This window comes from Polycladospora coralii, assembly GCF_014773435.2.
GTDB lineage: Bacteria > Bacillota > Bacilli > Thermoactinomycetales > Thermoactinomycetaceae > Polycladospora > Polycladospora coralii.
The window spans coordinates 288,358-346,028 of sequence record NZ_JACXAG020000001.1; the positions used below are offsets into that span (position 1 = coordinate 288,358).

Genomic DNA, 57,671 nt, shown 5'->3' on the forward strand with positions numbered 1-57,671 from the left:
CGACATCGTGATCATTGATAGTCGTGTACATAGAGATCGATCTTTTAAAGATGACTTAGTTGATAATCCATTCTACCGGCTTGTATTTGGCCATGAAGAAAATACGGTTTGGGTGAAACGTGTAATTGGTAAACCTGGTGATACCATTGAAATACGAGACAATCAAGTATTCCGTAATGAACAAAAAGTGAATGAACCCTATATTAAAGAAAAAATGACGAATACACCTAATCAAACGATCCAAGTTCCTGACAACCAAATTTTCGTCATGGGAGACAACCGGAATTACAGTCAAGATAGTCGCGTCATCGGAACCATACCGATCGACCATGTTTTAGGCATCAAACTTTTTGATTAAGTTTTTCATCTACTCACAAAAAGACCCACAAAATCAATTGATCTGTGGGTCTTTTTCATTCACATTGTTGTTCATACATCATTGAACTAGCAAATACAGGTGCATACGCTTTTGCTTGTTGCACCGCTTCAATCATCATTTTTTTTGAACGGTACGGGTCTGATGTCCCCTCTGCTATAATCGAATGCACATCAGATACTCCCATAAAACCTAAAATCAAACGAATATAACGATCTCCAAATTCTTTTGCTTGCTCACCATTCTGACCATAAAACCCACCACGTGCTTGAATATGGACAGCCTGTTTATGCAGTAATAAACCTACCGTTTCATTGCCAAGCACTTGATAGGTTTTTCCGGCCATACATACACAATCAAAATAGGCCTTCACAACAGGAGGGGAACCAAAATTCCACATTGGGGTGACGAATACATACTTATCTGCATCCACAAATTGATCGACAAGCTCGTTAATCCGCTTTAGCTTTTTTCGTTCATCATCTGTTGTTGGTAATCCCAAAAATGCATGATTCCAGCCATTAAACACATCTTCATCTAAGAAAGGAATATACTCCTTGTATAAATCAAGATGGATGATGTGATCCATCGGATTTGCTAATTCATAGGCCTCTATAAAAGCCTTGCCCATTTGTAAGCTGACGGACTCTTCCTCTGGCTTCGGATTGGCTGTTATATATAAAACGTTAGCCATCCTGCTCCCTCCACTTCCCTTTCACATGTTAAAAGCATAGACTGATAATTGACTAATTGTCAATCCTATTATCGTTTCTTTGCATGGTCTGTGATTATACTTGCTTTAATATATAATTTTTATGATCACTTACAATAATTTTATTATTTATGGCTACTTCACCTTCAATGAAAGTATGGTTACATACAATCGTTTGATTCAGCTTGGTATGACTACCTACATATACATGATCCCAGATAATTGTGTTTGATAGCTCGCTATTATCAGAGATCGTAACATGATCACCAATGATCGTATGAGGCATGATCCGAACATGCGGACCTATTTGAGCGTGGGCCCCGATATAGACAGGAGGCGTAATCTCAGCTGTAGGATGTATTTGTGCATGCACATCTAAATAATACTTGGATCCAACCATATGTTGCGGAATATCAATATTAATTTCTCCGTTTAATAGATTAAATTGCGTATTAAAATATTCAGAAATTGTGCCAATATCATTCCAATAATTTTTCACACAATATCCATAGAGACCTTCATCAGTATTTAGTAAATTTGGAAATACATTTTTACCAAAATCCACCGCTACCTCTTTATCAATATGGGATAATATCTCAGGTTCAAATAAATAAATGCCTGTATTCACTGTACGCCCAAAAATTTCTGATGGTTTTGGCTTTTCTAAGAAGCGTGTAATGCGTCCATCACGATTCGTCAGAACCATACCAAATTGTGTCGGATTGTTGACAGTGGCTAACAATATAGTAGCAATGCCTCCAGCTCGTTGATGAAAATCAATGGCTTCTTGTATGGAAATATTCGTCACTGCGTCTCCACTTATTACAAGAAATGGCTCATTGAGAAGGGGGGCACAATTTTTTATACTTCCAGCTGTACCTAAAGGTTCTACTTCTTCTACATAATGAATCTTCACTCCAAACGCTTTGCCATCTTGAAAATAATCCTTTATCATGTTATTTCTTTTATTGATAGTCATAATAATCTCTGTAAATCCACTTTGTTTCAAGTGATTAACAATATATACAAGGCAAGGCTTATTGACAATTGGTACCATGGGTTTAGGAATTTTCAGCGTAAGTGGACGTAACCTTTTCCCCTGCCCGCCAGCCATAATTACAGCTTTTTTCATCCCTCTCCTCCTTTGATATCGGCAAATGACTTCATTGCGAACAAAGGATTGCTGCACCAATTTCATCTCATTTGCACTCATTTTTTCTCGTGTATATAAGCTTCACTATTTATTACATATGCCAAAACAACTTGTTTTGTCCTGAAGTAACCACACATTTTTATGACAAAATGTATGGTTACTCTATCTTTCACAATTTGTAGTTTTTTACATACAATGAGCTGAAATCATGTCAATACGGTTATGGATTGCATGTAATCAAAGGTGGGTGTTATAAATGAAAACATCTATAAAGCAGTGGGCTCAAAGTTTGAAAACGTCATTGCCAAAGAAAAATGTTATCTCTCAAAAAGGATGGCAATTACCAAACCACTATAACCAAAACAGGATAAAAGTAATTGCACATGCCCCTACTAAGCTCTACGCTTACTGGGAAATGGATGAAGCTCGTCATCGACTCATTAAAACGTATTGTAAGATCAACGAAACGAAGCCTGTTTATGGCGTAAGATTATATTATGCTAATCAAATCGATCAAGAGGGGCTTCGTGATCGCGTCATCCCTAGCTGGGCACAAACTTGTTATTTTGAACACTTAGTACCAGGAAATGCATATCAACTTGATGTAGGCATCTATTATGATGGACGCTTTTCTCCAATTCTTCGCTCTGAATCCGTCAAGACTCCTGACCTTTTCGTCATAAGCGAAAAGAAAAGCAATCAACCTTACACCGCCATCCATCATCTCTAATTTACTGGAGGAATTTATTATGAATCAGAGCTATGTCTCTCTTCTACTTAATTCCCATATTCCCTATGTAAGAGAAAAACAGGATCATCCCTTAGAAGAGCGGTGGATCTACGAAGCAATGATTGAATCCTATGTTCCATTGTTAAAGTCGTTTGAACATTTAACACAAGAGCAAATTAAATTTCGCATTACACTCTCATTATCCCCGACCGTCTTATCCATGCTAACAGACCCCTTAATTCAAAAAAGGTGTGAAGAACATCTAAATCTTTGCATTGAGCTGGCACAATCCGAAATAAAACGAACGCATGATCATCAAGACGAATATCGGCTTGCAGCAGAGTATCTAATGCGCTATGAACAAACACTAATCTTTTTACAGAAATACCATTACAATCTTATTCCAGCCTTTCAATCATTTTTTTCTTCAGGTCATCTTGAGCTCATCACTAGCTCCGCTACACATGGTTTTTTACCCTTCATGGAAACAAAAGAATCCCAACGTGCACAAATTGGAATTGCTGTTGATACATTTGAAAACATTTTTGATATACGACCTCAGGGTATATGGTTACCTGAATGTGGTTTTAAGCCTGAAATTGATGAAATACTCGCTGAATTTGGCATCAACTATTTCATAGTCGACTCCCACGCTTTTGAGCATTGCACGCCTCATGCCGTCAAAAATCCATACGCACCTATTCAGACGCCGCACAAAGTCCATGCTTTTGCCCGTGATTCTGAAACCTCCAAAAAAATCTGGTCTCCTGAATCTGGATATCCAAGCCACCCAGATTATCGCGATTTTTATCGTGACATTGGACATGATCTTAATAAGGAATATATAGGACCCTATATTCATCCATACGGGATACGTGTATGTACTGGTTTTAAATACTATAAAATTACAGATAAAGGAAATCAAAAGCAACATTATCAACCGGATGAAGCGTTCCAACAAGTGACGTGCCATGCTGATGACTTTGTCGATCATCTTCGTAAAAGAACAGAGACCCTTCACGCCCAGCATGATACGCCCCCAATTTTTGTTCTCCCTTTTGATACAGAATTATTTGGACACTGGTGGTACGAAGGTCCCTTGTTTTTAAAAGAAATATGCAAAAAATTATCTGAGTCCGATTCAATGATGCAAATGGTGACATTCTCTGAGTACCTAGAGCAAGAGCAAAAGCAAAATGAACATGTTCAGCTGGGATTTAGTACTTGGGGAGTGGGTGGATATGGAGAAGTCTGGTTAAACAAGGCAAATATTTGGATTTATCAACATCTTCATCAAGCGGAGATACGACTCAGGCATCTAGTCAACGACCTAGACCACCAATCTCCCAATCATAAAAGAGCTCTTAAACAAGCAGCCCGAGAGTTATTGCTAGCTCAAAGTAGTGACTGGGCTTATATCATGGATGACCAAACACAAGTAGAATACGCCATTAAACGGACACATGATCATCTCGTTCGCTTTCAAGAACTCTGTCAAATGATCGAGTCGAATCAATTACATGATAGCAAAATAAAACAATTTGAACAAGATTATCCTATTTTTCCTCATCTTAATCTGGACTATTATCAAACGTCAGAAACGTGCTCATCTCCTGTCATCCAAACGACAAATCATAAACCCACTATTCTCATGTTAAGCTGGGAGTATCCTCCCCACTTCGTTGGCGGATTATCACAAGCCGTATACCATCTTACTCGCCATCTCGTTACTTGCGGATGCGAAGTACACGTAGTCACTTACCGCCCTGCAAACAGTAGTGCTTACGAATGCGTAGAAGGTGTTCACGTCCATCGTGTTAGCACATATCTAGATAAAGACAACACCTTATTTTTTGACTGGGTTTTTTCATTAAATATTGCCTTACTAGATAAGTCAAATCAACTCATTGCGGATGGCTTCTCGTTCGACATCTTACATCTCCATGATTGGCTCGTCGCTTTCGCTGGTGAAGAATTAAAGTTCAAATATCAATTCCCTACTGTAACCACTATGCATGTACTCGAGTGTATCAAAAATAGAGCAACTGATAACGAAATCAATAAAGTTGTCCATCAAGTCGATGAAAAAGTCATTCACTTGGCAGATCATGTCATTGTTTGTAGTGATTATATGAAAAAAAAGATAAAAAAACTATTTTCAATCTCTAGTCATAGACTATCCGTGATTAAAAATGGTGTTGTTCCACCTCCTTCATTATCAGAAGAGAAGCAGGTACAGTTGCAACAACATCGAGAAAATTATGCACAGGCAGATGAACAAATCATTTTATTCGTTGGAAGAATGGTACAAGAAAAAGGGGTATATCTTGTTTTAGAAGCTGCTTCATCTATACTTCGCACACACCCTCAGGCCAAATTTTTATTTGCAGGAACAGGTGCTGACTTGGAGAAATTGCGACAACAAGCACGTAATTTAAATATTGAAAAAAAAGCTGTGTTTCTTGGCTTTATCACAGAGGAAGAAAAAGACATGTTATATCGGATGGCCGATCTGTGTATCTTCCCCAGTTTAACTGAAGCATTTGGTATCGTTGCGCTAGAAGCAATGGCCTATCAGAAACCCACGCTCGCATCTAAAACGGGTGGCTTTATCGAAACCATTCAACATCGAAAAACAGGTTTTATCATGAAGAATGGTAGTGTTGAATCATTAATAGAGAACATCAACTTCATATTAGATCATCCCGAGACTTCTAAAAAGATCGGGATGCAAGCTTATACACATGTTACAAAAAATTATGGTTGGGATCATATCGCAGAGCAGACGTCAAAGTTGTATCATAAACTCACGAAGTAATGATTCATTTTTTTATTGAATACTTCTCCTCCTACCTGACGCTACAAGGTGGGGGAGTGTTCAATACAAAAAAAATAAGCCTATTCCATGCAGATAGGCATGTCGTCAGCTGTTATATAAAAGAAAGTTTGAATTTTATTCATAACACTTGAGTAAAAATTCATGTACCATATCGGTTTCAGTTTGCGTGTTATCCGTTTCTCTTAATTCCGTTCCGCAATGTTCACAATACTTTTCATGAGATTCTTCATACATCGCGTTCATAAAATCAGCTCCTTCTCAATCCTTTTTTTCTATTATATGATAACACAATCTGTTATGCAACAGATTGTTATATAACAATTTACCCCATTTACAAATCAATTGACCTTATCACCGTGATAAAGTCTAAATAAACAATGATCACAGCGCATTCATTATAAAGGAAGTGAGGAGGGCGTCCACTCTATTCGTACAGAGTAATACCGAAGAAATGCCTTTCTCATACATGAAGGAGATACGTTCCCCATCGTTTTTTGAACACGGAATGCAACTTCTACCGAAAAGTATTGGCAATCTTATCATCACCTTTGTTAAGGGGAATCGGTCCAGGATAATGCTCGCAATGAAGATAAAATAAAAAGCGAACACCCTATCATGTAAGGAGCCCGCTTTTTATTTGTATTAATATTGAACTAATGAGAAAACGTCTATTCCCTCCAACTGATCACGACCGTTGAGATAAGAAAGCTCAATCATGAATGCCGCTCCAACAGGAATTCCGCCTAGTTGTTTGATTAAATCTAACGTCGCAGCGATGGTTCCACCTGTCGCTAGTAAGTCATCCGCAATCAAAACCCTTTGCCCTGGTTCAATCGCATCTTTGTGAATGGCTAAGCTATCTTTTCCGTATTCTAGACTATATTTGGCTTCCACAGTTTCACTTGGCAGTTTGCCAGGTTTTCGGACTGGAACAAATCCGATTTCCATGGCGTATGACATCGGAGTCCCTACCACAAACCCTCTCGCTTCAGGTCCCACAATAACATCGATTTCATGGTCTTTGAATCGCTCTACCAGCTGATCGATGGCGACTTTAAACATCTTCCCATCCTTGAGTAAGGTTGTAATATCTTTAAATTTAATTCCTGGTTGTGGATAATCTGGAATCACTCTAATTTTATCCTTGAAGTTCATCTGTTTCATTTCCTCCTAAATGCCATTTAAACGTATAGTTTGTATATAAATAATTGCATAATTCTCTGTATGATGAGTAAACTAGTCGTTCTCTCACTTCTTGACGATCCAATTGCTGCTTAAATATTTGTGATTCTGACAAGTCTTTTTTCGTGGAGGCCGTTAACCATTCTAAACGCCCTTGCTTGATGATAATAAAGCCGAGCTCTTCAAATACTTGAAGCATAAACGTAATCACTTTTGGTTTGAGACCGGTCGCACGTACCAACGCGGGTAAATGCTTCGGAAAAATAATCGGCCCTGTTCCGCTTTTTAAGATTTGAAAGAGACGCCCGAACTCTTCTCGCTTAGGTATCCGCACCAGCACATCATCAAACGAAGCATCTCCATAAGCGAAAAATAGACGCTCTACATGTTCACAAGCCGCCATCAATCGCTCAAAATGATTCATAGTCGGTGGGGAATCAAGTAGAACCACATGTCTTGGCATAACGGTCTCAATCTGCTCACTATACCAATCAATAAGCATGATCTGTTTTTTTGTTCGTATCTCATCTGGTATCGTGCTCGGTTCAGAATAAATATATGCTACTTGGTGTTCAAAATCAATGTGACGATTTGCATTTCCACGCCAATCAAAGATTTGCAAATGGGGTACTTTCAAATCTCGAATGATCATTTGTGGATTTCTTCGACCATTCCACTCATTTACTTGCAATTCACCCATGACATTTACATGTACTTGTGGTGCCATTTCATTTGCCAATTCAGACATTCTAAACCCAATAGCTTCTAGATGATTGCCCTCTTTTTCTAAGTAAAGCTTAATATGAGATTTATCTTTGCCCAACAGTTGAATACGCGCTACCTTAGATAAGTGCAACTGAAAAACTGGAGTGGGATTTCCCATACCAAAAGGCGATAGCGATTGAAACAAGTCAATGAGCGCTAAATCAATTTGATCTATATTTAACGAATCGTCTGCTACAATTTTTGAAATCCAATCTTCTGGTAAAAGCCATTTCGAAGCGAGTGTGGAAAGCTCGATTTGTAATGGTTCTAACTCGTTTCGGGGGATCGACATACCCGCGGCCATCTCATGACCACCATAAGATACAAACCGTTCACTACAAGCTGTTAAGGCCTGGTATAGATTGAACCCAGCAATACTGCGAGCTGATCCCTTCGCTATCCCTGTTTTCTCATCGATCCCTAACACGAGCACAGGCCGATAATATTTTTCTACCAGACGTGAAGCTACGATACCAATAACGCCAACATGCCAACTTTCATCTGCGACCACAATCACCTTTTCATGCTTCTCGGGATCAGATTCAATCTGTTCAATCGCTGCTTCTGTCGTCTGGTTAACTAAATCCTGACGATGGCGATTTAATTGATCCAAATGATTGGCAATAGAGCGCGCTTCCTCTATATTTTCAGTTGTTAATAACGTTACAGCTTCCGTAGCTTGATCTAACCGACCACTCGCATTAATACGTGGGCCTATAGAAAATCCCACATGAGTTGCGTTGATATCCTGTTCAATACCGGCTACTTCAACCAGCGCATTTAAGCCCAGATTAGCTTTCATATTCATCTGCTTTAAGCCCCATGTGGCAAAGATACGATTTTCATCTAGCAATGGGACTAAATCTGAAATTGTACCTAAAGCAACTAAATCCAAAAACTCAATCGGCGGATATTCTAACAAAGCAGTCGCAAATTTAAAGGCTACACCTACCCCCGCCAGCATATCGTACGGATACTTACAACTTTGTTTTTTGGGATTAATGATGGTGTAAGCATCCGGTAAAATCGCGGGTGGTTCGTGGTGATCTGTAATGATTAAATCCAATCCGATTTCTTTAGCATAACGCGCTTCTTCAACAGCACTGATTCCAGTATCCACAGTGATGATCAAATGGTAGCCTTTTTCTTTTGCTTGTTTTAATGCCTCTTTATGAAGTCCATACCCTTCTGTAAAGCGATTGGGAATATAGAAATCAACATCTTTTCCCAGCAGTTGAAAAAGCTTAATCATCAAACTTGTGCTGCTTACACCATCGACGTCATAGTCCCCATATATTAAAATATTTTCATCTTCTATTAATGCTTGCTGTACACGTTCCACAGCAATTTCCATTCCATCAAGCAAAAAAGGGTCATGTAAATCTTCTAATTGTGGACGCAAAAAACGATCCGCTTTTTCTGTCGTGCGGATCCCTCTACGTATCAACATCTTCGCTACTGTTGGATGTATTTCCAACTCTGAAACGAGCTGATTCAAACATGCCTCTTCAATCGCTGGCTCTGTCCAACGTGATTTCCCATGCAACATTCGATGCCGTTCACCTCGCTTTGACGCCTTTCATTATAGCACACTTTCACAAAGTGAACGACTCTTTCTCATTCTGAATCATTGTATGGATTTACATGCACCATCACATTAGATACGTAAGCAAATTGAAGCATCAAATTGCGCTTTACTTCTTTTCCAATCCGGTGTCCCTCTTCTACTGTGATAAAGGGAGAAACTGCTATTTTTATATCAACAACCACATAATGTCCATGTTGTCTCGCTAGTAACTCATTTACGATCTTAACCCCATGAACTTTCTGTGCACAAGCACGTAACTCTCTCGTTTCGTCTTCACCTAGCACCCGATCGAGTGCATGGTGTATCGATTCTTTTGCCAATTTAGCCGCCATGATCAGAATAAAAATGGAAACGCCTATACCCGCGATGGGATCTAAGTATACCAGATAAGGAATATGGAAGGCCTGGCCCAAGATGGAAAATAGTATACCTACTAACACTGTTCCTGTAGCCCATACATCTGAGCGATGGTCCAGTGCATTTGCTTTCATCGCATGGCTATTTAAGCGCTCAGCTAATTGACTCGTATAGCGATACATCCCCTCTTTTACAATTATTGAAAGCAATGCTGCGATTACGGCAATCCAGCTTGGCGCTGTAATGGGTTCAAAAAAAGATTGAAACGAACTCAATCCCACTTCAAATGCCACACCAGCAATTAAGATGGCAACGATAAGCGCTGTGATCGTTTCCGCTTTTCCATGCCCATAAGGATGATCTTGATCGGGCGGAACATGTGCCATTTTTATGCCATATAAAACAGCCAGCGAGCTAATCACATCCGTTGCTGAATTAACCGCATCAGCGATAAGCGCGCGGCTTCCCGAAATCCAACCGATTAGCCCTTTTAAAATGGCCAATCCACTGTTCACTAGTAAGCTGAGCCATGCTCCCTTTTTAGCCTCTTGTAAGCGTTTATCATTCATTTTTTGATCCCCTCATAAGTAAAGCCGCGGAGCTACACCGCGGCTTGCTTATCAAGAGTGTATGCACCCTCTTGTTTTCTATTCGGTAACAACGGGTTTTTCTTCTTTTTCGCGTTGCATTGATTTCCACTTCCAAGAAACCCAAATCTGACTTGCTAGGAATATAGAAGAGTATGCCCCTGAAAGTAAACCGAACAAGAGGGCGAGCGAGAAATTGCCAATGCTTTCACCACCGAGCACATATAAAGCTAAAGCTGCGAATACCACTGTCAACATGGTATTAATGGAACGTATCATCGTTTGATGGATACTTTCATTTACAACTTTTGCAAGCTCTTCCCACTTTTTCGGATTGACTAGTTTCACATTTTCACGAATACGGTCAAAGATAACAATCGTATCATTGACTGAGTAACCTACAATGGTAAGAACTGCAGCAATAAATACAATATCAACCTCTAATTGTAAGATGGAAAACAGCCCAATCGTAAACATAGCATCATAAAACAAAGCCAAAATCGCCGCCACAGCAAAGCGGTATTCAAATCGAAGTGCTACATACAAAATAATCCCTACAGAAGCGATCAATACAGATACAATCGCGTTACGCGCAATTTCACGCCCGATGATCGGATCTACCACTTGCTCTTGTATACTTACCTTTGTTTGGTAAGTGTCATTCATTTTGGCTTCAATTTTAGCCTTCTCCTGATGATCTATGGTTTCATTCAGACGGAAAATAAGGATGTCATCTTCCGTTCCTCCTACTCGAACATTTGGTTTTTTGTATCCCAATTCAGATAGTGCATCTTTCGCTTTCGCTAAATCTACCGATTGGTTTAATTTAATCTCCAAGCGACTTCCACTCACAAAATCAATTCCCAAGTTTAAACCTTGTATCAGTAGAGAACCAATTGAAATCACCATAATGGCGAGCGCAATCCATAAAAAAGTTTTGCGGTGTTTAACAAAATCGATTTTATAAGTCACTGATCTCATCCTCCTTTACACCAAACAGTCCTGGACTCTTTAGTATGTTAGAACGGACGAGTAAGGTCATCAATAAACGTGATAATCCGACAGCTGCGATAAAGCTAACTATGATCCCTGTAATGAGAGACACTGAAAAACCTTTCACAGCCGCAGTGCCATATAAAAACAAAACAGATGCTGCTATGATCGTCGTAATATTAGCGTCAAAAATCGTTAAAAATGAGCGTTTTGAACCTGATTTAACAGCTGCAGGAATACTTTTGCCAATCCGCATTTCTTCCTTAATTCGCTCATTCATAATAATATTGGCATCTACTGCCATCCCTACACCTAAAATTAAGGCAGCAATTCCAGGAAGCGTTAAGGTAACATCAAGCAACATAAATACCAGCAAAACTAAATAGGAATAAGTAATTAAAGTGACAACCGCAATCACTCCAGGTAATCGATAATAACCGATAACAAAAATAAAGATGGCAATAAGCGCATATAATCCAGCTTCTAAACTATCTTTTAAGGAATCAGCACCCAAGCTAGCATCAACCGCATAGCTTTGCACTTCTTCTAGTTTCACAGGGATAGAGCCTGAATTTAAAAGGTCTGCTAACTCTTGTGATTCTTCGATGGATTCCTGTCCTGAGATCGTCGCTTGCCCATTCGGGATAATTTGCTGTACGACGGGATTACTTAACATTTCTTCATCTAAATAAATCGGTATGGGTTGTCCTAAATAGGTTTTCGTAATTTCTGCAAATTTACTAGGATCCTTGACTGCCATCGATACCAGTGGACGATTCGTATCAGGATCAAAGTCTACCTTAGCTGATCCTTCTTTTAAATCCGTTCCTTTTAATAAGATTTTCTTACCGTCTGGATCACGAAAAGTAAGCTGTGCTTGTTTACCGAGCAAATCTCTAGCTTTCGCTTGATCATTTACGCCAGCTAGTTGTACACGCACCCGATTCTCTCCTTCAACGGTTATAACCGGTTCATTTACACCAAGAACATCCACCCGTTTCCGAATCGCAGCAGCCGCGTCACTCATAATACTTGCATTCACATTTTTCTCATCTGGTGCCGCTTGATACAGCACCTCAAATCCACCTTGTAAATCGAGTCCCTTTGTGATGTTATTCCATACTTGCGTCGTAGTTGTGGCAACTGTTGCAAATATCGCTACAATAAGGAGAACAAAGACAACGATTCTCCCTTTTTTCACTTTCATATATTTAGCTCCTCCTTCGACAATCCTACACCATGAAAGTAATTATCCCAAGTCTAGCGATCTATGTCAATTTGCGATTTTTGACACGCCCACAGCTGAAGCCGCTGGCATCCGCAATTCGACAACGCTCAAGCTCTGGAGTGTGTCATCACCCCAACCTGTACAGTTAGGCGGAACACCTATGACTAGTGCTCTAGACAGGGAATGCAGATAGCGCTTTACCTATATTGATGGCTCCATTTAAGTCCGCATGACAGATATAACCACACTGCTTACACTTAAGCCACACGCCAAGTAATCGGGATCGCAAGATACCCCTTCTTTTTCTTTTGATATCGTTTCCATCTATGATTTTGTCCAGCCACGCGACTGGGAACGAACGCCGATACGCTTTCCAAGCGTAGGAAAAGAGACGGTATCAATCTTTAAGTTTTGATTGTTGAAGCAACACCCTATTTTGCGAAAAGTTTTCGTATGCTGCTTCTTCGTTTGAGTAAACGCAGTGTGATCGTAGTCATCGGTTCACCCTCTTTTTTTCTGTGCTTCAACATAACGTTTAATCGTGTCACGGGATACATTTTCTGCTGTACTAACAAAGAAAGAACGTGTCCAAAGGCTTTGTAGATGAGACAAATGTTTAAGTTCTTGTCTTAAGCGTCTTGAAGTCACGCCTTTCACTCTTGCCATGATATCTGATGGAGAATCGGTGGGTAGAGCGTTCAAAAACAAGTGACAATGATCGGGCATGACTTCCATCGCCACAATAACCCACTGATTCTCCTCACAAATCTCTGTCACTAATTGCTTGAATCGTTCTTCTACTTTGTTCACCAGTACTTTTCTTCGATAGCGTGGGCAGAAAACAAAATGATAATGGATAAGAGATACAGTCGTTTGAGTTCTTCGATATGCTTGTTCCATAATGGCATTGTATCAACTTAATTGTTATACAGCAACATTCAAACCAAAAATAAAAGCAACGCTGTCTTTTATCCCACGATTGAATTTAGTCAGCCAAATTCTGTAAGAAGTCATGACGAGCGTTTACATTCTTCTCGTGGATACGAGCCACTTTGATTGTACCGTTTGACTAGTTCCAAAGTAACGGTACCACCTAATTTGTCCATCGTGAAGGGATACCCTAACTTAACGCGTTTGATGTATATCCCTTGAGTTGCTTGGTGAACTTGACTGTTCCAAATTGGGGATCGCATGGTAGAAGCAAATATCCATGTTCGAGCATAATCTCTCTACTTGAAATCGTTGTTCCCAGTTCTCTAGCCTTTGCAATCGATCACTTTAGATGATTGTTAAAATGATTGCCTATTTCTAATTTTACGATAAATATCAGATGAAATATGCCAATATAATAGAAAGACAAAAGCATATTAAAAGATGATCAGACTTGTAAGGCTTCCATCGTCTAACGCCCCTAGAAAGTGCCAGTGGTATGCTCATTGACACCCTTTTAGACAAATTTATGGTTTTTCTGGCTTGCAATGATATAATAACTCCTATTGTACGGATCGTCTAAGAGGAGGTATTTATAGATGTTTAAGTATTTATATCACTTTACTTATCAACAAGCTTTCGCTTGTATTTTCCCAGCATCCATTTTCCTCATTTTAGCGCTCTCTAATCTCATCTCAATTCCAGGACTCTATCGGTACGATTTCATACTCATCCTCTGTATAGTCGTCCAATTCCTCATGATTATCACTGGTCTTGAAACGAAAGCAGAATTAAAAGTTATCTTATTTTTTCACATCATCGGACTGATGTTGGAGCTTTTTAAGGTACAAATGGGATCATGGTCTTATCCAGAGCCAGCGTGGTCAAAATTTTATGGTGTCCCGCTATATAGTGGATTTATGTATGCAAGTGTTGCCAGTTACTTGTGTCTAGCATGGAAAAGACTTGATGTGAAGCTTGTAGCTTGGCCAAATCGTTTGATCACTGGGCTTACGGGACTAGTCATCTATATTAACTTTTTTACGCATCACTATATTTATGATCTGAGGTGGCTTTTGATTATCGTGCTAACATGGTGTTTCCGCAAATCAGTTGTCCACTTCTTTGTACATAACAAGTGGTTTAAAATGCCGATATTATTATCTTTTGTTTTGATTGGATTTTTCATTTGGATTGCTGAGAATATTGCTACTTTCTTTGGGGCATGGAAATACCCAAATCAATCCATTTCCTGGGAGATTGTCGATATGGCTAAGATCAGTTCGTGGTCGTTACTGATTATAGTCAGTTTTTTAATTGTAGCCCAACGCAAACAGTTGACAAAAGCTCCTATAAAAAAAGCGTCTTAATCCCTTAGCATGCTTCGACGTACTCATTTTTGAAACGGCAAAGCATGCTTTAAAACTGTAAATCTGCTACAACGCCAGCATGATCTGACGGCCAACAGCGTAATAGTATATCTTTTTTACATGTATTTCCTACTAAACCGACATGTTGAATGTGGAATTTCCCTCGAATAAAAATGAAATCAATTCTTCGATCTAACTTCGATCTCCTATTTTTTAAGTCTGCGTCTTGACAACACGTGTTCCCACCTTTTCCTCTTTTCGCCTTCCACACATCTTTATACCCACTTTGTATATATAACTGATAAGGTGCTTGCTTGCTCTGACTTTCCTGAAAGTTAAAATCTCCTAAAATGATCGTCGGTAGAGAAGTTTGATTTGCTTTCCGCAATAATTCAACTGCTTGTTGCTTACGTACTTGTTCCGATATAAACTCTAAATGTGTATTAACCAGTCGAAAGGGCTTGCCATCATACAAAATATCAGCAGATTGCCAGCTTCGATATGATTTTACAGGAAAACCACCCAAATTGGCCGTTGCTAAATGATCAAAATGTCCACCTTGTACATTCTGGTATCGAATTCGTGAAGAGATACGCCCCAATATAACGTCATGATCAATCAATGTATTTTGATTTTGAACAACGACGCGATAGCATAACCCTTTCTTTTCAAGTAATTGGATCAATCGGGTAATCAAATTTGCTTTTTTCGTATAGGGAGGCATCTCAGGCCAGATGCTAACTTCCTGCAAACCAATAAAATCAGGATGATAGTGTGCAATCTCTTCTACAATTCTTTGTAAACGCAAATATATATTTCCAGTCACCAATTGCTCCATTAGCACCTTTAAGTTCTTCTTAAAGTCTTGTGGCGAGGTTTCATTTAATAACTGAATCGCTAAGCCAATATAAATATTCCAGGTCATAACTCTAACTGAATTTTTACTATTTTTAGACATTTCATCACCCTTCATACTTTTAGATATCCTATTTATATGTTGTACTTTTTAAAATGCATCGTACATATACACAAAAGAGCTGAAGGTTATTTATAACCCTCAGCTCTTTTGTGTATGACTTTCTTCTTCTGGATCCTTATATACGGACAACATCAACCAATTCATAAAGCGATTTGCTTTCAGCGACATGATATCATTTACTAACTTATTCAACCGTGGCCAGCCTCGTCTATAATCTTCAGAAACACAAGCCCATACTTGTTCTCCTGTAATATTTTCATATCCATACATATTAAATTCCGCTGCTTTACTATTACATAAATCTTCGATACAACGCATCACTTCATCTTGTTCTAATAGCTCACCTTGCTGTTGGTGTTCAGCATCGACAGATTTCAAAAAAGATTCTCGCATTATCTCTACCCTCTCCTTTCACCACTCACTTTGCTAAAAAATTATTGGTATGCTTCCGTCAGACAAGTCATAGCTTGTATTAAGATCGTCTATCTGCTGAGGAGGTGAACATCCCCTTGAACAAACAAAGCTTTCTGCACGGAACCTTGATTTTAGTTGGTGCAGGTTTTTTAACTAAAATACTTGGATTCATCTATCGCATTGCACTTTCACGTATTATCGGTGACGAAGGTATGGGGTTGTTTCAGATGGCATTCCCCATTCTGATTTTTACAATCGTCGTCACAACTGCCGGCTTACCCGTCGCCATCTCAAAACTGGTTTCAGAAGCAGAAGCCAAGGGAGAAAGTCACCGCATCAGATCTATTCTCATTGTATCGATCGTCATTGTGTTCATCACAAGTATTACCGTTACGGCTCTCGTATTGATCACCGCACCCTTGATTGCTTCTACCCTACTTACGGATGCACGGGCCATTTATTCGCTACTAGGGATCGCACCTATCATACCCATCATTGCTATCTCTTCCATTTTCCGCGGATATTTCCAGGGAAGGCAAAACATGAGCCCCTATGCCATTTCTACTATTATAGAACAAATGGTGCGCATTTTCACTGTCCTTCTCCTTGCACATTATCTCTTACCATTTGGGATCGAGTATGCGGCAGCTGGAGCAATGATTGGAATGGTTATCGGAGAATTCACAGGAATGTTTTATTTACTCTATTCTTTCAAAAAAGATCCCACTCGTCCAGTACTAAATTTAGGGAAAAGAAATGCTCGAAGTAGACTAAGCGCAATGGCGCACATCAAAACGTTAAAAAAGACGTTATCCGATTTATTACGCTTAGCTTTACCTGTAACCGCTAGTCGCTTAGTGGGTTCGTTTGCCTATGCCATTGAACCGATCGTTGTCGCCCAGAGTTTAGCTCTTGCTGGCATTACAGCAAGTGCTACGACCGCTTTATACGGACAGCTTGAAGGAATGGCAGTACCCATTGTTTTTTTTCCAGCATTTATCACTTATGCCTTATCGGTTTCATTAGTACCCGCGGTAAGTGAAGCTGCTGCCCAAAATCAGCATCACCTAGTCGAATATCGGCTACAGCAAGCCCTTCGTCTCTCTCTCGTAGTTGGAGCACCTTGTTCACTCTTAATCTACTTTTTAGCTGAACCATTATCTATCCTACTATTTAAACAAAGTGAGGTCGCACATCTCATGCAAATCATGGCTCCCTTCGCCATCCTTTATTACTTACAAGGCCCACTCTCTTCTGTTTTACAAGGCCTTGATCGTGCCCCAGCAGCGATGAAAAACACCATTATCGGTGCACTTATAAAAACCGCCCTCATTTTTGTACTTGCTTCAAGACCTGAGCTGGGCATTGATGGTGTTGCGCTCGCAGTCAATGCGGGTATTATAATTGTTACCATTTTGCATTTTATCAGTATTTTAAAATCGATCCCCTTTTCTCTCCATATAAACGAATTAGCACGACTGTTCTTATCCATCATGATTTCAGGTATCGTCACCTATTTCTGTGTCAATACCCATCATGACTCTTTAATGATCAAAGTTTTAATCACCACGTTTTTTAGTCTGTTCGTCTATTTACTTTGCATTATGTTATTTGCTGTAATCAAACAAGATGATGTGAAGCGAATTCCGTACATCGGCAAGCCGTTATGCTACTTTCTTCCTAGATAAGATCCATTAATCTTCTTCATTCTTGCCTTTAGCATCAACAAACAACTCACCTTTATGATCAATACTCGCATATAAAATTTCTTTAAAATCTTTATATCCCTGTGTTTGAATTTGATTTTTTAGCCAAAAAATTGTTTTCCCAATAAGACGTAGGCCATCCTCTCTTACTTTTCCGTCCAGAATGAGGATTGTAGGCATATTAAAAGGTACCAAGGGATGATTGAGCGGCACATCTTCTTTTTCTATGAAGTTTTTTTCTTCTTTTTTAAAAACACTGAGCTTACCTGAAGTTTCCAAGATCGCAAACTCGACATCACGCACATCAGGAATACTTTTCTCCCTTAATTGCGTCATCAGATCCTCTAAATTATAGCGCGCCTTTGACATTTCTTTTTCTTGTAGTTCGCCATGTTTAATTAAATAAACTGGCTCTCCATCCACAATTTGGCGGATACGTTCGCTTTTTAGAGATAGATAGGCGATGACCAATTGTAACCCAGCTAAGGTAGCAATTGGAACAATGGCATGCATCAATCCTTCATCTGCTTTTTCAATCACCATTGCAGACATATCCGCGATGAGAAAATAGACAATTAAGTCAAAGATAGACAGTTTCCCTATTTCACGTTTTCCCATCACACGCATGACAACAATAATGAAAAAATAAATGAAAACTGTCCGTAAAAAAATCGTCCACAACATGGATATCCCCCTCTAGGCGTGGCGAGTTGCATGATTATCTTCTATCATTCCGTTACGCTAATTGGCGACCAATTTGATCTTTCGAATGGGCTCAGCCCCCCACTTCTATAAGTGGGACTTCTCCCCTTGATTCCCCATACACTACCGTGAGCCTCCCTATTTTTTCCTTATTCTTAAATTTTATGAGTGTATGCACGATGAATAAATCGTGATTTTCACACATAACATGTACAAAAAAAGGAAGTGGTCATATGGCGGAGTACAAGTCTAAACTGCGTTCTCCATTGTTATTAGGACAACTCATCATTTGGGGCATCATCACACTCACTTCATTTTTTATTGCTTTCTTACTGCGCTACACTTCGTTTGAATCTGTCCAAGTTCCCATGTTAGCTTATGCCACTAATTTCGTATCCTTATTATTAGGTGGTTTTATTTCAGGACGTTTCGCTCGTGCAAAAGGATGGTTGTATGGTGGGATACAAGGCATCATTTATGCACTTCTACTCGTCATCATCGGATTTCTCGCATTTGATACTTCTTTAATCATTAACCCTCTTCTTTTCACGATTTGTGCTTTTGGGTTAAGTGCCATCGGAGGAATCGTCGGCGTTAATACTACCAAGTGAATGCAATAAAAAAAGCCTGCCAAATTGGCAAGCCCTTCAAAATCCCGTCTTAATGCTAAGAGAGGGATTTTTGTTTATGTGTCCATTCTTCCTTTAGTATTCCCATGATAATGCGATCGTAAGCGTTTCCATTTCTTAATACAGCCGAACGCATACGACCTTCTTCCTTAAATCCTACTTTTTTGTAGACCTTTAGAGCCCGTGCGTTATAAGAAATCACATCAAGCCCTACTCGATTTAAATTCAATTCATGAAAAGCGTATTTGAGGATAAGACGCATGGCATCAGTGCCATACCCCTGATCTCGTTCACTTCCCTCTCCAATTCCAATCGCAATTAAAGCAACTTGATTGTTCCATTCAAATGAGTGAAGTGCAATAAACCCAACTAATCGATCATCATTTAAGGTACGAATCCTAAACTGAATACCATTATGATCTTTCATTCCAGTTCGATCTTTATTTTCCAATTCATGAATGGTAACAGGTACAGCCATATCCGTATCAATCTCCCGCAAAAATTGCGCATCGGAAAACCACTTACTCATTTGTTCTGCATCATCTGCTTGAAAGGGAGCTAGTCTTACCTTATCTCCGTGGAATAGCGACTTGTATAGTGTCATATTTTATACTCCTAGTCTATATATTATCACCTCTAGCTTCTAAAGCGGTTTTTGCCATCATATTCTTCACTCCTAATCTTAATGAATTCATTTATTTTACTGTATGTTCTTCCCAATTCCAATCTTGATATTGTTCTCTGAGTGCTCGTTTTAAAAACTTCCCAGCTGATGATCTAGGGATTTCTTTAACAAATACATAACTATCTGGCAACATCCATTTTTCAAACTTGCTATTCAAAAATGCATTTAATTCTGCTGGTGTAGTAGTATGATCTTGATGTAGTACAACCACCATAAGGGGACGTTCTTGCCACTTCGGATGCGGGATGCCAACGGCAGCAGCTTCGGCTACGGCAGGATGACCCATTAAGGTATTCTCTAATGCGACGGAGCTAATCCATTCTCCCCCTGATTTAATTAAGTCTTTCGTTCGGTCGACGATCGTTACATATCCGTCTTCATTGATCGTCACCATATCTCCAGTCTTAAACCACCCATCTGCCGTCCAATTATGATCACGATCTTGCTCTTTATAATAACTCGCTGCGATCCATGGACCACGTACTTCTAATTCTCCAATCGAGTTTTCATCCCACGGCAACGCTTTCCCATCTCGGCACACCCGTGTATCCACAAAAGGAACTGCATATCCTTGTGTGGCACTTAATTCATATATTTTATCTTCATTTTCATCTAATAAATTTGACTTTATTCCTGCTGCGGTTCCAAGCGGACTTGTTTCTGTCATCCCCCATGCTTGTCTTAAACGTAGGCCATGCTGATCAAATCCTCGAATTAAAGCTTCAGCGGCTGCTGATCCCCCTACGACAAGGAGCATGTCATTTTGTAACTTCCATCTGTCCTTCTCTTTATTTAAAGCATGTAAAATCCCCATCCATATCGTAGGCACTCCCGCAGTGATGGTCACTTTTTCTGTCTCAAAGAGATCGAGCAAACTAATGGGATCAAGATGCGGACCTGGAAAAACTTGTTTACTCCCCACCATAGCACAAGTAAAAGGTAAACCCCAAGCATTGACATGAAACATGGGTACGACTGGGGTTACGACATCTTTTTGCGCCAAAGCCATGCCATCAAGAAGTGCTGATGAAAAGCAATGTAAGACGATTGAACGATGAGAATAAACAACCCCCTTAGGATTTCCTGTTGTCCCGGAGGTATAACACATTCCAGCTGGATCGTTTTCTGTGATCTGTGGATATACAAATTCTCCTGTAGCTAATTTTAATAAATCTTCATATGACTCATATCCAGGCGGTATCGGTTGCCCTGTCAGGGATACCACAAATACACGTTCTATCTTTACATGATCTTTTATTTTTTCGTATAAAGGAAGTAAAATATCATCGATGATCAGGAAACGATCTTGCGCATGATTAATAATATAGGCAATTTCGGAGGGGTGTAAGCGTAAATTTAAAGTATGCAACACACCACCCGATACAGGAATCCCCAGATAAGCTTCCAAATGGGCAAAGTGATTCCACATTAAGGTTCCAACTCGTTCACCCTTCTGTAGCCCAATTTTTTGCAGTGCTTCTGCTAACTGTCTAGCACGACGATAAAAATCGCCATACGTATATCGATGTAAAGATTGATCAGGCATCCGACTCACAATCTCGATCGGCGCAAATTGTTTTCCCGCTCTCTCTAAAATATGGTCTAATGTTAACGGATAATCCATCATCGTAGCTTTCAAGTTAAATCCTCCCTTAGTAAGGTGATATCATAGCAATAGTGTTGATTATCCAAATTTAGGAAGTGTATTTTGAGCTTAAATGCCTTTGAGCCCTACCTAGCGAAGCCAAAACCTGAAGGAAGAAGCGGACAACCTGTTTGACCGATAGGGAGTTTTGGCAGAGCGGTCTTTTCAGCTGCTTTGCAAGGCGAAAGTGCATGGAGAGCAAAATACACGACGCTAAAATGGAAAATTTGGCAAATCAACACGCTTGATATCATAGGTATTTAGAATGATCTCATACTATTCGCTATCCTCATACTATATCCCTGCTTTTTTAATAATTGATGTCCATCCAGATTCAAGATAACATGATGCCGCCTTACTTCTCCTTTTTCGATCGTGGAAAATTGATATTTTTCTTCTATATAGACCTGATGCCAAAGCATAAAACATAAAACCGTCCAAATTTTTCTACTGTGATCAGCATGTCCATGCTTATGTTCTTCTAGCAGCTGCAAAGCATATGATTTTCGAATGAAATCACTCGTGGCACTCTCTTCGATGATATCTTTTGCCCATTGATAAAACTCATTTTTCAACCAATACCGAATGGGAACCGGAAAGCCAAGTTTTTTCTTCTGCGCCACATGGGTGGGTAAGAATTCTTTCATCGCTTCTCTTAATACGTGTTTCGTCGTCCCATTTGCTATTTTATATTTAGTTGGGATTCGACTTGCTACTTCAAATACACGGATATCGGTAAAAGGCGTACGCACCTCTAATGAATTGGCCATAGACATCTTATCTGCCTTCATTAAAATATTTCCACATAACCACGAATGAATATCCAAGTACTGCATTTTGGTAACATCATCGGCATTTGGAACCCGATTATATATGGGGCCTGTAACCGTCCATGGGGATATATATGCCTGCTGAAGTTCCTCCGTCATCAAGTTTTTCTTCATCTTTTCATCAAAAATGAAAGCATTACCAAAATAACGTTCTTCTACTGTTTTGGAACCACGCAATAGATAGTTCTTCCCCTTTATATTTGGCAGATGAGAGGCCCAACTCCCCAACCATTTACGTGTTTGAGAATCAAGATAGGAAAACATCTGTAATGCACTTGGCTCGCGATAAATGAGATACCCGCCAAATAATTCATCTGCTCCTTCACCGGACAAAGCTACCGTAACATGTTGACTTGCTAATTGTGAAACAAAGTACAGCGCGATTGCGGACGGGTCAGCTACCGGCTCATCTTGATGCCAAATGAGCCGTGGCAATATTTCTTGATAACGAGTCGCATCAATTTTCACTTCATGGTGGTTCGTCTTTAACGTATCCGCTGTTTGTTTCGCAAATTCTAATTCGCTATATCCCGGAATATCAAAGCCAACTGTAAAGGTTTGTACATTTTCATGTTGTCGATGAAGTGCAACGATTGCAGAGGAATCAATCCCACTGGAAAGAAAAGCACCACGAGGTACCTCACTCATCAAATGAGCGTGCACAGACTCTTTTATAACCGCTCTCGTTTCGTCTACACAATCAGAAAAAGACCGATTTTCATCAGGTTGAAATTGCGCCTCCCAATATTTTTGAATTTTTATTTCTTTATTCTTAACCATCCAAGTATGTGCAGGCGGGATTTTATAAATACCTGCAAACATGGTTAAAGGATCGGGTACATATTGAAACGTCAGATAGTGTGACAAAGCTTCTTGATTGACTTGTCTTTTCACTTCAGGACATGCTAACAATCCTTTAATCTCTGAAGAAAAAACATAGTAGTGATCGGTTTCACACCAATACATCGGTTTAATTCCCATTTGATCACGTGCACCAAATAAGATATCTTGTTCTCGATCCCATATTTGAAAAGCAAACATGCCGCGCAAATACTTAGGGAGATCAAACCCCACTTCTTCATAGAGATGGATCAATGTTTCGGCTTCCGTGTCTGTCATAAATTGATAGCCCAACTCTTCTAACCATTTCTTTAATTCCTTATAATTATAAATTTCTCCATTAAACACCACTGCAATCGATTGATTATGGTTTAAAAAAGGTTGACTCCCCTCCTTTAATCCGTTGATGCTTAGGCGGCGAAATCCTAGTCCCAAATGCCCATCTAGTATAATTCCCTCTTCATTAGGCCCCCGATGAATCATGGTTTGTGTCATCTTCTGAATGATATCCAAATTGACAGGTTGTCCCAAACGATCATATATACTAACAAAACCACACATGTTTATCCCTCGTTTCACTTTTTTAGTTATTGGTTATACCCCTACTTAATCTAAAAAGTTTTATCCCATTCATTTTTTTCTTTTTTTAAAATGTATCCAGTATATACATCACTTCTATTACACCTGGCATGTTGATTTGCAAAATTTTTTATATTAGTGTCGTGTATTTTGCTCTCCATGCACTTTTGCGTTGCAAAGAAGCTGAAAAGACCACTCCGCCAAAACCTTACGGCGCTCTCAAAACGCTTTATTGGTGGCACCGGTTTAGGCTACGCTAAGTGACGACAGGGAATACACTTCCTAAGTTTGGTTCATCGACACGACTGCTATCGTGCATAGCGACAGAGATGTTTTTTGTCACTTTGCTTTTAATGTCTCTTGCCAATCCGTAGCAAACTCTTTATCAACGTCTACAAACTCTAGATTTATCGGCTTATTCAAATCATATATCGTTCCTTGAATTTTTATATCTAGGATAACTACATGGCGACCATCTGCCAGTTTTTGAAAGCGATAGTTTTCAAAACCATTTGTATTTCTAACATTTTTTTCACCTACCTTGGCTACCGTAGCAGAGGTTACTTTATCTTTAGAGCGATATTCTACTGTAAACACTGTACTTGGATCACCATCATAATCTGGTCGAATGTCACGAACTATTAACTCGTCTTCTCCAATATGAAAGGTAGTCGCCTTTTTAGGATCTGCAATATACAGTTTCTTCTTATTTTCATATCTTAGTGATACGCGCTTCAAATGAAAGGTATAGACATCCGAATCAGGAAAAGGACCGAAAATAAACGTTTCTATCATAGAATCGGCTGAAACATCGGCATCATTAACATCAGTTTGATCCCTATCACTATTTCGATACTCAAAAAAATTCACTCCTTTATATTTATGGTAATCTCCAACCACTACCCCTTGCTCATTTTGAACTGAAAACTCGTTTACCCAAATCCCACTAATTTTTTCGTTTGTTTTATTACCAATCCAAATCTCCGTCACACTAGGAGAGAGAGAGAAGCGATCGATAAAAAGAGAGGTACCGTTTGGAAGTGACTTTTTCATATTGTCTGTATTCAGATTGACTGATTTTTCTTCTTCTTTCACCATCTCGTCTTTTTGGGGTCTGTCTGCATGTTTCGTTTGTTCTGTCTGTTCTTCCATAGGGGAAACAAACATACGATCCATCCAATTAGCAAAAGTTGGGGACTCCTTAAAACCACCTAACAAAACACCCATCGTAACCGCAATTGTGCAAACCATTCCGAGCTTTATCCATTTACGATTCCATTTTAATTTCGTTTTTTCCTTTTTTTGTGGATGTTCAGGTAAACGGGCCAGTGTATCATCTACCATCTGCTGTATAGCATACGGGACTTTTTCTTCCGAGCTTTGAAACAGCCTTTCAAGATCTCGATTATTCATTTTCCATCACTCGCTTTCTATCAGAATTGAGCATCCATTCCAATGCTCTTTTTCCTCTATACATTCGCGACTTAACGGTTCCTTCTGGAATACATAAAATATCAGATATTTCAGCAATCGAACAACGTTCAAAGTAAAATAAAGCCAACACAATTCGCTGATCTTCTTCGATATGATCTAACATTTCTCTAATTTCAATGTGCTCATAATCATTTTTCTCATATTCTATTTCTTTGCTATATGTATCTAATGAAACCGTCTTTTTTTGTTGGTTTATGATTTTATAACATTGATTTACCAAAATACGGAATATCCAAGATTTAAAACGATCCACATTCTGAAGTTGATGGATATGTAAATACGCCTGTATGATCGTTTCTTGGATAGCATCAGAACAATCGCATTCTCTATGTAGAATAGAACGTGAAACACGATATAGATCAACTAATATCAATTGAATCAGGGCAGAGAACGCCTGTTTATCGCCCTGTTTCAACTGTGAGATTAACGTTTCCAAATCATTTCCTCCTTCGCTCTCTCTCTATAAGATCCTCGACCGGCACAAAAAGTTCCATCTAAATAAAAAAAATTCACCATATGATTCATATGATGAATTTCGTCTATTTCAGGCTATTCTTTTACGGTTGCTTCTTGCTTGGTGTCTACTGTTTTTTCTGTTTCGTCTACAGTTGCAAGTGCATTAATCGCTGAACGTTCAAACACCAGTCTGGAGCTATCGTTTACTTTTAATGTAACGCGCTCTTCCGTAAGATCGACAATCAATCCATGTAATCCACCAATGGTGACAACTTTATCCCCTTTTTTCAGAGCATGTAGCATTTTAACGCGTTCTTTTTGTTTCTTTTGTTGTGGGCGAAACAAGAAAAAGTAAATCGCCACAAAAAAGAGAATAGGTAATAGTAATGAAGTGAAATTTCCTTGCATAATAGTCCTGCCTCCTTAAATACTTATGTATCTTACATTGACATCGTGATGACTGTGCTGTCCCTATCATAACATCATCTACGCGTACGATAAAGATGGCTTGGATGATCTTGGCTTACAATTTTAAAAAGAAGTATCCGGATGAAGAGAACCATAGTATTGAATCATAAACTCATCTCGAAAATCGAGCAGACGATCATTTCGAATCGCGTCCCTCACTTTATCCATCAAATCAAGTAAAAAATAGAGATTATGGTAACTTGTCAGTCGCAGTCCAAATGTTTCATCTGCTTTTATAAGATGACGGATGTATGCACGACTATAATTGCGACATGTATAGCAATCACAATTGGGATCAAGTGGTGTAAAATCACGTGCATACTTTGCATTTCTAACGACCAACCGCCCTTGACTTGTCATGGTTGTTCCGTTTCTCGCAATTCGAGTAGGTAACACACAATCAAATAGATCAATCCCCTGAATAGCTCCTTGAATTAACGCGTCTGGAGAGCCTACGCCCATTAAATAACGCGCTTTATTTTGCGGGAGGTGCGGAGTCGTATACGACAGCACTTCATACATCATCTCTTTTGATTCTCCTACACTAAGCCCACCAATTGCATACCCAGGTAAATCAAGATCAACCAACTGCTTCGCTGCTTCTTGACGCAGATCCTCGTGCATCCCCCCTTGCACAATTCCGAACAAAGCTTGTTCATCAGATCGCGTATGGGCTTCCATACACCTTTTTAACCAACGATAGGTACGATCCGTTGATGCTTTCACATAAGATTTATCCGCTGGGTAGGGCGGACATTCATCAAAAGCCATGATAATGTCTGCTCCTAACGCATTTTGAATCTCCATAGCCGTTTCAGGCCCAATAAATAATTTCTCGCCATTGAGATGGGAGCGGAAATTTACCCCTTCCTCTGTAATTTTCCTGAGGTTACTTAAACTGAAGACTTGAAATCCACCACTATCGGTTAAAATCGGACGATCCCAGTTCATAAATTTGTGTAAGCCGCCTGCTTCTTTTACCAATTCATGTCCGGGTCGCAAAAATAGATGATACGTATTACTTAAAATGATTTGTGCTTCCATTTCCTTTAATTCCTCAGGACTGATCGTTTTGACAGTAGCCTGCGTGCCGACTGGCATAAAAATAGGGGTTTCAATCACACCATGAGGGGTATGCAAACGACCTAGACGTGCACCTGATTGCTTACACTCCTTAATGAATTCATATCTCACTGCCAACTTCTTTTCCTCCTACTGATCATATATACAATCGTTAAACGATAAACATGGCATCTCCAAAACTAAAAAACCGATACCGTTGCGCAATCGCTTCTTCATATGCATGCAAAACATGCTTTCGCTTAGAGAATGCACTTACTAGCATAACAAGTGATGATTGCGGAAGATGAAAATTCGTAAGCATCCCATCAATCGCATGGAAGGTAAAGCCGGGATAAATAAAGATATCTGTCCAACCGCTTACGGATCGAAATGTATCATGATCACGCATGATCGTTTCTAAAGTACGTACAGTCGTGGTTCCAACCCCGATAATTCTCCTACCTGCGTCTTTAGCTGCTTGTAGGATTTGTGCAGTCTCCTCACTCAGTTCATAATACTCTGCGTGCATTTGATGTTCTTCAATATTTTCCACCATGACGGGACGAAATGTTCCTAAACCGACATGAAGTGTAAGATAAACAATATGGACACCTTTCATAGCCAATTGTGTTAATAATGAATCGGTAAAATGAAGACCCGCAGTAGGTGCAGCAGCTGATCCAATCACTTTTGAAAAGACAGTCTGATAGCGTTCTGGATCCTCTAATTGTTCATGTATATAAGGGGGAAGAGGCATTTCACCTAACTGTTGAAATAAAACTTCTACATCTTCCACTTCATATTGCAGACGAAAAATACGCCCACCCGCCACATCAGTTTCCCTCTCTGCAACTGCTTTTAATTCTCCATTTCCAAATGAGATGACAGTCCCTTCTTTTACCCGCTTAGCCGGTTTAACGAGTGCCTCCCAGCGATCCTCACCAAACGGCTTTAATAACAATAGTTCGATCTTAGCTCCCGTTTCTTCTTTTACACCGATAAGCCTAGCAGGACGTACACGGGAGTTATTGAGTACCAAAACATCACCCGCTTGTAAGCAGGTCACAATATCAGGAAAAGATTGATGCTTTATCGCTCCCGTGTGACGATCTAAAACCATTAACCTCGATTTTGTACGATCTACCGTGGGTTTTTGCGCAATTAATTCTGAAGGTAATTGAAAATCATACTGCGAAAGCTTCATTTATTTCACTCCAATCAAACATGTCGAAGACCCCCACTGCTATAAGTGGAACTTTAACCAGCAAAAAGCCTGTTACGCTTAACGAAACAGGCGTATCACATAGCTAATAAATGCAAACAGCAAACTTACCACAATGCAAGTCACAATTGGAAAGTAGAACTGTACATTCCCTTTTTCAATCCTGATGTCCCCAGGTAAACGCCCAAGTGGAAACCATTTACTACCGATTTGCCAAAACAAACCGAGTAAGATCAACACAATCCCCACTGTAATGAGTGTTTTTGTAATCGCATTCATTTCGGCCACGCCTTTCCAAAATGCTCACAACACTGCATCGTAACCATCCGACCACGCGGTGTACGTTGTAAAAACCCAATTTGCATCAAATAAGGTTCATAAACATCTTCTACTGTATGGGCTTCTTCCCCGATGGTAGCTGCAATCGTATCGAGACCGACCGGCCCACCGCGAAAGTTTTCAATAATAGAAAGCAATAAACGATGGTCAACCTGATCCAACCCTAACCGATCAACTTGAATGCGATCTAAGGCAGAGCGTGCTGCTTCTCCTGTAATGATACCATCACCTTGTACTTGTACAAAATCACGGACTCGTTTCAATAAACGATTGGCGACACGCGGAGTGCCTCTTGATCTTAAGGCAATTTCTAGCGCCCCTTGTTCTTGAATCCCCACTTGTAGTAGATCAGCTGCACGTAGCACAATGAGCGTTAAATCCTCCACTGTATAATACTCTAAACGGCTTACCACGCCAAATCGATCACGCAATGGTGATGAGAGTGAACCAGCCCTCGTCGTTGCCCCAACCAACGTAAAAGGAGGCAGATCTAAACGTACCGAGCGTGCACTTGGTCCTTTTCCAATCAAAATATCAAGTGCATAATCTTCCATCGCTGGATATAAAACTTCTTCTACCGAGCGATTTAGCCGATGAATTTCATCGATAAATAAAAGATCATAGGGCTGTAAATTGGTAAGTAATGCTGCCAAATCTCCTGGACGTTCAATCGCAGGACCCGAAGTCGTTTGGATGTTTGCACCCAGCTCATTTGCGATAATATGAGAAAGGGTTGTTTTCCCCAATCCCGGTGGTCCATATAGTAGCACATGATCTAACGCTTCATTTCTCATCTTTGCTGCTTCTATGTATACCTTTAAGTTTTCTTTGGCATGTGCCTGTCCAATATATTCACTCAAATAGCGTGGACGCAGACTAAACTCCACTTGCTCATCTTCGCTGGCCATTTTTGCAGAGATGATGCGATCTTCCATATAGCCTCACCTCCCTACTTCACCATTGATTTTTGCAATGCTAATTTAATCCATTCTTCTGTAGAAATTGAATCTACTACTATGAATTCAACAACTCGAGCAGTTGCTTCACTTGCTTCTTCTTCAGTATAACCAAGCGCAATTAATGCATCTACGACATCTCGCTCATTTGCCCTACTAAGGTCAGATTTGGTAATTAAATCATGCGCAAATCGATTCTCCCATCCTCTTTTCTTTAATTTATCTTGAATATCTAATACAATACGCTGGGCTGTTTTTTTGCCAATCCCAGGCATTTTGGTTAAATATTTGAGATCCTCCAGTTGAATCGCTCGTACGACTTCTTCCGGTTTACCATTTGCTAACATAGCAATCGCAGCCTTGGGACCAATGCCAGACACTTCGAGTAAGAGACGAAATAAGTCCCGTTCCTCAACGGTTATAAATCCGTACAATAACTGTGCATCTTCACGTACAACTTGATGGGTAAACAAAAAAACATCCGATCCTTCTTCAAATCGAAACAGATTCGCAACATATACTTGGTAACCTACTCCATTTACGGCAACTGCCACATAGTCACTTCCTAAATAATGCACTTTCCCATTTATAAACTCAATCATGTTTTTATACCCCACTTGGTACCCATTTGATGACCTTCACAAATTGCAATGGCTAGTGCATCTGCCACATCGTCAGGCTTAGGAATAGCAGGTAAGCGAAGTAAAACTTTCACCATTTCCTGAACCTGTCGCTTTTCTGCTTGTCCATACCCCACTACGCCCATCTTCACTTGTAGGGGTGTATATTCTGTAATGGGAACACCAGCCTCTTCAGCTGCCAACATCATGACACCGCGAGCTTGACCTACAGTAAAAGCTGTTGTCACGTTTCGATTAAAAAAGAGCTTCTCAATAGCTACCACATCTGGTTGATAGGAAGCAAATAATTTGGTGAAATCATCATAAATTTGCTTTAAACGTGTTGCCGTATTTAAACCTGCCTTCGTTTGGACTGAACCATAATCGACAGCTGATAATCGATTTCCTAAACGATCTATAATTCCGAATCCTACAATTGCGATCCCCGGATCAATCCCCATTATCCGCAATATCGATTTCTCCTTTCTCACAAGAACGAACATTCATTCTAAAATCATACCACAACAGCAAAGCAGGTCAAGAAAATACAGGCCGTTCAAATGGAAAAACAAAGCTTCTTCCCTCAAGTTTGGAAAGAAGCTTTGTCATGTAGCGATTAACTGCCAATTATTTTCGATGCTAATTTTATGGAGTTGATTCGCTAATATCATTTGCTCTAATACTGCACGAGGCTGAAATTGTGGTTTGGTTAATAAGCGGCGTGCAATCATTACATTCTCAATCATTAAAAGTAAGCTTTTCATATCACAACGAAACGCATCCTCTTTTAATTCATCGCGATATACGATATAAGCCAATTCTTGCTCACGGTTTAATTTAATCTGAACCAAATCTCGCATCCAAATGAGCAGTAATTCCAATACATAGGAAACATGCACTTTATCTTTATCCACTTGCATCCAATCGCTCTCGATGGATAGTAATGCTTCGGGTTGATTGCTTATAACTAACTTCCCCCACTGCTTCACATGAAGACTGGTTTCTTTAAAGTCGTCTATATTAAATTGTGTTAATTCATCTACAGGTATGGATAAATGCGCCCATATCGATGCCACTGTATCTGAAATGCCATGTGTGATCAGTTGCTCTTTTTTTAATTCAGGAGGTATATCCATAAATCGAACCTTTTGACAGCGAGATAAAATTGTCGGGAGCATCGCTTGTATGTGTGAGGTAATCAGAATCGCCAACATCGGTGAAGTCGGTTCTTCTAAAAATTTTAACAAGCTATTAGCAGCTTCAGGTCTCATCTGATCTGCCATTTCAATCACGACAACGCGTGTAACACCCACAGACGCTGCAAACCGAAATTGCCTCTGCAATTCTCGCAATTGATCAATTTTAATGTAAGTACCCTCAGGCTTAATCGTGACAATGTCAGGATGGTTTCCATGCTCAATTTGCCTACATGAAGTGCAATGGTCACATGCATCACCTTCTTGCACCTCACAATTGATCGCCTTGGCTAATTCAATCGCCATCCTCTTTTTTTCCGATCCTTTGGGGCCATAAAAGCAATAAGCATGTGCGATTTTTTTCCAAGCCAACGCCTTTTGAAATTGTTCAATCACATGTGGTTGACTTTTGATATGCTTAAAGGACAACTTCATCACCTATACAATCAATTTAATCGCTCTAAAAATGAAAACGAATCGCCAATACGCCCATTTTTCATCATTTGTTCATCATATCAGAAAAAAGTAGCAAAGTCGATATTGATTTAATATTTTATCCCAAGCATGTTGATTTTCATTATTTTTTCATTTTAGCGTCGTGTATTTTGCTTTCCATGCACTTTCGCCTTGCAAAGCAGCTGAAAAGACCGCTCCGCCAAAACTCCCTATCGGTCAAACAGGTTATCCGCTTCTTCCTTCAGGTTTTGGCGGAGCTAGGTACGGCTCAAAGGCATTTCCGCTCAACATACACTTCCTAAATTTGGATAATCAACACTACTGATTTTATCCCTTGTATTAGTGAATGTCTTTTTTCTTGAAACGACCACCATGAACATCATGTATATGTCCAATCGCTAGAAATGCTTCGGCATCCAACTCTTCCACAATCGACTTTAATTTGGCTTCTTCTAAACGCGTGACCACACAAAAAATCACTTTTTTATCATCCCCGGTATAAGCACCTTCTCCATTTAGATAGGTTACGCCGCGCCCTAACCGGTTCAAAATGGCTTCACCGAGCACTTGATGACGATCACTAATAATCCATACCGATTTTGTCTCATCAAAACCTTCAATTGTAATATCAATCATCTTAAAAGCGATAAAATAAGCCATCAGTGAGTACATCGCACGATCCCAAGATCCAAACACGAAACCGGCGCTACCCAGTATAAACAGGTTAAAAAACATCACAATTTGCCCGACTGAAAATGGCGTCTTTTTGGCCAACCAAATCGCCATGACCTCCGTGCCATCGAGGGATCCCCCATTACGAATCACCATCCCTACACCGATTCCTAGTACAATACCACCAAAAACAGCTGCTAGAAGCGGATCATCTGTAACTTGTGGTGTATGATGTAGCCAGGTTGTGCCTATGGACATCGCAACTACACCAACAAGTGTAGAGAGAGCAAATGTTTTTCCAATTTGTTTATAGCCAAACACAAAAAAGGGAATATTAAATACAAAGAGAAAAATACCAAGGGGAATCTTAGTTAAATAAGAGGTCATGATGGATATTCCAACAATCCCACCATCTACGACTTGGTTCGGTACCATAAATAGTTCTAATCCTACAGATACAAGTCCTGCTCCAATTAAAATAAAAATAAGTCTTTTGATAATGGTTGCTAAAGGTAAGCGTTTATGTTGTTGCAAAGCTGTTTCTACCATCTCGATAAAATCCACTCCTTCATCAGGTTAGTATCATTATATTATGGGTTCTCTATGAATGGAATAAGAGCTAGCCAAATACCTGAAGTATTGAGCTAGCTCTTAAGCAATTTCAAAGCGAACCTATTACGCCGTAACAAACAGTGCCGTAATGTACATCACAGCTATGCCAACCATCAGACCTGTGATACCCGCTGGCGTCATCAGTCCACCAGCATTAGATTCTTGTTTCTCCAAATGGAAAACTTGGACCACCACTTGAAAGATGGCTCCAGAACCAATTGCCAAGAAAATGAGTGACCAGACTGGAGAATAGACAAATCCACCAATCCAAGTACCAAAGATAGCAGGTACTCCGCCTAGTAAACCTAACGCAATGAGATGCAGCAGCAGTTTGGAGCGCTTTATCGATTCACGTGCTACGGGTGCCACAATTGCTAGGCCTTCGGTGATATTGTGCAAAGTGAAGCCCATGATTAAAAATGCACCCATCGCTACTTCACCTAGCGCAAAAGAGGCACCAATCGCTAAACCTTCACCTAAGTTGTGTATCCCAATACCTAGTGCAATTAAGTAAGCTATTGTAAGTTTATGATTGAAATCTGAACCAGTTGCTTGTCGTGACTCTGTGTAAGTACTTACACCATTTAACAATAAAAATGTACCTAGCCCAGCTAAAACAATGAGTCCGATTCCTTGATAAGCACCTGGAATTTCCACTGCGAGTTCAATGGCTTCCCATAAAGAATCAAATCCTAGGAATACTAATAAACCAATGGTAAGGGCCAATACAAATGTATAGCCTTTTCCACCTAATTTCGCAATAAACGGCTTCCATAGCATACCAAGCAATACGGGGATAACCCCTACAAAAATACCAATTAAGGCAAACATACCATAAGTGGATACATCTGCTTTGGGCGCGAGTTGCGCTGCAGCAATTTCACCAGAAAATACGGTTCCTGTTCCTGTAATGATGGTAACATCGTAAGGCTCACCCTCTACCCAATGGATCGGAACTGTAATTTCAGCACTGTCAAATCGATTAAGCTGTTCTTTGGTTGTTTCAAATTCCCAAATGGCATCATTTAGTGTGAGTTGGGCAATCGTCAAGGGATCAGCCCCTGTATTCGTTACCGTAGCATGTATTTTTCCTTCTTCTGCCCATACCCGATCAAATGTGAGTTCTTCCAACGGGATATCTGAGCGGGTCAATACCTTATCAATCCCCTGAAACATGCCAAAAATAGCTACAGCTAGTAAAAGGATGGGTAAAATTCCATAAAACCACTTTTTTGTTTGTGTATGCATTAGATATTCTTCTCCTCCTATTCCTTAACTTCAAAAACACCCATCCAGCCTAGTTCAGCAAATTCGCTTTGATGAGCATGGAACATATACTTACCGGGGAAATCAAATTTGAATTCTAAAATTGCGCGCTCCCCTTGACACATGGTTACAGTATCTGTAATTTCGTATTGGGTGAGCGATGTACCAGTACGGTAGAGTTTAAAAACATCTCCATGCAAGTGAAAGGAGTTAATCAAATCAAATTCGGTCACATTGACACAATAGACCCGTACTTTTTCTCCTACTTTGAGTTGAATCGGTCGATCCATGTAAGCATTCGCTAATCCGTTTACCGTGTAAAACTCATTTTCACCATCAAAATCGGTGTCAAACGCATTCATCACCATAACCATTTCTGTCATTTTCTCACGTGGCTCTTTCGGATCGATAATGAAAGCCCCGTACATGCCTTTTTCGATATGTTTTTTGAGAGGCATCACATGACAATGATACAAGTGAAGCCCAAATGGCTCTGCCGTAAATTCATAAGTAAAGCTTTCACCTGGATTTATAATCTCGTACACGCCATCCATATTCCCAGGGTGCTTTCCATGAAAGTGAATCGTATGCGGATGCGTCGCGCCATTTGTAAAATGAATACGAAGTAAGTCACCTTCTGTGGCACGAATAGTTGGTCCAGGCACACGTCCGTTATACGTCCATGCCGGATAGTATACACCACCAGCAATCTCCACTTCTTTTTCTTGTGCGAACATTTCATACTCACGTAATGTTCTACCATCTGGCAATTTGCTCACTTTACCATAATCAAAGTTATATAAAACATCCTCAGCAACCTGATAAGCATGTGCGGATGCTTGTTTCGTCATCATATGCGCACTATGTTTCATTTTTGAATGATCGATCGCATTTGCCTGTGAGGTTTGCCCAAACCATTTTGGAAGTAATGTAGCTGCAGTAGCACCCATCAAACTACCAAAACCTGCTTTAATCAATCCACGTCTCGACACGCGGTAGGATTCCGCTTTATTTTCTTTACTAAAACTCATAATGTTTCCCCCCACCAATTCTTTTTCGCATTCACAATTATATAGGAAAAAAGAGCTATTTAAAAGGATTTTTTTCATAAAGAAAAAACCCACAGCATGAAACAACCGTGGGTTCGCAATGGGGCTTACATTTTTTCTTCTAATTCATGTATTGCAGATTGATTCTGCTCAATTTTTTCAATTAATTCAAGACGATGTCGCTCAGCTACCTGCTTAGAAATAATTTCACGCTTCTCCAGGTCTTCTATCGCTTCATGTTCATCATATAACATTTGATTTTGAGCAATTAACTGTTCCTCTGCTTGGAGCATAGGATTTTCTTGATAGAGCTGATCAATGTCGTGACGCGTTTTTTCCATCTTTTCTTGATATGCTTGTACCATCTCTTCATGAAGTACGGGCGAAAGAATCGCCTGCTCTTTTAAACGGTTCAGCTTATTGATCCCCACTTGATAACGTTGAAAACGCGCGACATATTCTTCATATGCTTGTAGTTTAGGATGATCACTATTAATTTTGAGCCATTGTACGAGTTTTTTAATGGTTAGCCCTTGTACGATCAAAGAGAAGAAGACCACACTAAAGGCAAGTACAATCATTTTTTCGCGATAAGGAAAATCGAGGGGTAAGCTTAAAGCAAGTGCGATAGATAATGATCCTCTTAAACCGCCCCAATTAAACACATGTTTCCATTTCCAAGAAATTTCTTTTACAAATCCAACACTACCGTAAACAGCTAGGGTACGCGCCACCACTACAATGATGATTGCCAAGACAATGCTACTCGTATGGCTAATCCAATCAATACGGTTGATCTCCAAGCCTACCATCAGGAATACGATGGAATTGGCAATGAGTGCGAGCGTATCCCAAAAGCTATTCAAGTTAAGCTTTGTTGTTGCAGACATCCCGATCTTAGATCCATAATTTCCTAAAATAAGTGCAGCGGTTACCACCGCAATCACTTCCGATACATGAAACGCTTCTGCCACGATAAAGGAACCATAGAATAGAATGATAGAAAATAAAATTTCAAGCGGGTAGTCATCAAACATGCGGGTCAATTTTGAAAAAACATATCCAAATATGCCACCGATTGCAAGTCCCCCGCAAACTACTTTTAGAAATTCTAATACACCATATCCGATCCCTAAGGCACCCATGTCCAAATATACTAAGAGCATGGTGCTCGAAATGATAAACAACACATAGGCGAGACCATCATTAATGAGACTCTCACCTTCCATAATCACTGCCAATCGTTCATTTACACCGATGCTTTTAAAGATTGAAATCACACTTACGGGATCAGTGGCAGCCATCAATGCTGCAAAGGTAAAGGCAGCTTGTACACTTAAACCGAGCCAATGCATGGAAGCAAAGCCAACAATGAGATAAGAAATGGCAGTCGAAAGGACAGCTAGCAACAAGATCGGTTTTTTATTTATGAATAGCTTTTCAAAAGGCATTTTAAAGCTAGCTTCTCCTAATAATGCCGGCAAAAATAAAAAAATAATCGCAAATTGGAAGACACCCTCTTTAACAGCAAAAGCTTTTAATTCCTCTAAACCCGATATCGGTGTGACTCCTACCAGTGCTCCTACGATTACTAACGCAATCGGGTAGGCAATATTTAACTTTTTTGCAATCGCAGTCACAGTCCCTGCAATCACCAGTAGTAATAAGCTAAGCTCTAATAGTTCCATTCATCCACCTCAAAGTCATTTATGATCAACGATCTGTCATTATTGTGAGCTCCGGTAAGCATCTATATGTAAAAGTTCATCGACCGTTACAAACTGATATCCATTTGCTTTCAAATGCTTAATCATCTTAGGTAATGCATCTACAGTCGCTTGTAACTGCTCTCCGCCCGCATTGTGTTGTAAGATAATTCCACCTGGACCGGTTTGTCTTTTTACCGTAGCCACAATATGATGAGCCGAAGGACCTTTCCAATCCTGCGTATCCACACTCCAGTTTATAATTTTATATTGTTGGTTGATGAGCGTATTTAGAACCATTTCATTGGTCGCGCCATATGGAGGTCGCATCAGGATCGGTTTTTTTCCAACTGCCTTTGCAACCGCTTGATCTGTCCGACTTACTTCTGCTAAAATCTGCTTATTTGTACGTTTAGTCAGTAAAGGGTGACTATAGGAGTGGTTCCCAATAATATGTCCTTCTTGATCCATTTTTTTCAAAACATCTGGATATATTTCTGCCATTTTTCCCACCACAAAAAAAGTAGCCGACACTTGTTCTTTCTTCAAAATCGCTAAGATTTCATATGTATAATGGCGATCTGGACCATCATCAAAGGTAAGTGCTACTTTTTTGTCAACTGTCGGTCCGTGAAAAATAAGCGCTTTTTTTTGATATTGTAGATATTCTTTTTTATCTTGATAGGAAACTCTGATTTCTTTTAATTCGCTAAATCTCGCTTCTTTATTGATTTGCTTAGGCTTACTTATACGTGCTGAAGCATCTACTTCTGTGCTATATATACAACCTGTTAAAATAAGTGGAGTGAAACATAAAAGCATGATTAAGCGAATCGTACGCATTTATCTAACCCCCTTAAAAATATGTCATATATGACGATCTGAGAAAAAAGCATGTTTCATACTTTATATTTTATCATATTCAAACAAATCTCGACATGTGATTCAGGAAAGTTTTGTCCATCTCGATTCAACTAAAAAAGTTCATTACCTCGAGTGTAATGAACTTTTTATCTATTAACCTGCTGGCATAGGCGTTGGCGTGGGTTCACCATATCCATTCTGATATAAATCGTCGATAATGGTTCGAATTTGTAGGGGTGTCTTACCTTCCGCCTTTAACTTCGCTGATTCCATCGCAATTTGCTGACAGGCATAGCACTTCATACCATGTGAATCCCATACGACATTCCCATTCTCTTTGATCTCTTTGATAAAACAGTCTTTATTGTTCTCATGCCCAGCACTCATGCCGCAACCACAGTAACATGGAATCGACGTAATCAAATCATGATGCATCAGCGCCGTACGATACGCCTCTTTAACCGTTTCATTCTCTCCAGATAAGAAAGAAGGAAGTTGTTCGCTTGTGGTCTCCTCCTGTATATCACCTGACATGGCATTGTGCGCCATTTTCGTCTCTTTACTGCTTTGACTCACATCGGCACCACAGCCACTAAATATGAAAAAACTACCGACTATGCATAATGTAATCAGAAACCACGATTGCTTTCTCTTCATAGCTTCCCTCCTCATAGATACACTTTACATTTTACAACATCTGCCCTGATCAACATTTGTCGATTAAATGTTTTTTTGTGGGTCGCTTCTCCTCCATCTCCGATTATATAATCACGCCAACCCGTTGCAAAAAAAATCCCCTTTCATAACATAAATTAATAGAAATAAACGCTTAAACTCCACCCATTTAAAATCTTTGTAAAAAGGTTGGTGGAGCTGAATTCATTGAATCAGAAACAAAGACTTCCAAGCTTTAAACAGGATTTCAACTTGCCATCTTAACTAATAGAGATCATGAATTTTTCCCCTTCGGAACGAATTTCAAAGGGGTCTCTTACTCTTCTCTGTATACGTAATTCCTTTTTTTGATATGAATATTCTAATCGGCTAGATCGAAGATTTGGCGTTCCCTTCGTCATTTTTGAAATGGCCTCTAATATTCTCCTTTAATTACAAAAAATGAACCTCGAATTATTCCCGCTAGCTTAGACTTCTGTCTAGCAAATTTAAAATTACTTTCTAACTCTTTTGGTATTTCCATCTTCTCAGAAAGTTTAAAACCAATGGCTCGCTTTTTAGGATTATCAATCGTATACATGACATTGACGACAAGACCATTCGCATAAAAGACATAGGAAAATTTGATGTTTTCCACTTGAAAACACGATGTTTCTAAAGGTTCGGCAGCAAACGCAATATCACGTTCTTCACTCAAAATTCGTTTCACATAATCAACGATCTCCTTGCTTTTGCTAGCTGGTGTAACCGCAAATTCATGCTTATATTTGTTCATAAAGTAACGGGCTTCGTGAGCACGTAAACCAGCAAGGGTTTTTGCTACTGGTGAAGACTCTAAACCAATTGTAGAGACATTTTTAAAGTCAACAATATAGGACATTCTCATCCCATCCCTTTACCTCTGTATTTTCTAATAACTAGATATTTCTTTTTGGATAAATGGATCACTCTAGGTTCTTCTCGTATTGATGCTTCTATCAGACGTAGACTCAGCAAATACCCTAAGAAGTGCAATTTCGTGAAAGTTTTTGCTGTATCTAGCGTTTAAGCGGCTACTAAAGCTATTGGCGGACGGACATTGTATTCATGCTTTGTTTTAGTCATTATTGGACATTCACATTCCGGTATTTGGACAGCTTGCACTTCGACGTGCAGTTGCTGGTGCTACTTCTACTACAAAATTAGAATCATGTTTCTATTATTGTTATTGGTAAATTACTTCAGACATTTTTGTTCATCTGGAGTAATAATCTCTTTTTCCTTCCATTCTTCTAATGCGATATTTTTTCGCCAAGGTTCCAGATCCATCAATATTAACAGCAAAAACCCATATACCTTGCTCATTTTCAACAAAACCTACATACCATCCCAATCCCATGCCTGACAGTCTTATCCCAATTTTTCATGGAGCGTGTATTTATCTTGTTCATCCTGAATCATCTTTCACTTAACAGTTTTTTGATGCTTCTCAGCAATAGGGAACTGTTCCTCGACCAGCATTTCTATAAACGCTACTTGCTCCAAGGCTGAAATTTTCCGACTACTATCTAGACAAAATGTATCGACTCCTCCTGATATATAATGGTTTTGGCAATTTAGTCTTGAAACGCTCTGTTGCATCTCTTTTTTCCCTATTATTCTCGCTATATCCAAGTAGAACCCTATAGCGCACTCCCTCATGGCAGAAGCTAGTGAATGGTCACGGTCCCAGCTCTCAAATTCTCGTTCCACACCATCCCAGCGCTTTACTTCATATTCATCCCTTATTGCTGAAGTTTCTAGACCGATCAAAGCATTTGCGATTTTAAAAGTCGATTCAGGGATGAATCTCTCTTTGCTTCTCTCCTTGTTATAGATATATATCTTATCGTTCCCTCTTCAACGTCTGACACCTCTGTATTCTGCTACTCTGCTATAACAGAAGTTCCCATTCCAGCAATCAGCACAGCCAATACTCCTCATCCACTTCACTTTCCCACTCCTTTATGTCAGAATGTCAATTGGTTGTTGTTCCCTTATACTATAATCAACCAAATAGACTTAGCAAAGAACTGTTCTTGTCATCTGTACCCATACAGATACTTGGAGAGGAGCACAATCATGGGAAATAAATATAAGGAAGTCATTGCTGAAATTCAATCCAGAATCAAAGATGGACGGTTACAATCCGGGAAGAAACTCCCTTCCATCCGTAACTTTGCAAACGAATTAAACTGTAGTATCAACACCATTGTGAAGGCCTACAGTGAATTGGAAAAAGCACATCAAATCTACTCTGTTCCCAGAAGTGGCTATATTCTTGTGGGGAGTGACAAATCGGCGATATCCGAACCAATAATCATTGACTTCTCCTCAGCTGGCCCTGACAAAAGTAAAATGCCTTATCGGGACTATCAACATTGTATGAATCAGGCGATTGAGCTTTATAAAGAGGAAATGTTTCAGTACTCCGAGCCTCAAGGTTTACCCATCCTTCGCCATCAGTTATCAAAGCAAATTCAGGATCTTCAAGTTTTTGCGCCTCCTGAAAGAATCTGTGTTGTATCGGGATCCCAACAAGCACTTGACCTGTTAGTCTCGCTCCCATTTCCAAATCAAAAAGAAACGATCTGTGTAGAACAGCCGACCCATTTCAGTTTTATCGATTCTATTACTTCCCGTGGCTTGAAAACTGTAGGAATCGAAATAAGCCAGAATGGTATTGATCTTGATTATTTAAAAAAAGTATTTAAGGAAGAAAGCATCAAATTTTTTTATACAGTCTCAAGATTTCAGAATCCTACAGGCTTCAGCTACACCAATCAGCAAAAAAAGGAAGTTGTAGAACTGGCCAAAAAATATGATGTGTATATCGTCGAGGACGACTACATGGGAGATCTCGACACAAAAAAAAAGACTGATCCCATGTTTGCATATGATCCATCTGGCAGAGTGATTTATACCAAAAGTTTCTCGAAAGTCTTATTGCCCGGCTTAAGATTAGGAATGACTGTCTTGCCAGAAGTGCTATTAAAAGATTTCATAAGAGTCAAATTTGCAGCCGATATCCATACACCAGTCCTTACCCAAGGGGCACTTGAAATTTATTTAAGTAGCGGAATGTATAAAGCACATATTCAAAAGCTTAGAAGACAATACAAGAAAAAAGGTACCATACTCAAACAGGCTTATCTCGAATATCTGCCTGCTGGGTCCACATTCACAGGTGGTGACTCCGGCTTCTACTCGACAATTGAACTTCCTGGTGGTATGAAAGCTAAAGATCTTGTAGAACATCTAAAAGAGAAGAATGTATTGGTTCAAGATGCAACTAATATGTATCTCCCACAGTATAAGAAGGAAAACCTAATACGGGTGAGTGTATCACAGGTGGAGGATCGGAGAATTCCGGTTGGGGTGAAGAAGATCGGAGATGGAATAGTCGATTTGCAACGTTGATAAAATCTATATATAAAACTCGGTTGATGATATTACTGCAGTTAGCTTTGATACATGGTTATCAGATCCTGACTTAGATTATCTAATTGAATTTTATCACGAAGGAGAGATTACATTAGGTATCTTTGATAAGATTGACACGATATAGTGAATTTGTAAAAAAAGAGAGTTATGCTCAGATTGAATTTCACCCTAGTTGTTAGGCATAACTAGCAGTTGGAGGTGTATTTTTATGAAAACCACAGTTTTTGAACTATATTAAAGGAGAAAACAATGATTTTAGTCATCATTTTAGGATGGTAACTGCTTCGACCACCACCTGAATAGTATTTCAGAAAAACACGATCATTTATTCGATTAATCGCATCATTGATGATACGAACCATATGTTTCGCATGGATTTGGAAGACACAACAGCTCCATGTTATAATCGATAATAGTAATATTACTCATAAGAAATCGCGCCTTTAGTAGATGGTTGTTGGTACATTCATTTTACTACAAGTGAACGATTTCTTTTTATATTTTCGTAGAAAAATAAAAAGAGGCAAGCCCCTTTTGGGACAGCCCCATCCTGCTCTCGTATAAAATAAGATTAGTCCTGAATATGATAACGATATTTAATGACATTAATCGCTGCACGATGGTAAGGATCACGTAAGTATTTGAAAATATCATGTATGTCTGTTTTATGATCCATCACACCGCTAAATAATGAATTGGCTAGATTTACGATAGCCCGCTCTTGTGCATCCCAGTACATGGAATCCTTGATCAAGGCCTCAAATTCAGTTCCATATCGAGATACGTATTTCTCAACCGGTCGGCTTAATAAGGTAAGTAAGTAGTAAGCTGAGTTGTATTCAATATCATTTCTCGAGTAGGGACTCGCTTTTAAAGCTTGATAGCGCTTCATGTGGTTTAAATCTATAAATCTAAGTTCCATCTACTCCCCTCCTACATTCATTTTACTATAAAAGTCTTATATTTTCTCGTTAATTTATAAAAAAGCTTGCCAAATGACAAGCTTTTTTAAAGTTTTGTCCTATGCACTTTGCATTTTTTCTGGTGGTTCTACTTTCTTTTCACCGAAAATGATTTTAAGCAGTGGCGGTGTAACTAAAGTTGTAATTAATATGACAATCACGATAGAAGTATAATACTTATCAGACAGTAAGTCCGCTTGCTTCCCGATAGTTGCAATAATAAGCGCTACTTCTCCGCGTGAGATCATTCCTGAACCGATTCCAAGTGCTGATTTCCATTGATAACCGGTAAGGCGTGCACCTAATCCACTACCGATCAGCTTGCTCAAAATCCCGATAATGGTAAAGATAGTAATAAATAAGATTTGATCCGATAATCCAACAAAACTCACATTTAAACCAATACTGATAAAGAAGATCGGAACGAATATGACATAGGCAATCGGTTCGATCTTTTCTTCTACCACATGCTTAAACGAAGTTTGTGAAATCGCAATCCCCGCGGCAAATGCACCGATAATACCAGCAACCCCAAGCTTTTCAGCCATAAAAGCAAGTCCGAGCAAGATGACCATAGCGCCGCTCATCACGGCTTCGGTGATGCGTAAGCGGGCAAATAAGCGCATGAGCCACGGGACTACTTTCCAACAGATACCGATGACAAGGACAAAAAATAAAAATTTCTTCCCGATCACAAGGGAGAGTGCATCTCCACTGCCCACAAAGCTCATGGTGAAGGCGAGTAAGATCACAACCAGAATATCATCGACGATCGCTGCACCCAGTATAGTAGCACTCTCTTTACTTTTTAGTTGACCGAGATCACGTAAGGTTTGCACAGAAATACTAACGGATGTAGCCGACAATAACAATCCAATGAAAATCGCTTCAAATTGCGACATCCCGAAAGCAATCCCCCCGATATAACCACCTAATAGGGGAAGCAGAATGCCACCAACAGCGACAGCAAATGACGAACGTTTTGTTTTATTCAATTGATCTACATCGGTTTCTAATCCAGCAATAAACATTAAGAGAAGCACACCGATCTGGCTCAATTCAGTGATAATGTCACTACTTTCGATGAATCCGAGCATTGCTGGTCCCACCAGAACCCCAACCAGCAATTTCCCCAGTACCGCTGGTTGCCCTAAACGAGCACTTAAATCTCCAGCAAATTTAACAGCTACTAAAATGAGGAGGAGTTGAAAGAAAAAAAACAATATAATCCCATCCCTTACTTTATTTTCCACATATAAAATGACAGAAAGAGCCCGTCGATGACAGGCTCCTCCAGTATGCTTTACTATGCTCTTTTACTCTATTATAGGTGTAAATCGCCACTTCTTCAATACTTATTATCTAATTTCCCCAAGCATGTTGCGTAAACATCACTGCCATCCCTTTATCCATCACTTTCTTCCATATCAAAATTGGTATACACACTTTGTACATCGTCGTGATCTTCGAGCGCTTCCAGCAGGGTAAGGATGCTGGTCAGTGTTTCCCCAGAAATGTGAATCTTATTTTGGGGGACAAAGGTAATTTCGGCATCAGTAAAAGTTATGTCGCTTTCTTCCAATCCATTCTTCACCTGTTCGAAGGCCGTAGGAGAAACGGTAAGTTCATAGTACTTGTCGGTGATTTCTAAATCATCTGCACCCTGTTCTAATGCGAGAAGGACGAGCTCATCTTCATCCAGTACAAGTGATTGGCGCGCTATAGTCAGCACCCCTTTGCGCTCGAACATCCACGACACACATCCGCTCTCGCCCAAATTCCCCCCACGTTTAGAAAAGATATGGCGTACATCCGCTGCGGTACGATTTCGATTATCTGTTAATGCTTCGACCATTACAGCAATACCCGCTGGTCCGTAACCTTCATATAAGATGGATTCGAACTCATCTCCATCTCCGCCACCGGCTGCTTTTTGGATGGCTCGCTCTATGTTATCATTGGGCATATTTTGGGCCTTGGCTTTCGTAATCGCAAGTCGTAATTTTTGATTGGTCGCAGGATCTTTATCCCCTTCACGCGCTGCTACATAAATCTCACGGGCCAGCTTTGCAAAAATCTTGCCACGAATCGCATCTTGTCTCCCTTTGCGATGTTGTATATTCTTCCATTTAGAATGTCCTGCCATGCTCTCCCACCTCGTTTCTCTTTATAATCCCCAGTCACGTAGATAACGAAAGTCAATTCCCACCGTGCGGTTACTTACTTTTAAGATGACAGGCATGGTACGTTTGTACTGATTGCGTATAATGCGTTTACTCACTTGATCGATAAACGACTGCTCAAATCCGAGTTCATGTAGCTTAGATAGTGAATAGTTATGATCCACCATATAATAAAGCAATTGGTCAACTTCTAAATAACTAAATCCAAGTTCTTGTTCATCTGTTTGATCCTCCCATAAGTCAGCACTGGGTGGTTTCGCAATGATCTCTTCGGATACACCCAGATAAGACGCTAATTGACGTACTTGCGTCTTATATAAGTCCCCTAAGGGATTTACAGCCGAAGCACTATCCCCAAATTGGGTTCCATACCCGAGTAATAACTCTGTTCGATTACTTGTGCCGATCACCAAAGCTTCATGCAATGCAGATAGATCATATAAGATCGTCATGCGTTCGCGTGCCATTTTATTTCCCTGCCGGAGCGGGCTTGCATCTGGAAAGGATTCAAAATAGCCATCGATCTGAGGTGTAATATCTACCGTAAAAGATTCGACTTGGGTATCTTCAATGGCCAGTTGCGCATGTGCGAGGCTATCTGGACTGCTTGTCTGATACGGCATACAGACTGCAATCACATTTTCCGAACCAAAAGCCTTAACGGCCAAGTATAAAGATAAAGCCGAATCTATTCCCCCAGATAATCCTAAAATCACTTTGCTAAAACCGCTTTTTTCAACTTCTTCTCGTAAAGCCGTCGTTAACATTTCCGTTGCTAATACTTCATTGATACGTAAAAAAGGTGCTTGTTCTAAAATTTCCTCTACTACAGTCACCGCCATATTCCCTCCCCGGTGTACTTACGCTGAATGCGCTGTAATTCACGAATGGTCAGATCGCGATTTTCATCACGAAGCATGGGCATCTGATAGCGAGCACGTTTTACTTTTTCAAAATCAATATCTACAATCAACAATTCTTCTTTAAAAAGGGCCCCCGTTTTTTCAATAACGCCATGTGGATTCATCACGGCCGAACCCCCAAAGAAGGTAACCCCGTCTTCAGTGCCTACTCGATTGGCAAAAAGGATATAGGAACCGTGAAGCAAGGCTTGGTTTTTCATAATCGAATACCAAGTATCTTGCGCGTCTAATCCTTCTTCATTTAGTCCTCGTCCAGGTGAATTCGAAAGGACAATGATCATTTGTGCGCCATCCTGTGCCAATATGTAGGAAGTAGAAGCATGCCACATATCTTCACATATCAGTAGTCCCATTGCCCCAAAACGTGTTGGAAAGCTATGAATCCGATCGCCACGACCAAAATAACGTGCTTCATCAAACATGCCATATGTAGGTAAATAGATTTTACGATGAAGCGTATTGAGTTGTTGGTTACTGACATAGACTGCTGAGTTGTATAAATTGTGCTCAGGAGTACTCTCAACAAAACCAAACACGACATCCATTTCTCCCGCTGTGTTTACCAAAGACTGAATATCGGGGCTAAATGGATCTCGCGCTACTTCATATGTGAGATCCAATAAATTGTAACCTGTTAAACTGAGTTCAGGAAAAACGATGAGATCCACCTCTTGTTCTTGCGCACTGCGGATCATCTTTTCGTGTAACGCTAAGTTTTCATCTACACGACCCAAGCGTGGTCTTATTTGTGCAATTGCTACTCTCATTTCTTGTGCCCTCCTCAGGTCAACCCTAAAGGCTATAATTCCATTTTTCATCATACCATAAACCCTTAGGCGTACCAATAGATAGGCAAAACACGAATCTTCGTCATCAAATATTCAAACGGGCTATTGCTTGATTCCAACGATCGAAGTGATTGGAAATTTTATGTAAGTAATGGAGGGAACTATCCCAGTTATACCCCGCTTTACGCTTAGCAAGCCCGATACTTTCTCGATAAAACTCATTGGGAAAAGAAAGCAAGATATGATAAATCTTTTTTTCCAATGTGGTTAACGGCAAAAAAGATTCATAGGATTGCATGATTTCATTTAAACATTCCATATCCCAATCATTTTCTGCTAGCATACGAGTCGATATTTGAAAGTAATCTCCTAATTGCAAATCATAGTCAGCGGTCTCAAAATCAATCAACCAGACCTTTTCCCGGTGATCGACTATCCAGTTATGACTCGCAAGATCACGATGTGCTAAGCAATTTCCCATTCGATAACTGTTGGTAAGGGGAATGATCGGATAATGGGAGAGTCTCTTCCAAGTATGCACACCAGCCTTGTAATGTTTTTCCCCTACTCTTCTTAATATCCTGCTCAAATCTTCCGGAAAGTGGTTCATATTGCACATCACCTGATAAAACTGAAGCAGACGATAATACAAACGATGATAAAGCAAGAAGGACGCCCCCTCTACAGGCGGCGTCTTCAATCCGCGTCCTAAATGATGAAAACGGGCAAGTGTACGTATCATCTTCTTAATATCATTTTTATTGGAATAATTCCCGGTACGACTCTCAATAAAAGGCGTTAGAAACCATGTTTGATCGTCTGATTGAATGGTTAACATAGCCTGAAATCCGCGCAATCGGAGCTCCTGATCTATGTTTAGCCACCAGCTCGCATACCTTTTATTCGCTATTTTTTTGGCAATCCATTTTCCGGATGCTGTATCGATACACCAATTTCTACGATAGGGTTTGATATGATGAACTTCTGACTTGATTAACTTTTCCATTTCAACATAGTCAGGTGCTTCCATCCTTTACTCCCTTCATTATCCTTCAGTTGAGGAACTTTCTTTGCGATAGATCAAGGCCTGCTCCATATGCGTCTGAGGATGGGCCACCGGATTAGCATCATAATAGGGATAAGATACCGGTTGTGGCTGAAAAGGCATGGGTGCTGGATAATAAGGCATTTGAAAAGGAACCTGATTCATAACACCAGCTTGATCCGATACAAAAGGTAGTGGCGGAGGCGGTGGCGGCATGATACCATAATGAAAGAATGCATGAGGATCTATTGGTGGAAAAGCCTCTTCTTGCCTCTGTTGATCATCATTACTTTCTCGTGCTTCGAAAGTCTCTGGCACTTTAGACTCTTCTTCGACATCCGGCTCTAAATAAGTGTGTGTCGGCTCCGATGGCGCAATCGAAACTTTTCCTGTAGGAACACGAATTTTCGTACCTGCTTCCAACTGATCATGGTCTTCGATATGGGGATTTGCTTCTAAAAGACGCTCAACGGGCATTTTGTATTTTAATGCCACTTCTGAAATGGTATCCCCGGAGCGAGCGATATGAATTTTCAATTGACAACCCTCTTTTCATTCTGTCGGTTCAATCTATCCTATGCAGAGGCCTAGTAATAATTTCTTCACATTACCAACAATATGAGTAAACCGTATACATATGCGTGAAGGAAGAAACAGACAACCCGTTTGACCGTTAAATACACATTAGTCAAATCAACATGCTTGGGTCAGAATATGATTAAGGAGAATTTACCATGAAAAAAAGACGCCTCAATTGGACCAGCCTATTATTTCCCCTGTCTGCGCTCTGTTTTATTGTCTTAAGCTTCGGCTTTTTTCTGTCAACACAAGAATTGTTTAAGACCACAGACCAGCCAAAAAGTAGTGGAAATGTGCAAGATCAAGGCTCAAAACTTCAGGATTCTGATCTTTTCATGCTCGGACTTGGAGATTCATTAACACGCGGAATTGGTGATAAAACAGGAGATGGCTATTTTGATCAGGTGAAAAAAACGCTTCAAGCAGAAAAGAAAGGCACTTTAAGTAGTGTCAATCTGGCTATAAGTGGTCAAACCTCTTCTGAACTCGTCAAGCAAATGAAACAAGAAAAAGTGCAATCTTTGATTAAAAAAGCAGATTGGATCACCATTACAATTGGTGGAAATGACTTATTTCGTGGGAGTGGTCGTTTAGAGTCGATCGACCTGAAGTCTGCCAATCAAAGTAAGATCCAATATGAAAAAAACTTACATATGATTTTAGACACCATCACCTCTTTAAATCACGATGCGGTTGTGTATGTCTTCGGTCTCTATAATCCGTTTTCGGATCTAGCGGATGAAAAAACTTCAAGTGCTTTAGTTGCTGAATGGAATCTTGCCATCCAGCAAAGAGCAGCCGACTATGATCGTGTTGTGATGGTTCCTACTTTTGATCTCTTCCAATTACAACCCAATGCTTATTTGTATAGTGACCATTTCCATCCGAATCAAGCCGGCTATACACGTATGGCCAATCGTCTCATACCATTATTGCAGGATCACCCTGGGGAGGATACATCCAAGTGACAAATCCAACAACACTTTTATCTGTTTCCAATCTCACCAAAAAAATTGGCAAGCGGGAAATTGTCCATAATCTTAATTTTAATGTCCAGCCGGGAGAAGTATACGGTTTTTTAGGCCCTAATGGCGCAGGGAAAACCACTACGATTCGTATGCTGGTGGGACTTATTCGCCCCACTGCGGGAACCATCCAAATTAATGGCTATGATTTACAGCGTCAGTTTATACCTGCTATCCGCCAAATCGGGTGTATTGTAGAAAATCCTGAATTGTATCCTTACTTAACGGGTATGGAAAATATGCGTTTATTTGCCCGCATGATGAAAAATGTCTCACAAACCAAGATTGATGAAGTGATTCGCTTAGTCGAACTAGATCAACGCGTTCATGATTTAGTCAAAACCTATTCTTTAGGCATGAAGCAGCGACTTGGAATCGCACAAGCCTTACTTGGAGATCCGAAGTTGCTCATTTTAGATGAGCCCACCAATGGCTTAGATCCTGCCGGGATTCGTGAATTACGTACGTTTATCCGGATGCTGGCCACCGAGAAAGGAATCAGCGTTTTTGTTTCCAGTCACATTTTGAATGAAGTCCAATTACTATGTGACCGTGTAGCTATTATTCATCATGGCCGTATTGTCAAAACAGGACCGGTCTCTGACTTAATTGACCAACATCCACAAGTCGAGTGGACGGTAGACGAATGGGAACAAGCCCAAACATACTTTAAATCACTTCCGTATATTACAACGATTCAGAAGCGCGCACACAATATACTCCGTGTACAAATGCCGCTCGAAAAAATAGCAGAGACAAATGCAAAGCTCCTACAAGAACAACTACATGTAGTCGGAATTCGCCCCTACCAACAAACCTTAGAAGATATCTTTTTAGCGATGACTGGAGGCCAAACAGATGATTCCGCTAATCTATAATGAATGGCTCAAAATGGTACGAAAAAAACGGATTTGGGTGATCACTCTCATCCTACTCGTCCTGATACCGATTTTCACTTATGCTCAATTCCGCACCATTCAACAAACTGTGGCGGAGATGGGTACATCTGACTGGCGTGCACTCTTGCAACAACAAATCATCGACCAACAAAATCGACTTTCGTCCAGTCGTTTGCCAGAAGAGTGGCGGGATTGGATCAAATTAAGTATTCAGCAACAACAATACTACCTCGATCATGATATTAACCCGACAGCACCGGGTGCACCTACCTTCGTACGGAAATTTATAGAAGAATCCGTCTCGCTGTTTTTACCGCTACTTGTTGTCGTATTGGCAGCAGATATCGTATCGTCAGAACATACAGCTGGCACGATCAAATCATTGTTAACTAGGCCTGTTCAACGATGGAAAGTCTTATTGAGTAAATACTTGGCCCTCCTGCTATCCATTTCTGTGCTGATGATGATTACCGCCATACTCAGTTACCTAATCTCAGGTGTCATCTTCGGCTATCAAGGCTGGAATATGCCAGTCTTAACAGGTTTCCAAGAACAGAATGGACAACTCATCACCAGCTTTGTCCACCTGGTACCCCAATGGAAATATATTTTAATGGCATATGGTCTTGCTTGGTTTACCTGTGTGGCAGTAGGGACCCTTTCCTTCATGGTATCCGTCCTCGTTAGAGGTACAGCTGCCAGTATGGGCGTTATGCTCGCGGCAGTCATTTCCGGTAGCTTACTGGCGCAGTTAGCACCTACGTGGAGCATGTTAAAATATTTCGCCTTTACGCATCTGCGACTGACTGATTACTTATCGGGCAAACCCATTCTCATAGAAGGAATGAGCTTATCGTTTTCGATTCTAGTCTTATCCGTTTGGTCGATTTTGGCGATTTTGATTGCCTTTATCACCTTCCAACGTAGAGATGTACTCGCATAAAAAAACCTCCAATTGTTAGTCATCTAACAATTGGAGGTTTTTATATCTCCATTCTATGGCGTAATCGCTAACGCGATTGGATTCCCCCCTAATTTTACAGTTGAAATTACCTGATTTGTTTTAGTTTCGATCACAGTGACCGTTCCTTCACCTGGGATGGTACCCAACTGACTGTTCGCGACATATACATAACGCCTATCCGACGTGATCCCAAGAGAGAATGGAGCTGAACCTACTCTTACAGTTGCAATAATCTGATTCGTCTTGGTCTCAATTATAGAAAGCGTATTTCCACCTAAATTGATAGCATACACAAATCGGTCATCAGCCGTGATCACAAGAGCAGATGGTCTGGAATCAACGCCTATTGTTGATATGACTCGATTGACCTTCGTTTCAATCACAGATACTGTGTTTTCATCTGAATTGGTCACAAAAACATACTTGCCATTAGGTGTGATCTCCAGATCAGATGGACTTTCCCCCACCATAATAGTGGCGATGACTTTTTTCGTCTTCATATCAATGACGGAGACTTGATCATCTCTCGAATTACAGATATAGGCATACCGTCCATCTGATGTGATTCTGATATTGGCTGCAAACCCGCCTACCCTTATCGTTGACATAACTTGATGCGTTCTCGTTTCAATCACGGTTACAGAAGCTACAGCAGAGTTAATGCTTGAATTTGCAACATATACATATTGATCGTCTGGTGTGATCGCTATAAAGAGCGGTTCAGCCTCCACTTGAACGGTTGCTACTACGCGATTATCTTTTGCATCGATCACGGTGACCGAATTACTTTGATTATTAGCTACATAGATCCATTTTCCATCATGCGTGATCATGATGGGCTTAGTTGGAATCTCTTCAAACGATAGCGAACCCACCTCTATCAGTGCTGTTACGCTGTGGTCCTTTGTGTCTATAACCGTCACATGGCCAGGAGTGCCTTCACATAATATATAACCGTATTGCCCATTGGGTGAAAGAACTAACGCCAATGGAGGTCCTCCAACCGCAATATTTGAAATAAGTTGATTTACCTTTGTGTCAATGACGGATACTCTGCTCCCGCCAAAATTCGCAACATACACAGATGACATCGATCTACCTCCTTTTAATCATATTGCTTTATGAATTGTTATAGATCAAACAACGTCTTATGTTTAATTGCTAAGCAGCAGAAAACCTTGCAAATCATCTCCGCAGTTTCGTCAGGTATTCATATTGTTTTCATGGTGTAATCGCAATAACTCTAGGGTTACTATTAATTAAGGTTTTAGCAACAATCCGATTTGTTTTCGTATCAATTGTATACACAGCTCCAGAACCAGCATCATTACTAATTGTATAAACATACTGGCTATCCGGTGTTATCCTAAGATCGATTGGACTGGGTACTGAAATCGTCGCAACGACACGATTTGATTTTGTCTCAATAGCGTATACCCGGCCATGCATACTCTCCAGTATATAAACCCATTTATTTTGTGGGCTAACAGCTAATCGCAAAGATCCACTTCCTAAATTGAACTTACCCATAATCGTATTTGATTTAACGTCAACTACAGTCACTTCTCCGTTTCGTGAAGTGATATATGCATATCGGCTATCTGACGTGAAAGCGAAGAGAAATGGTTCTGTCACGTTTAATTTCGATATAAGCGCATATGTTTTGGAATCAATCACCAATACTTCATTGGTGAAGAGGCTTATGTATAGAGATTGCCCATCTGGGGTAAGAGCTAGTCGATTAGCAGCAATATTGCTTTTTGATAAAATATTAATTACTTTATTCGTCTTGATATCGATCGTTATCACTTGATTGGGACTTGAGGTAGCAATGTATGCAAATTGACTATTTGGAGAAATTCTAATTTCTTGAGCATCACCACCAAACAAGAGCGTGCCGATCAAATCATGAGTCTTGGTACATATCACAGCCACTAGGGTGTTTATACTCCGTACTACAATATACACATATCTTCCATCCGGAGTTACTGCAATCAGATTTTTGTTGTTAACATTAATTCCATTTCCTACAGGAATGCGGATGTTAGCAATCCGTGAATGGGTTTTCGTGTCAAATACAGCTACATTGCTAAAAGGAGTAAAAAGCAAAAAACTCACTATATATACGAATTGTCCGTTTGGCGTAACTACAATACCGTTTCCATCCCCCGCATTTGTTACTTGGTTTACGGCAATAAGCGCGTGTGTTTTTGTGTCGATCACTGAAACTTGCCTATTGGTAGCACTTAACACATAAACATAGCCCATTTCTATTCTCCTTTACCGAATAAGAAACTTGAATAGAAAAATATATGTCAAGTGAATTAAAAGTATGCATGAGCCAGTAAGTCTTGTTTAGAAGGTTCATCCTCATTCCTATCCATTTTCAGTATAATCTTATCCGATTTGTTCTATCGTTTGGTTGACCAAACTGCAAAAACGATATGAACGAACTTATATCAAAAATATCTTAAAGCGATCGTTCTCCTAAAAAAATATGCAATTGAATCCTAGGATTCGCTTGCATATTTTCAGCCGAAAACCTCATGCTAATCCTATTAAGAACTGGATAGGGTGGGGTCTATGCAAAATGTGGGATTAATCTTGCAAGGCGGTGGAATGAGAGGCGTATATACGTCCGGAGTGCTTGATTTCTTTATGGAGAATCAACTCTTTTTTCCATATGTGGTCGCGGTATCCGCTGGTGCTTGTAATGCTGCGGCTTATTTATCTAGGCAACCTGGGTTTGGAAGAAGAATGTACCTCGATCATCTGCAAAGTAGTAAGTCAGTCAGTTTAATGCGATGGTTCACCAAGAAAAGTGTATTTCACATGGACTTCATTTTCGAAGAAATTCCAACCAAAATTGATCCGCTTGATTTTGACACACTTTTTAATGCAAAAGAACAGTTATGGGTAGGTACAACCGACTGTGAAACGGGTAAGTCATTATTTTTCAACCATAGACAATGTAAGCAAATTTTTCAAGTCGTAAAAGCATCTTGTAGTTTACCGATTATTACACCCATCGTCGAGTATGAAGGAAGGAAGTTATTGGATGGTGGCATTGCAGAACCCATTCCCATCGAAAAATCGCTGATCGATGGAAATGAGTTTCATGTGATTGTACTAACTAGCCAATTTGAATATCTCAAACGACCTCTTATCAATCGCTGGTTTCTATCTTTTTTTTATGCACAGTATCCAGAGCTTGTACAAGCCCTCATTGACCATCATGAGAAATTTTTAAAAAACATAAAGCGCATTCAACAATTAGAGCAACAACAAAAAGCCTTTATCATTCGACCGAGTGTACATATTTCCCTTAGTAGTATTCATAATCAACGACAAAAGCTAACTTCCCTGTATGAAATGGGCTATCACGACGCCAAACAGCAATTTAGCCAGTTAGCTAATTGGCTTCATGATCAAATGCCCGTCTCCACTTTTCATTAGTTGGTCGTAAATCCGACTGGGATATGCGCCCAAGATGCGAACATCGCATTGTAAATCCTTAATTTCTGTGATTACTTGTATCCAATCAGTAGCATCTGCAGGTAACTCGCAGTCAATCCAAAAAAAATAATTTCCAAGACCCGTTTTAGTTGGTCTCGATTGTATATAGCAAAGGTTGAGGTTTTTCCGTGAAAAAAGAGCTAAGATTAGTGCTAACGCTCCAGGATAGTCTGCAGGCAATGTCAGAAGCATGCTTAATTTCTCATTTTGGTTTGTTGCATGCCAATTGACTGGACGATCCCCAATGACCATAAACCGGGTATGATTATTTTCATAGTCCTCAATACCTTGTTTGTAGACGCTCAGTTGGTTGAGTCTAGCAGCATCTGCCGTTCCAATCGCCAGCCATGCTTCCTCTGGCTGTTGTCCAATTTGCATCGCTGCATGTGCTGTGCTTTCGGTATATACCATTTCAGCATGAGATAAATGATCTCTAATGAAATGTCTACACTGCGCAAGTGCTTGTGGATGTGAAAGTACTTTCGTAAATGATGTAAGCGGAAGATTGGAGTAGCTTGGATGTACAAGCAATGCATGATGAATTGGAAAGATGAATTCTCCCTGTATGGGTACATGAACGTGGTGAATGAGCCAATCCATCGTGACATGTACAGTTCCTTCAATACCATTTTCAATCGGCACAACGGCATAACTTATTTCTTCATTCGAAGTGATTGCTTGAATGGTATCCGGGATATTTGAAAATGGCATACTGTGATGGTGAGGGAATAAAATATTTGCAACTTGATGTGTAAAGGTTCCCTCCGGTCCTAAATATGCAATCACGTCAGCTCTGCTCAACTTCATTTCCTCTCTTCTCTATGCAATAATAAAAATGAATCATTTATGCATGTTCTATACTTAATTAGAATGATAATACCTTACATTTCTTTTCTATGCAATTAAAATGATGATACTTTAGGTGGTTTTTCTTTACAATTAATATGATGATACCTTATGCAGTGATCACGATCCTGTTCCTATAATGGTTACGCGTATCAGTCCGGGTAAGGCCCTTAAACCACCTATCACTTGATTTAAACTCATCTTCATCTGCCCAATCTCAATGGATATTGAAACATTTGCTTCACCTTGTAAGGGAATCGTTTGATGAATCGTAAGTACATTGACACCATTTTCTGCTAGATATCCTAAAATCTGAGATAAAACGCCTGGTTGATTTTCCAGTGTTAAGGATAAATTAATCATTTTTTCTTTCACCAATTCATCAAAAGGAAAAATATGATCTTTATATTTGTAGAATGAACTACGGCTCATTTCTACTTGGTCAACACCTTCCTGCACAGTAGAAATGAGCCCCATTGCTAGCAGTCGTTTCACTTCCAGCGTTTTTTGCATCACGTCCGGTAAACAACTTTTTTTCACAAGTACAAGTGGATCATTAGACATCTCAATTTCTCCCTTCTACTCAATTAGGTTATGATGAATAGTGTCGATCATCGACATCTATTATTTTGGAAGGAGTTTCAATCATGATTTCAGTTCTCTTTGTCTGTCTAGGTAATATCTGTCGTTCCCCTATGGCCGAAGCTGTTTTTCGCAACCAATTACAGCTGGCACATTTAACCTCTCATATTAAAACGGATTCAGCTGGTACTGGAGACTGGCATGTGGGTCAACCGCCACATGAAGGGACACAAAAAAAATTACGCGCTGAGGGGATTTCAGTAGATGGCATTTATGCACGACAAATCCATCCAGATGATCTTAAAAATTTTACTTATATCGTCGTCATGGACCATTCTAATTTTGAAAACGTTACCCAACTCGCTTCTGGAGCAACCTCTTCCATTCATCATCTAGTCGATTTTATTCCCGACACCTCTTATCGTGAGGTACCAGACCCTTGGTATACCGGTGATTTTGAAGAGACCTATTCGCTTGTCACACAAGGCTGCACTGGCCTACTCGCGCATATTCGCAAAAACAACCCTATCGATTAATCAAAATACACGACGGTCGAATAAAAAATTCTTACAAATCAGCACATCTAACGCAACACAAATCATTTGTAAGACAAAAGTGGGAGCCATTTTACAGCTCCCACTCTCCACTTTAAGAAAAATCAATTGAATCGGTCAGCTCAAACTCTAGATCACCAATTCGAATCGTATCCCCTTCTTTAGCACCACGTTGTCTCAGTGCATCTTCAACCCCCATCTGCTTGATGGTATTGGCGAAACGAAGAATACTATCATGGTAGTTAAAGTTTGTCATTAAAATTAACTTTTCAATGCGTCGCCCTTCTACAATGTATTCTTCATTCTCCTTACGTATTGTAAACGGCTTCTCTTCCTCACTCTTATACGTTTTATGTTCCGGTAACACAGCTTGTTCTGAAACAATCGTCACGATTCCTTCTTTCTCGGCTT

General features: G+C 39.9%; 61 protein-coding genes (2 of these 61 only partly in view). 13 read left to right on the forward strand and 48 right to left on the reverse strand.

The genetic code is table 11. From position 1 onward, the window contains the following. Window positions 1–358, forward strand: the 3' portion of a protein-coding gene (gene lepB, locus IC619_RS01515) for a signal peptidase I (RefSeq protein WP_430624083.1). The gene continues 197 nt to the left of window position 1, outside the view; 358 of the gene's 555 nt are visible here — the last part of the coding sequence; its start codon lies beyond the left edge, outside the window; it ends in the stop codon at window positions 356–358. A 55-nt stretch (window positions 359–413) separates the two neighbouring features. Here lepB and IC619_RS01520 read toward each other — a convergent pair whose 3' ends face one another. Further along, window positions 414–1,070 carry an FMN-dependent NADH-azoreductase gene (locus IC619_RS01520; protein WP_191138352.1) on the reverse strand — a complete coding sequence of 219 codons (657 nt, stop codon included), beginning with the start codon at window positions 1,068–1,070 and terminating at the stop codon, window positions 414–416. Window positions 1,071–1,164: 94 nt separating this feature from the next. After that, window positions 1,165–2,220, reverse strand: a complete 1,056-nt coding sequence (locus tag IC619_RS01525) for a nucleotidyltransferase family protein (RefSeq protein WP_191138353.1) — start codon at window positions 2,218–2,220, stop codon at window positions 1,165–1,167. A 277-nt stretch (window positions 2,221–2,497) separates the two neighbouring features. Between IC619_RS01525 and IC619_RS01530 the strand changes: the two genes are divergently transcribed. Next, the gene (locus IC619_RS01530) at window positions 2,498–2,971 is read left to right on the forward strand and encodes a DUF4912 domain-containing protein (protein ID WP_191138354.1); all 474 of its coding nucleotides are present in this window, start codon (window positions 2,498–2,500) and stop codon (window positions 2,969–2,971) included. Window positions 2,972–2,990: 19 nt separating this feature from the next. Further along, entirely contained in the window at window positions 2,991–5,789 is a 2,799-nt protein-coding gene (locus IC619_RS01535) for a 1,4-alpha-glucan branching protein domain-containing protein (protein ID WP_191138355.1), read from the forward strand. Window positions 5,790–5,924: 135 nt separating this feature from the next. On the opposite strand, the gene IC619_RS16965 is transcribed toward IC619_RS01535, so the two are convergent. From IC619_RS16965 to tnpA, 8 genes are all read right to left on the reverse strand, one after another. Then, window positions 5,925–6,053, reverse strand: a complete 129-nt coding sequence (locus IC619_RS16965) for a hypothetical protein (protein WP_255506000.1) — start codon at window positions 6,051–6,053, stop codon at window positions 5,925–5,927. Window positions 6,054–6,452: 399 nt separating this feature from the next. Beyond that, complete coding sequence (locus IC619_RS01540; RefSeq protein ID WP_191138356.1) at window positions 6,453–6,965, reverse strand: adenine phosphoribosyltransferase; 513 nt, start codon at window positions 6,963–6,965, stop codon at window positions 6,453–6,455. Beyond that, a complete protein-coding gene (gene recJ / locus IC619_RS01545; RefSeq protein ID WP_191138357.1) occupies window positions 6,949–9,306 on the reverse strand; it encodes a single-stranded-DNA-specific exonuclease RecJ in 2,358 nt (785 codons plus the stop codon). Before recJ ends, IC619_RS01540 begins: the two co-directional genes overlap by 17 nt. 68 nt (window positions 9,307–9,374) lie before the next feature. Then, on the reverse strand, window positions 9,375–10,271 hold the full coding sequence (locus IC619_RS01550; RefSeq protein WP_191138358.1) for a cation diffusion facilitator family transporter: 897 nt from the start codon (window positions 10,269–10,271) through the stop codon (window positions 9,375–9,377). 78 nt (window positions 10,272–10,349) lie between these two features. Continuing rightward, complete coding sequence (gene secF, locus IC619_RS01555) at window positions 10,350–11,261, reverse strand: protein translocase subunit SecF (protein ID WP_347239744.1); 912 nt, start codon at window positions 11,259–11,261, stop codon at window positions 10,350–10,352. Further along, entirely contained in the window at window positions 11,251–12,489 is a 1,239-nt protein-coding gene (gene secD, locus IC619_RS01560; RefSeq protein WP_191138360.1) for a protein translocase subunit SecD, read from the reverse strand. The genes secF and secD overlap by 11 nt, the downstream gene beginning before the upstream one ends. 193 nt (window positions 12,490–12,682) lie before the next feature. Beyond that, window positions 12,683–12,799: a zinc ribbon domain-containing protein gene (locus IC619_RS01565; protein ID WP_191138361.1), complete on the reverse strand. Its 117-nt coding sequence runs from the start codon at window positions 12,797–12,799 to the stop codon at window positions 12,683–12,685. A 212-nt stretch (window positions 12,800–13,011) separates the two neighbouring features. Continuing rightward, window positions 13,012–13,410, reverse strand: coding sequence for an IS200/IS605 family transposase (gene tnpA / locus IC619_RS01570; RefSeq protein WP_191138362.1), 399 nt, complete (start codon window positions 13,408–13,410; stop codon window positions 13,012–13,014). 629 nt (window positions 13,411–14,039) lie between these two features. Between tnpA and IC619_RS01575 the strand changes: the two genes are divergently transcribed. Further along, on the forward strand, window positions 14,040–14,810 hold the full coding sequence (locus IC619_RS01575; protein WP_191138363.1) for a DUF817 domain-containing protein: 771 nt from the start codon (window positions 14,040–14,042) through the stop codon (window positions 14,808–14,810). A gap of 49 nt (window positions 14,811–14,859) precedes the next feature. On the opposite strand, the gene IC619_RS01580 is transcribed toward IC619_RS01575, so the two are convergent. Then, a complete protein-coding gene (locus IC619_RS01580; protein WP_191138364.1) occupies window positions 14,860–15,768 on the reverse strand; it encodes an endonuclease/exonuclease/phosphatase family protein in 909 nt (302 codons plus the stop codon). Window positions 15,769–15,867: 99 nt separating this feature from the next. Further along, on the reverse strand, window positions 15,868–16,182 hold the full coding sequence (locus IC619_RS01585; protein WP_224749568.1) for a post-transcriptional regulator: 315 nt from the start codon (window positions 16,180–16,182) through the stop codon (window positions 15,868–15,870). 116 nt (window positions 16,183–16,298) lie between these two features. On the opposite strand from IC619_RS01585, the gene spoVB reads away from it, so the two are divergent. After that, entirely contained in the window at window positions 16,299–17,891 is a 1,593-nt protein-coding gene (gene spoVB, locus IC619_RS01590) for a stage V sporulation protein B (RefSeq protein WP_224749569.1), read from the forward strand. Between the two features lie 6 nt (window positions 17,892–17,897). Here the strand turns inward: spoVB and IC619_RS01595 are convergent, their stop codons facing one another. Continuing rightward, complete coding sequence (locus tag IC619_RS01595) at window positions 17,898–18,593, reverse strand: DUF421 domain-containing protein (RefSeq protein WP_191138365.1); 696 nt, start codon at window positions 18,591–18,593, stop codon at window positions 17,898–17,900. A 251-nt stretch (window positions 18,594–18,844) separates the two neighbouring features. Between IC619_RS01595 and IC619_RS01600 the strand changes: the two genes are divergently transcribed. Next, window positions 18,845–19,222 (forward strand): TIGR04086 family membrane protein, encoded by a 378-nt coding sequence (locus tag IC619_RS01600; protein ID WP_191138366.1) that lies wholly within the window; start codon window positions 18,845–18,847, stop codon window positions 19,220–19,222. Window positions 19,223–19,277: 55 nt separating this feature from the next. Here IC619_RS01600 and IC619_RS01605 read toward each other — a convergent pair whose 3' ends face one another. The 22 genes from IC619_RS01605 to IC619_RS16660 form a co-directional block, all read right to left on the reverse strand. Further along, entirely contained in the window at window positions 19,278–19,844 is a 567-nt protein-coding gene (locus IC619_RS01605) for a GNAT family N-acetyltransferase (RefSeq protein ID WP_191138367.1), read from the reverse strand. Window positions 19,845–19,935: 91 nt separating this feature from the next. Beyond that, on the reverse strand, window positions 19,936–21,564 hold the full coding sequence (locus IC619_RS01610) for a long-chain-fatty-acid--CoA ligase (protein ID WP_191138368.1): 1,629 nt from the start codon (window positions 21,562–21,564) through the stop codon (window positions 19,936–19,938). Between the two features lie 266 nt (window positions 21,565–21,830). After that, the gene (gene asnB / locus IC619_RS01615) at window positions 21,831–23,801 is read right to left on the reverse strand and encodes an asparagine synthase (glutamine-hydrolyzing) (RefSeq protein WP_191138369.1); all 1,971 of its coding nucleotides are present in this window, start codon (window positions 23,799–23,801) and stop codon (window positions 21,831–21,833) included. Window positions 23,802–24,158: 357 nt separating this feature from the next. After that, window positions 24,159–25,232, reverse strand: coding sequence for a hypothetical protein (locus IC619_RS01620; protein WP_191138370.1), 1,074 nt, complete (start codon window positions 25,230–25,232; stop codon window positions 24,159–24,161). Continuing rightward, window positions 25,225–25,749, reverse strand: a complete 525-nt coding sequence (locus IC619_RS01625) for an RNA polymerase sigma factor (protein ID WP_191138371.1) — start codon at window positions 25,747–25,749, stop codon at window positions 25,225–25,227. Before IC619_RS01625 ends, IC619_RS01620 begins: the two co-directional genes overlap by 8 nt. Window positions 25,750–25,862: 113 nt before the next feature. Then, window positions 25,863–26,177, reverse strand: a complete 315-nt coding sequence (gene yajC / locus IC619_RS01630) for a preprotein translocase subunit YajC (protein ID WP_191138372.1) — start codon at window positions 26,175–26,177, stop codon at window positions 25,863–25,865. 123 nt (window positions 26,178–26,300) lie between these two features. After that, a complete protein-coding gene (gene tgt, locus IC619_RS01635; RefSeq protein WP_191138373.1) occupies window positions 26,301–27,437 on the reverse strand; it encodes a tRNA guanosine(34) transglycosylase Tgt in 1,137 nt (378 codons plus the stop codon). A 34-nt stretch (window positions 27,438–27,471) separates the two neighbouring features. Beyond that, the gene (gene queA / locus IC619_RS01640) at window positions 27,472–28,503 is read right to left on the reverse strand and encodes a tRNA preQ1(34) S-adenosylmethionine ribosyltransferase-isomerase QueA (RefSeq protein ID WP_191138374.1); all 1,032 of its coding nucleotides are present in this window, start codon (window positions 28,501–28,503) and stop codon (window positions 27,472–27,474) included. Window positions 28,504–28,581: 78 nt separating this feature from the next. Beyond that, entirely contained in the window at window positions 28,582–28,800 is a 219-nt protein-coding gene (locus IC619_RS01645) for a DUF2905 domain-containing protein (protein ID WP_191138375.1), read from the reverse strand. Then, entirely contained in the window at window positions 28,797–29,795 is a 999-nt protein-coding gene (ruvB, locus tag IC619_RS01650; protein ID WP_191138376.1) for a Holliday junction branch migration DNA helicase RuvB, read from the reverse strand. Before ruvB ends, IC619_RS01645 begins: the two co-directional genes overlap by 4 nt. A 14-nt stretch (window positions 29,796–29,809) precedes the next feature. After that, window positions 29,810–30,418 carry a Holliday junction branch migration protein RuvA gene (gene ruvA, locus IC619_RS01655; protein ID WP_191138377.1) on the reverse strand — a complete coding sequence of 203 codons (609 nt, stop codon included), beginning with the start codon at window positions 30,416–30,418 and terminating at the stop codon, window positions 29,810–29,812. Beyond that, window positions 30,415–30,906 (reverse strand): crossover junction endodeoxyribonuclease RuvC, encoded by a 492-nt coding sequence (ruvC, locus tag IC619_RS01660; protein ID WP_191138378.1) that lies wholly within the window; start codon window positions 30,904–30,906, stop codon window positions 30,415–30,417. The genes ruvA and ruvC overlap by 4 nt, the downstream gene beginning before the upstream one ends. Before the next feature lie 135 nt (window positions 30,907–31,041). Continuing rightward, complete coding sequence (holB, locus tag IC619_RS01665) at window positions 31,042–32,061, reverse strand: DNA polymerase III subunit delta' (RefSeq protein ID WP_191138379.1); 1,020 nt, start codon at window positions 32,059–32,061, stop codon at window positions 31,042–31,044. Between the two features lie 366 nt (window positions 32,062–32,427). Next, window positions 32,428–33,309: a YitT family protein gene (locus tag IC619_RS01670; protein ID WP_191138380.1), complete on the reverse strand. Its 882-nt coding sequence runs from the start codon at window positions 33,307–33,309 to the stop codon at window positions 32,428–32,430. Between the two features lie 126 nt (window positions 33,310–33,435). Further along, complete coding sequence (locus tag IC619_RS01675; RefSeq protein WP_191138381.1) at window positions 33,436–34,620, reverse strand: ZIP family metal transporter; 1,185 nt, start codon at window positions 34,618–34,620, stop codon at window positions 33,436–33,438. Window positions 34,621–34,637: 17 nt separating this feature from the next. After that, window positions 34,638–35,669: a multicopper oxidase domain-containing protein gene (locus tag IC619_RS01680; protein WP_224749570.1), complete on the reverse strand. Its 1,032-nt coding sequence runs from the start codon at window positions 35,667–35,669 to the stop codon at window positions 34,638–34,640. Between the two features lie 125 nt (window positions 35,670–35,794). Then, window positions 35,795–37,375, reverse strand: coding sequence for a cation:proton antiporter (locus IC619_RS01685; RefSeq protein ID WP_191138382.1), 1,581 nt, complete (start codon window positions 37,373–37,375; stop codon window positions 35,795–35,797). Window positions 37,376–37,414: 39 nt separating this feature from the next. Then, on the reverse strand, window positions 37,415–38,236 hold the full coding sequence (locus tag IC619_RS01690) for a polysaccharide deacetylase family protein (RefSeq protein WP_224749571.1): 822 nt from the start codon (window positions 38,234–38,236) through the stop codon (window positions 37,415–37,417). 174 nt (window positions 38,237–38,410) lie between these two features. Beyond that, window positions 38,411–38,914, reverse strand: coding sequence for a PCYCGC motif-containing (lipo)protein (locus IC619_RS01695; protein WP_191138383.1), 504 nt, complete (start codon window positions 38,912–38,914; stop codon window positions 38,411–38,413). 433 nt (window positions 38,915–39,347) lie between these two features. Beyond that, window positions 39,348–39,818, reverse strand: a complete 471-nt coding sequence (locus tag IC619_RS01700; protein WP_191138384.1) for a phage tail protein — start codon at window positions 39,816–39,818, stop codon at window positions 39,348–39,350. 329 nt (window positions 39,819–40,147) lie between these two features. Then, entirely contained in the window at window positions 40,148–40,276 is a 129-nt protein-coding gene (locus IC619_RS16970) for a hypothetical protein (protein ID WP_255506001.1), read from the reverse strand. 99 nt (window positions 40,277–40,375) lie between these two features. Then, window positions 40,376–40,723, reverse strand: coding sequence for a penicillin-binding transpeptidase domain-containing protein (locus IC619_RS16660; RefSeq protein ID WP_224749572.1), 348 nt, complete (start codon window positions 40,721–40,723; stop codon window positions 40,376–40,378). A 309-nt stretch (window positions 40,724–41,032) separates the two neighbouring features. Here IC619_RS16660 and IC619_RS01710 point away from each other — a divergent pair, with 309 nt between their 5' ends. Both IC619_RS01710 and IC619_RS17265 read left to right on the forward strand, forming a co-directional pair. Beyond that, the gene (locus tag IC619_RS01710) at window positions 41,033–42,370 is read left to right on the forward strand and encodes an aminotransferase-like domain-containing protein (RefSeq protein ID WP_191138385.1); all 1,338 of its coding nucleotides are present in this window, start codon (window positions 41,033–41,035) and stop codon (window positions 42,368–42,370) included. Between the two features lie 31 nt (window positions 42,371–42,401). Further along, entirely contained in the window at window positions 42,402–42,518 is a 117-nt protein-coding gene (locus tag IC619_RS17265) for a hypothetical protein (RefSeq protein WP_430624086.1), read from the forward strand. A gap of 82 nt (window positions 42,519–42,600) precedes the next feature. Here the strand turns inward: IC619_RS17265 and IC619_RS17460 are convergent, their stop codons facing one another. From IC619_RS17460 to IC619_RS01745, 8 genes are all read right to left on the reverse strand, one after another. Then, on the reverse strand, window positions 42,601–42,816 hold the full coding sequence (locus IC619_RS17460; protein WP_488212617.1) for a transposase: 216 nt from the start codon (window positions 42,814–42,816) through the stop codon (window positions 42,601–42,603). 149 nt (window positions 42,817–42,965) lie between these two features. Then, window positions 42,966–43,316, reverse strand: coding sequence for a hypothetical protein (locus tag IC619_RS01715; protein WP_191138386.1), 351 nt, complete (start codon window positions 43,314–43,316; stop codon window positions 42,966–42,968). A 99-nt stretch (window positions 43,317–43,415) separates the two neighbouring features. Further along, window positions 43,416–44,579: a cation:proton antiporter gene (locus tag IC619_RS01720; RefSeq protein ID WP_191138387.1), complete on the reverse strand. Its 1,164-nt coding sequence runs from the start codon at window positions 44,577–44,579 to the stop codon at window positions 43,416–43,418. Window positions 44,580–44,761: 182 nt separating this feature from the next. Then, window positions 44,762–45,502 carry a YebC/PmpR family DNA-binding transcriptional regulator gene (locus tag IC619_RS01725; protein WP_191138388.1) on the reverse strand — a complete coding sequence of 247 codons (741 nt, stop codon included), beginning with the start codon at window positions 45,500–45,502 and terminating at the stop codon, window positions 44,762–44,764. A 21-nt stretch (window positions 45,503–45,523) separates the two neighbouring features. Beyond that, the gene (locus IC619_RS01730; RefSeq protein ID WP_347239745.1) at window positions 45,524–46,375 is read right to left on the reverse strand and encodes an NAD+ synthase; all 852 of its coding nucleotides are present in this window, start codon (window positions 46,373–46,375) and stop codon (window positions 45,524–45,526) included. Next, complete coding sequence (locus tag IC619_RS01735) at window positions 46,372–47,229, reverse strand: nitrilase-related carbon-nitrogen hydrolase (RefSeq protein WP_191138390.1); 858 nt, start codon at window positions 47,227–47,229, stop codon at window positions 46,372–46,374. The genes IC619_RS01730 and IC619_RS01735 overlap by 4 nt, the downstream gene beginning before the upstream one ends. A 106-nt stretch (window positions 47,230–47,335) precedes the next feature. Then, window positions 47,336–48,280 carry a protein kinase family protein gene (locus IC619_RS01740; protein ID WP_191138391.1) on the reverse strand — a complete coding sequence of 315 codons (945 nt, stop codon included), beginning with the start codon at window positions 48,278–48,280 and terminating at the stop codon, window positions 47,336–47,338. A gap of 15 nt (window positions 48,281–48,295) precedes the next feature. Then, window positions 48,296–48,832 (reverse strand): LysM peptidoglycan-binding domain-containing protein, encoded by a 537-nt coding sequence (locus tag IC619_RS01745; RefSeq protein WP_191138392.1) that lies wholly within the window; start codon window positions 48,830–48,832, stop codon window positions 48,296–48,298. 197 nt (window positions 48,833–49,029) lie between these two features. Between IC619_RS01745 and IC619_RS01750 the strand changes: the two genes are divergently transcribed. Genes IC619_RS01750 through IC619_RS01760 form a run of 3 tightly spaced genes read left to right on the forward strand, consistent with a single transcriptional unit; the run spans window position 49,030 to window position 51,741 of the window. Continuing rightward, window positions 49,030–49,842, forward strand: a complete 813-nt coding sequence (locus tag IC619_RS01750; protein WP_191138393.1) for a GDSL-type esterase/lipase family protein — start codon at window positions 49,030–49,032, stop codon at window positions 49,840–49,842. Continuing rightward, window positions 49,839–50,777: an ATP-binding cassette domain-containing protein gene (locus tag IC619_RS01755; protein ID WP_191138394.1), complete on the forward strand. Its 939-nt coding sequence runs from the start codon at window positions 49,839–49,841 to the stop codon at window positions 50,775–50,777. Before IC619_RS01750 ends, IC619_RS01755 begins: the two co-directional genes overlap by 4 nt. Further along, window positions 50,758–51,741, forward strand: coding sequence for an ABC transporter permease (locus IC619_RS01760; RefSeq protein ID WP_191138395.1), 984 nt, complete (start codon window positions 50,758–50,760; stop codon window positions 51,739–51,741). The genes IC619_RS01755 and IC619_RS01760 overlap by 20 nt, the downstream gene beginning before the upstream one ends. Window positions 51,742–51,794: 53 nt before the next feature. Here IC619_RS01760 and IC619_RS01765 read toward each other — a convergent pair whose 3' ends face one another. Then, complete coding sequence (locus IC619_RS01765) at window positions 51,795–52,853, reverse strand: YncE family protein (protein ID WP_191138396.1); 1,059 nt, start codon at window positions 52,851–52,853, stop codon at window positions 51,795–51,797. Between the two features lie 130 nt (window positions 52,854–52,983). Continuing rightward, entirely contained in the window at window positions 52,984–54,030 is a 1,047-nt protein-coding gene (locus IC619_RS01770) for a YncE family protein (RefSeq protein WP_191138397.1), read from the reverse strand. 315 nt (window positions 54,031–54,345) lie between these two features. Here IC619_RS01770 and IC619_RS01775 point away from each other — a divergent pair, with 315 nt between their 5' ends. Continuing rightward, window positions 54,346–55,218, forward strand: coding sequence for a patatin-like phospholipase family protein (locus IC619_RS01775; RefSeq protein ID WP_191138398.1), 873 nt, complete (start codon window positions 54,346–54,348; stop codon window positions 55,216–55,218). On the opposite strand, the gene pheA is transcribed toward IC619_RS01775, so the two are convergent. Both pheA and IC619_RS01785 read right to left on the reverse strand, forming a co-directional pair. Further along, entirely contained in the window at window positions 55,171–56,085 is a 915-nt protein-coding gene (gene pheA / locus IC619_RS01780) for a prephenate dehydratase (protein ID WP_213260795.1), read from the reverse strand. The genes IC619_RS01775 and pheA overlap by 48 nt on opposite strands. A gap of 159 nt (window positions 56,086–56,244) precedes the next feature. Next, window positions 56,245–56,688: an ACT domain-containing protein gene (locus tag IC619_RS01785; protein WP_191138400.1), complete on the reverse strand. Its 444-nt coding sequence runs from the start codon at window positions 56,686–56,688 to the stop codon at window positions 56,245–56,247. An 83-nt stretch (window positions 56,689–56,771) separates the two neighbouring features. Here IC619_RS01785 and IC619_RS01790 point away from each other — a divergent pair, with 83 nt between their 5' ends. Then, window positions 56,772–57,242, forward strand: coding sequence for a low molecular weight protein-tyrosine-phosphatase (locus IC619_RS01790; RefSeq protein ID WP_191138401.1), 471 nt, complete (start codon window positions 56,772–56,774; stop codon window positions 57,240–57,242). A gap of 112 nt (window positions 57,243–57,354) precedes the next feature. On the opposite strand, the gene obgE is transcribed toward IC619_RS01790, so the two are convergent. Then, window positions 57,355–57,671, reverse strand: the final stretch of a protein-coding gene (gene obgE / locus IC619_RS01795) for a GTPase ObgE (protein WP_191138402.1). The gene runs 988 nt beyond the window's last position; 317 of the gene's 1,305 nt are visible here — the last part of the coding sequence; the start codon falls outside the window, past its right edge; its stop codon occupies window positions 57,355–57,357.

What these genes read in the sequence shown, in the direction of transcription:
- IC619_RS01520 (WP_191138352.1), bottom strand. Translation starts at nt 1,070, where the DNA reads ATGGCTAACGTTTTATATATAACAGCCAATCCGAAGCCAGAGGAAGAG.
- IC619_RS01525 (WP_191138353.1), bottom strand. Translation starts at nt 2,220, where the DNA reads ATGAAAAAAGCTGTAATTATGGCTGGCGGGCAGGGGAAAAGGTTACGT.
- IC619_RS01530 (WP_191138354.1), top strand. Translation starts at nt 2,498, where the DNA reads ATGAAAACATCTATAAAGCAGTGGGCTCAAAGTTTGAAAACGTCATTG.
- IC619_RS01535 (WP_191138355.1), top strand. Translation starts at nt 2,991, where the DNA reads ATGAATCAGAGCTATGTCTCTCTTCTACTTAATTCCCATATTCCCTAT.
- IC619_RS16965 (WP_255506000.1), bottom strand. Translation starts at nt 6,053, where the DNA reads ATGAACGCGATGTATGAAGAATCTCATGAAAAGTATTGTGAACATTGC.
- IC619_RS01540 (WP_191138356.1), bottom strand. Translation starts at nt 6,965, where the DNA reads ATGAACTTCAAGGATAAAATTAGAGTGATTCCAGATTATCCACAACCA.
- recJ (WP_191138357.1), bottom strand. Translation starts at nt 9,306, where the DNA reads ATGTTGCATGGGAAATCACGTTGGACAGAGCCAGCGATTGAAGAGGCA.
- IC619_RS01550 (WP_191138358.1), bottom strand. Translation starts at nt 10,271, where the DNA reads ATGAATGATAAACGCTTACAAGAGGCTAAAAAGGGAGCATGGCTCAGC.
- secD (WP_191138360.1), bottom strand. Translation starts at nt 12,489, where the DNA reads ATGAAAGTGAAAAAAGGGAGAATCGTTGTCTTTGTTCTCCTTATTGTA.
- tnpA (WP_191138362.1), bottom strand. Translation starts at nt 13,410, where the DNA reads ATGGAACAAGCATATCGAAGAACTCAAACGACTGTATCTCTTATCCAT.
- IC619_RS01575 (WP_191138363.1), top strand. Translation starts at nt 14,040, where the DNA reads ATGTTTAAGTATTTATATCACTTTACTTATCAACAAGCTTTCGCTTGT.
- IC619_RS01580 (WP_191138364.1), bottom strand. Translation starts at nt 15,768, where the DNA reads ATGTCTAAAAATAGTAAAAATTCAGTTAGAGTTATGACCTGGAATATT.
- IC619_RS01585 (WP_224749568.1), bottom strand. Translation starts at nt 16,182, where the DNA reads ATGCGAGAATCTTTTTTGAAATCTGTCGATGCTGAACACCAACAGCAA.
- IC619_RS01595 (WP_191138365.1), bottom strand. Translation starts at nt 18,593, where the DNA reads ATGTTGTGGACGATTTTTTTACGGACAGTTTTCATTTATTTTTTCATT.
- IC619_RS01600 (WP_191138366.1), top strand. Translation starts at nt 18,845, where the DNA reads ATGGCGGAGTACAAGTCTAAACTGCGTTCTCCATTGTTATTAGGACAA.
- IC619_RS01605 (WP_191138367.1), bottom strand. Translation starts at nt 19,844, where the DNA reads ATGACACTATACAAGTCGCTATTCCACGGAGATAAGGTAAGACTAGCT.
- asnB (WP_191138369.1), bottom strand. Translation starts at nt 23,801, where the DNA reads ATGTGTGGTTTTGTTAGTATATATGATCGTTTGGGACAACCTGTCAAT.
- IC619_RS01620 (WP_191138370.1), bottom strand. Translation starts at nt 25,232, where the DNA reads ATGAATAATCGAGATCTTGAAAGGCTGTTTCAAAGCTCGGAAGAAAAA.
- yajC (WP_191138372.1), bottom strand. Translation starts at nt 26,177, where the DNA reads ATGCAAGGAAATTTCACTTCATTACTATTACCTATTCTCTTTTTTGTG.
- queA (WP_191138374.1), bottom strand. Translation starts at nt 28,503, where the DNA reads ATGAAGCTTTCGCAGTATGATTTTCAATTACCTTCAGAATTAATTGCG.
- IC619_RS01645 (WP_191138375.1), bottom strand. Translation starts at nt 28,800, where the DNA reads ATGAATGCGATTACAAAAACACTCATTACAGTGGGGATTGTGTTGATC.
- ruvB (WP_191138376.1), bottom strand. Translation starts at nt 29,795, where the DNA reads ATGGAAGATCGCATCATCTCTGCAAAAATGGCCAGCGAAGATGAGCAA.
- ruvA (WP_191138377.1), bottom strand. Translation starts at nt 30,418, where the DNA reads ATGATTGAGTTTATAAATGGGAAAGTGCATTATTTAGGAAGTGACTAT.
- IC619_RS01670 (WP_191138380.1), bottom strand. Translation starts at nt 33,309, where the DNA reads ATGGTAGAAACAGCTTTGCAACAACATAAACGCTTACCTTTAGCAACC.
- IC619_RS01675 (WP_191138381.1), bottom strand. Translation starts at nt 34,620, where the DNA reads ATGCATACACAAACAAAAAAGTGGTTTTATGGAATTTTACCCATCCTT.
- IC619_RS01680 (WP_224749570.1), bottom strand. Translation starts at nt 35,669, where the DNA reads ATGAGTTTTAGTAAAGAAAATAAAGCGGAATCCTACCGCGTGTCGAGA.
- IC619_RS01685 (WP_191138382.1), bottom strand. Translation starts at nt 37,375, where the DNA reads ATGGAACTATTAGAGCTTAGCTTATTACTACTGGTGATTGCAGGGACT.
- IC619_RS01690 (WP_224749571.1), bottom strand. Translation starts at nt 38,236, where the DNA reads ATGCGTACGATTCGCTTAATCATGCTTTTATGTTTCACTCCACTTATT.
- IC619_RS01695 (WP_191138383.1), bottom strand. Translation starts at nt 38,914, where the DNA reads ATGAAGAGAAAGCAATCGTGGTTTCTGATTACATTATGCATAGTCGGT.
- IC619_RS01700 (WP_191138384.1), bottom strand. Translation starts at nt 39,818, where the DNA reads ATGAGAATGTCCTATATTGTTGACTTTAAAAATGTCTCTACAATTGGT.
- IC619_RS16970 (WP_255506001.1), bottom strand. Translation starts at nt 40,276, where the DNA reads ATGAGCAAGGTATATGGGTTTTTGCTGTTAATATTGATGGATCTGGAA.
- IC619_RS01710 (WP_191138385.1), top strand. Translation starts at nt 41,033, where the DNA reads ATGGGAAATAAATATAAGGAAGTCATTGCTGAAATTCAATCCAGAATC.
- IC619_RS01715 (WP_191138386.1), bottom strand. Translation starts at nt 43,316, where the DNA reads ATGGAACTTAGATTTATAGATTTAAACCACATGAAGCGCTATCAAGCT.
- IC619_RS01725 (WP_191138388.1), bottom strand. Translation starts at nt 45,502, where the DNA reads ATGGCAGGACATTCTAAATGGAAGAATATACAACATCGCAAAGGGAGA.
- IC619_RS01735 (WP_191138390.1), bottom strand. Translation starts at nt 47,229, where the DNA reads ATGAGAGTAGCAATTGCACAAATAAGACCACGCTTGGGTCGTGTAGAT.
- IC619_RS01740 (WP_191138391.1), bottom strand. Translation starts at nt 48,280, where the DNA reads ATGGAAGCACCTGACTATGTTGAAATGGAAAAGTTAATCAAGTCAGAA.
- IC619_RS01750 (WP_191138393.1), top strand. Translation starts at nt 49,030, where the DNA reads ATGAAAAAAAGACGCCTCAATTGGACCAGCCTATTATTTCCCCTGTCT.
- IC619_RS01760 (WP_191138395.1), top strand. Translation starts at nt 50,758, where the DNA reads ATGATTCCGCTAATCTATAATGAATGGCTCAAAATGGTACGAAAAAAA.
- IC619_RS01765 (WP_191138396.1), bottom strand. Translation starts at nt 52,853, where the DNA reads ATGTCATCTGTGTATGTTGCGAATTTTGGCGGGAGCAGAGTATCCGTC.
- IC619_RS01770 (WP_191138397.1), bottom strand. Translation starts at nt 54,030, where the DNA reads ATGGGCTATGTTTATGTGTTAAGTGCTACCAATAGGCAAGTTTCAGTG.
- IC619_RS01775 (WP_191138398.1), top strand. Translation starts at nt 54,346, where the DNA reads ATGCAAAATGTGGGATTAATCTTGCAAGGCGGTGGAATGAGAGGCGTA.
- pheA (WP_213260795.1), bottom strand. Translation starts at nt 56,085, where the DNA reads ATGAAGTTGAGCAGAGCTGACGTGATTGCATATTTAGGACCGGAGGGA.
- IC619_RS01785 (WP_191138400.1), bottom strand. Translation starts at nt 56,688, where the DNA reads ATGTCTAATGATCCACTTGTACTTGTGAAAAAAAGTTGTTTACCGGAC.
- IC619_RS01790 (WP_191138401.1), top strand. Translation starts at nt 56,772, where the DNA reads ATGATTTCAGTTCTCTTTGTCTGTCTAGGTAATATCTGTCGTTCCCCT.